This window comes from Salipiger sp. CCB-MM3, from assembly GCF_001687105.1.
GTDB lineage: Bacteria > Pseudomonadota > Alphaproteobacteria > Rhodobacterales > Rhodobacteraceae > Salipiger.
Genome location: NZ_CP014597.1, coordinates 1 through 55,025 on the forward strand (window position 1 = coordinate 1; position 55,025 = coordinate 55,025).

Annotated in this window: 59 protein-coding genes and 3 pseudogenes (1 of these 62 running past the window's edge); 29 read left to right on the top strand and 33 right to left on the bottom strand. The window is 58.5% G+C overall.

The window, feature by feature from the left end; translation table 11 throughout:
• Positions 1-40 precede the first annotated feature (40 nt).
• From AYJ57_RS20385 to AYJ57_RS25605, 3 genes and pseudogenes are all read left to right on the top strand, one after another.
• Positions 41-418, top strand: a complete 378-nt coding sequence (locus AYJ57_RS20385; RefSeq protein ID WP_257784704.1) for a GNAT family N-acetyltransferase — start codon at positions 41-43, stop codon at positions 416-418.
• Positions 419-431: 13 nt separating this feature from the next.
• Positions 432-871: pseudogene (locus AYJ57_RS26245) on the top strand (NUDIX hydrolase); the annotation flags it as partial.
• Entirely contained in the window at positions 857-1,534 is a 678-nt protein-coding gene (locus AYJ57_RS25605; protein ID WP_442974883.1) for a GNAT family N-acetyltransferase, read from the top strand. The pseudogene AYJ57_RS26245 and the gene AYJ57_RS25605, both read left to right, overlap by 15 nt.
• A 54-nt stretch (positions 1,535-1,588) precedes the next feature.
• Here the strand turns inward: AYJ57_RS25605 and AYJ57_RS20395 are convergent, their stop codons facing one another.
• On the bottom strand, positions 1,589-2,137 hold the full coding sequence (locus AYJ57_RS20395; protein WP_066110499.1) for a GNAT family N-acetyltransferase: 549 nt from the start codon (positions 2,135-2,137) through the stop codon (positions 1,589-1,591).
• 116 nt (positions 2,138-2,253) lie between these two features.
• Positions 2,254-2,715, bottom strand: a complete 462-nt coding sequence (locus tag AYJ57_RS20400) for a hypothetical protein (RefSeq protein WP_066110500.1) — start codon at positions 2,713-2,715, stop codon at positions 2,254-2,256.
• A gap of 527 nt (positions 2,716-3,242) precedes the next feature.
• Between AYJ57_RS20400 and AYJ57_RS26660 the strand changes: the two genes are divergently transcribed.
• Complete coding sequence (locus AYJ57_RS26660) at positions 3,243-3,344, top strand: hypothetical protein (protein ID WP_442974881.1); 102 nt, start codon at positions 3,243-3,245, stop codon at positions 3,342-3,344.
• A gap of 501 nt (positions 3,345-3,845) precedes the next feature.
• Here the strand turns inward: AYJ57_RS26660 and AYJ57_RS25990 are convergent.
• Positions 3,846-3,995, bottom strand: a complete 150-nt coding sequence (locus AYJ57_RS25990) for a hypothetical protein (RefSeq protein WP_157374316.1) — start codon at positions 3,993-3,995, stop codon at positions 3,846-3,848.
• Between the two features lie 8 nt (positions 3,996-4,003).
• Positions 4,004-4,282 (bottom strand): hypothetical protein, encoded by a 279-nt coding sequence (locus AYJ57_RS20405; RefSeq protein ID WP_157374317.1) that lies wholly within the window; start codon positions 4,280-4,282, stop codon positions 4,004-4,006.
• 279 nt (positions 4,283-4,561) lie between these two features.
• Between AYJ57_RS20405 and AYJ57_RS26505 the strand changes: the two are divergent.
• The 3 genes and pseudogenes from AYJ57_RS26505 to AYJ57_RS26515 form a co-directional block, all read left to right on the top strand.
• Positions 4,562-5,247 (top strand): annotated as a pseudogene (locus tag AYJ57_RS26505) (BCCT family transporter); the annotation flags it as partial.
• Positions 5,248-5,311: 64 nt separating this feature from the next.
• A pseudogene (locus AYJ57_RS26510) lies at positions 5,312-5,721 on the top strand (BCCT family transporter); the annotation flags it as partial.
• Between the two features lie 64 nt (positions 5,722-5,785).
• Positions 5,786-6,109, top strand: a complete 324-nt coding sequence (locus tag AYJ57_RS26515) for a BCCT family transporter (protein WP_250637306.1) — start codon at positions 5,786-5,788, stop codon at positions 6,107-6,109.
• A 117-nt stretch (positions 6,110-6,226) separates the two neighbouring features.
• Here AYJ57_RS26515 and AYJ57_RS20415 read toward each other — a convergent pair whose 3' ends face one another.
• The 4 genes from AYJ57_RS20415 to AYJ57_RS20430 form a co-directional block, all read right to left on the bottom strand.
• Positions 6,227-6,439, bottom strand: coding sequence for a hypothetical protein (locus AYJ57_RS20415; protein ID WP_066110502.1), 213 nt, complete (start codon positions 6,437-6,439; stop codon positions 6,227-6,229).
• A gap of 101 nt (positions 6,440-6,540) precedes the next feature.
• Complete coding sequence (locus AYJ57_RS20420) at positions 6,541-6,831, bottom strand: CcdB family protein (protein WP_066110504.1); 291 nt, start codon at positions 6,829-6,831, stop codon at positions 6,541-6,543.
• Entirely contained in the window at positions 6,819-7,088 is a 270-nt protein-coding gene (locus tag AYJ57_RS20425) for a type II toxin-antitoxin system CcdA family antitoxin (RefSeq protein WP_237220270.1), read from the bottom strand. Before AYJ57_RS20425 ends, AYJ57_RS20420 begins: the two co-directional genes overlap by 13 nt.
• A 64-nt stretch (positions 7,089-7,152) precedes the next feature.
• Positions 7,153-7,437: a flavodoxin domain-containing protein gene (locus tag AYJ57_RS20430; protein WP_066110506.1), complete on the bottom strand. Its 285-nt coding sequence runs from the start codon at positions 7,435-7,437 to the stop codon at positions 7,153-7,155.
• A gap of 258 nt (positions 7,438-7,695) precedes the next feature.
• Between AYJ57_RS20430 and AYJ57_RS20435 the strand changes: the two genes are divergently transcribed.
• The 4 genes from AYJ57_RS20435 to AYJ57_RS20445 all read left to right on the top strand — a co-directional run bounded on the left by AYJ57_RS20435 (position 7,696) and on the right by AYJ57_RS20445 (position 9,487).
• The gene (locus AYJ57_RS20435; RefSeq protein WP_157374318.1) at positions 7,696-8,178 is read left to right on the top strand and encodes a hypothetical protein; all 483 of its coding nucleotides are present in this window, start codon (positions 7,696-7,698) and stop codon (positions 8,176-8,178) included.
• On the top strand, positions 8,160-8,777 hold the full coding sequence (locus tag AYJ57_RS20440; protein ID WP_066110510.1) for a hypothetical protein: 618 nt from the start codon (positions 8,160-8,162) through the stop codon (positions 8,775-8,777). Before AYJ57_RS20435 ends, AYJ57_RS20440 begins: the two co-directional genes overlap by 19 nt.
• Positions 8,778-8,847: 70 nt before the next feature.
• Positions 8,848-9,018, top strand: coding sequence for a hypothetical protein (locus tag AYJ57_RS25995; protein WP_157374319.1), 171 nt, complete (start codon positions 8,848-8,850; stop codon positions 9,016-9,018).
• A complete protein-coding gene (locus AYJ57_RS20445) occupies positions 8,996-9,487 on the top strand; it encodes a type II toxin-antitoxin system death-on-curing family toxin (RefSeq protein WP_066110512.1) in 492 nt (163 codons plus the stop codon). Before AYJ57_RS25995 ends, AYJ57_RS20445 begins: the two co-directional genes overlap by 23 nt.
• 420 nt (positions 9,488-9,907) lie before the next feature.
• Here AYJ57_RS20445 and AYJ57_RS20450 read toward each other — a convergent pair whose 3' ends face one another.
• On the bottom strand, positions 9,908-10,267 hold the full coding sequence (locus tag AYJ57_RS20450; protein ID WP_066110514.1) for a hypothetical protein: 360 nt from the start codon (positions 10,265-10,267) through the stop codon (positions 9,908-9,910).
• A gap of 1,303 nt (positions 10,268-11,570) precedes the next feature.
• Here AYJ57_RS20450 and nrdH point away from each other — a divergent pair.
• The 4 genes from nrdH to nrdF all read left to right on the top strand — a co-directional run bounded on the left by nrdH (position 11,571) and on the right by nrdF (position 15,409).
• Positions 11,571-11,792, top strand: a complete 222-nt coding sequence (gene nrdH / locus AYJ57_RS20455) for a glutaredoxin-like protein NrdH (RefSeq protein WP_066110515.1) — start codon at positions 11,571-11,573, stop codon at positions 11,790-11,792.
• 8 nt (positions 11,793-11,800) lie between these two features.
• The gene (gene nrdI, locus AYJ57_RS20460) at positions 11,801-12,199 is read left to right on the top strand and encodes a class Ib ribonucleoside-diphosphate reductase assembly flavoprotein NrdI (RefSeq protein WP_066110517.1); all 399 of its coding nucleotides are present in this window, start codon (positions 11,801-11,803) and stop codon (positions 12,197-12,199) included.
• Complete coding sequence (gene nrdE, locus AYJ57_RS20465) at positions 12,187-14,337, top strand: class 1b ribonucleoside-diphosphate reductase subunit alpha (RefSeq protein ID WP_257784703.1); 2,151 nt, start codon at positions 12,187-12,189, stop codon at positions 14,335-14,337. The genes nrdI and nrdE overlap by 13 nt, the downstream gene beginning before the upstream one ends.
• Before the next feature lie 109 nt (positions 14,338-14,446).
• Positions 14,447-15,409, top strand: a complete 963-nt coding sequence (nrdF, locus tag AYJ57_RS20470) for a class 1b ribonucleoside-diphosphate reductase subunit beta (RefSeq protein ID WP_066110519.1) — start codon at positions 14,447-14,449, stop codon at positions 15,407-15,409.
• 144 nt (positions 15,410-15,553) lie between these two features.
• On the opposite strand, the gene pdxR is transcribed toward nrdF, so the two are convergent.
• From pdxR to AYJ57_RS20500, 6 genes are all read right to left on the bottom strand, one after another.
• Positions 15,554-17,188 (bottom strand): MocR-like pyridoxine biosynthesis transcription factor PdxR, encoded by a 1,635-nt coding sequence (pdxR, locus tag AYJ57_RS20475; RefSeq protein WP_237220271.1) that lies wholly within the window; start codon positions 17,186-17,188, stop codon positions 15,554-15,556.
• Positions 17,151-18,050 carry an ABC transporter permease gene (locus tag AYJ57_RS20480; RefSeq protein ID WP_237220272.1) on the bottom strand — a complete coding sequence of 300 codons (900 nt, stop codon included), beginning with the start codon at positions 18,048-18,050 and terminating at the stop codon, positions 17,151-17,153. The genes pdxR and AYJ57_RS20480 overlap by 38 nt, the downstream gene beginning before the upstream one ends.
• 2 nt (positions 18,051-18,052) lie before the next feature.
• Complete coding sequence (locus tag AYJ57_RS20485; RefSeq protein ID WP_066110521.1) at positions 18,053-18,913, bottom strand: ABC transporter permease; 861 nt, start codon at positions 18,911-18,913, stop codon at positions 18,053-18,055.
• On the bottom strand, positions 18,910-20,004 hold the full coding sequence (locus AYJ57_RS20490) for an ABC transporter ATP-binding protein (RefSeq protein ID WP_066110523.1): 1,095 nt from the start codon (positions 20,002-20,004) through the stop codon (positions 18,910-18,912). Before AYJ57_RS20490 ends, AYJ57_RS20485 begins: the two co-directional genes overlap by 4 nt.
• 69 nt (positions 20,005-20,073) lie before the next feature.
• Positions 20,074-21,249, bottom strand: a complete 1,176-nt coding sequence (locus tag AYJ57_RS20495) for an ABC transporter substrate-binding protein (protein WP_066110524.1) — start codon at positions 21,247-21,249, stop codon at positions 20,074-20,076.
• Between the two features lie 116 nt (positions 21,250-21,365).
• On the bottom strand, positions 21,366-22,307 hold the full coding sequence (locus AYJ57_RS20500; protein ID WP_066110526.1) for an aminotransferase class IV: 942 nt from the start codon (positions 22,305-22,307) through the stop codon (positions 21,366-21,368).
• A gap of 356 nt (positions 22,308-22,663) precedes the next feature.
• Between AYJ57_RS20500 and AYJ57_RS25615 the strand changes: the two genes are divergently transcribed.
• Both AYJ57_RS25615 and AYJ57_RS20505 read left to right on the top strand, forming a co-directional pair.
• A complete protein-coding gene (locus tag AYJ57_RS25615; protein ID WP_237220273.1) occupies positions 22,664-22,948 on the top strand; it encodes an EamA family transporter in 285 nt (94 codons plus the stop codon).
• A gap of 169 nt (positions 22,949-23,117) precedes the next feature.
• Complete coding sequence (locus tag AYJ57_RS20505) at positions 23,118-23,561, top strand: GNAT family N-acetyltransferase (RefSeq protein WP_066110528.1); 444 nt, start codon at positions 23,118-23,120, stop codon at positions 23,559-23,561.
• Positions 23,562-23,653: 92 nt separating this feature from the next.
• Here AYJ57_RS20505 and AYJ57_RS20510 read toward each other — a convergent pair whose 3' ends face one another.
• A complete protein-coding gene (locus tag AYJ57_RS20510) occupies positions 23,654-24,115 on the bottom strand; it encodes a thiol-disulfide oxidoreductase DCC family protein (protein WP_066110530.1) in 462 nt (153 codons plus the stop codon).
• Positions 24,116-24,346: 231 nt separating this feature from the next.
• On the bottom strand, positions 24,347-24,802 hold the full coding sequence (locus AYJ57_RS20515) for a hypothetical protein (protein ID WP_157374320.1): 456 nt from the start codon (positions 24,800-24,802) through the stop codon (positions 24,347-24,349).
• Between the two features lie 329 nt (positions 24,803-25,131).
• On the opposite strand from AYJ57_RS20515, the gene AYJ57_RS20520 reads away from it, so the two are divergent.
• Positions 25,132-25,455, top strand: a complete 324-nt coding sequence (locus AYJ57_RS20520) for an H-NS histone family protein (protein ID WP_066110534.1) — start codon at positions 25,132-25,134, stop codon at positions 25,453-25,455.
• Positions 25,456-25,699: 244 nt separating this feature from the next.
• Here AYJ57_RS20520 and AYJ57_RS20525 read toward each other — a convergent pair whose 3' ends face one another.
• Both AYJ57_RS20525 and AYJ57_RS20530 read right to left on the bottom strand, forming a co-directional pair.
• Positions 25,700-26,179, bottom strand: coding sequence for a hypothetical protein (locus tag AYJ57_RS20525; protein ID WP_066110536.1), 480 nt, complete (start codon positions 26,177-26,179; stop codon positions 25,700-25,702).
• Between the two features lie 290 nt (positions 26,180-26,469).
• Positions 26,470-27,411, bottom strand: a complete 942-nt coding sequence (locus AYJ57_RS20530; RefSeq protein ID WP_237220274.1) for an AraC family transcriptional regulator — start codon at positions 27,409-27,411, stop codon at positions 26,470-26,472.
• A 180-nt stretch (positions 27,412-27,591) separates the two neighbouring features.
• On the opposite strand from AYJ57_RS20530, the gene AYJ57_RS20535 reads away from it, so the two are divergent.
• Both AYJ57_RS20535 and AYJ57_RS20540 read left to right on the top strand, forming a co-directional pair.
• Positions 27,592-28,419 carry an NmrA family NAD(P)-binding protein gene (locus tag AYJ57_RS20535; RefSeq protein ID WP_066110540.1) on the top strand — a complete coding sequence of 276 codons (828 nt, stop codon included), beginning with the start codon at positions 27,592-27,594 and terminating at the stop codon, positions 28,417-28,419.
• Positions 28,420-28,447: 28 nt separating this feature from the next.
• On the top strand, positions 28,448-28,861 hold the full coding sequence (locus tag AYJ57_RS20540) for a DUF4345 domain-containing protein (RefSeq protein ID WP_066110542.1): 414 nt from the start codon (positions 28,448-28,450) through the stop codon (positions 28,859-28,861).
• A 120-nt stretch (positions 28,862-28,981) separates the two neighbouring features.
• On the opposite strand, the gene AYJ57_RS20545 is transcribed toward AYJ57_RS20540, so the two are convergent.
• The 3 genes from AYJ57_RS20545 to AYJ57_RS20555 form a co-directional block, all read right to left on the bottom strand.
• Positions 28,982-29,812, bottom strand: a complete 831-nt coding sequence (locus AYJ57_RS20545; RefSeq protein WP_066111025.1) for an SDR family NAD(P)-dependent oxidoreductase — start codon at positions 29,810-29,812, stop codon at positions 28,982-28,984.
• Positions 29,813-30,528: 716 nt separating this feature from the next.
• Positions 30,529-31,623 carry a glycerol dehydrogenase gene (locus tag AYJ57_RS20550; RefSeq protein ID WP_066110544.1) on the bottom strand — a complete coding sequence of 365 codons (1,095 nt, stop codon included), beginning with the start codon at positions 31,621-31,623 and terminating at the stop codon, positions 30,529-30,531.
• A 95-nt stretch (positions 31,624-31,718) separates the two neighbouring features.
• Positions 31,719-32,417 carry a metallophosphoesterase family protein gene (locus AYJ57_RS20555; RefSeq protein WP_066110546.1) on the bottom strand — a complete coding sequence of 233 codons (699 nt, stop codon included), beginning with the start codon at positions 32,415-32,417 and terminating at the stop codon, positions 31,719-31,721.
• Positions 32,418-32,501: 84 nt separating this feature from the next.
• Between AYJ57_RS20555 and AYJ57_RS20560 the strand changes: the two genes are divergently transcribed.
• A complete protein-coding gene (locus tag AYJ57_RS20560; RefSeq protein ID WP_157374322.1) occupies positions 32,502-33,179 on the top strand; it encodes a hypothetical protein in 678 nt (225 codons plus the stop codon).
• 56 nt (positions 33,180-33,235) lie between these two features.
• Here the strand turns inward: AYJ57_RS20560 and wrbA are convergent, their stop codons facing one another.
• Positions 33,236-33,829, bottom strand: a complete 594-nt coding sequence (gene wrbA, locus AYJ57_RS20565) for an NAD(P)H:quinone oxidoreductase type IV (protein WP_066110550.1) — start codon at positions 33,827-33,829, stop codon at positions 33,236-33,238.
• 241 nt (positions 33,830-34,070) lie between these two features.
• Between wrbA and AYJ57_RS26000 the strand changes: the two genes are divergently transcribed.
• A complete protein-coding gene (locus AYJ57_RS26000) occupies positions 34,071-34,703 on the top strand; it encodes a hypothetical protein (RefSeq protein WP_157374323.1) in 633 nt (210 codons plus the stop codon).
• A gap of 161 nt (positions 34,704-34,864) precedes the next feature.
• Here AYJ57_RS26000 and pncA read toward each other — a convergent pair whose 3' ends face one another.
• From pncA to AYJ57_RS20615, 9 genes are all read right to left on the bottom strand, one after another.
• Complete coding sequence (gene pncA / locus AYJ57_RS20575; RefSeq protein WP_066110554.1) at positions 34,865-35,506, bottom strand: bifunctional nicotinamidase/pyrazinamidase; 642 nt, start codon at positions 35,504-35,506, stop codon at positions 34,865-34,867.
• Between the two features lie 102 nt (positions 35,507-35,608).
• On the bottom strand, positions 35,609-36,397 hold the full coding sequence (locus AYJ57_RS20580) for a hypothetical protein (protein ID WP_066110556.1): 789 nt from the start codon (positions 36,395-36,397) through the stop codon (positions 35,609-35,611).
• Between the two features lie 17 nt (positions 36,398-36,414).
• The gene (locus AYJ57_RS20585; protein WP_066110558.1) at positions 36,415-37,776 is read right to left on the bottom strand and encodes a nicotinate phosphoribosyltransferase; all 1,362 of its coding nucleotides are present in this window, start codon (positions 37,774-37,776) and stop codon (positions 36,415-36,417) included.
• Between the two features lie 61 nt (positions 37,777-37,837).
• The gene (locus AYJ57_RS20590; protein ID WP_066110560.1) at positions 37,838-39,583 is read right to left on the bottom strand and encodes an NAD+ synthase; all 1,746 of its coding nucleotides are present in this window, start codon (positions 39,581-39,583) and stop codon (positions 37,838-37,840) included.
• 150 nt (positions 39,584-39,733) lie between these two features.
• Entirely contained in the window at positions 39,734-40,207 is a 474-nt protein-coding gene (locus AYJ57_RS20595; RefSeq protein WP_066110561.1) for a DUF2939 domain-containing protein, read from the bottom strand.
• 564 nt (positions 40,208-40,771) lie between these two features.
• Positions 40,772-41,617, bottom strand: coding sequence for a calcium-binding protein (locus tag AYJ57_RS20600; RefSeq protein WP_066110563.1), 846 nt, complete (start codon positions 41,615-41,617; stop codon positions 40,772-40,774).
• A gap of 93 nt (positions 41,618-41,710) precedes the next feature.
• On the bottom strand, positions 41,711-42,253 hold the full coding sequence (locus tag AYJ57_RS20605; protein WP_066110565.1) for a hypothetical protein: 543 nt from the start codon (positions 42,251-42,253) through the stop codon (positions 41,711-41,713).
• A 410-nt stretch (positions 42,254-42,663) separates the two neighbouring features.
• Positions 42,664-42,906, bottom strand: a complete 243-nt coding sequence (locus AYJ57_RS20610; RefSeq protein WP_066110566.1) for a hypothetical protein — start codon at positions 42,904-42,906, stop codon at positions 42,664-42,666.
• A 116-nt stretch (positions 42,907-43,022) separates the two neighbouring features.
• Positions 43,023-43,679 carry an XRE family transcriptional regulator gene (locus AYJ57_RS20615; RefSeq protein ID WP_066110569.1) on the bottom strand — a complete coding sequence of 219 codons (657 nt, stop codon included), beginning with the start codon at positions 43,677-43,679 and terminating at the stop codon, positions 43,023-43,025.
• 825 nt (positions 43,680-44,504) lie between these two features.
• Between AYJ57_RS20615 and AYJ57_RS20620 the strand changes: the two genes are divergently transcribed.
• The 3 genes from AYJ57_RS20620 to AYJ57_RS20630 are packed head-to-tail and all read left to right on the top strand — an operon-like array spanning position 44,505 to position 47,874.
• The gene (locus AYJ57_RS20620) at positions 44,505-45,833 is read left to right on the top strand and encodes a 3-dehydroquinate synthase (RefSeq protein WP_237220275.1); all 1,329 of its coding nucleotides are present in this window, start codon (positions 44,505-44,507) and stop codon (positions 45,831-45,833) included.
• Positions 45,833-47,020 carry a metabolite traffic protein EboE gene (gene eboE, locus AYJ57_RS20625; RefSeq protein ID WP_066110571.1) on the top strand — a complete coding sequence of 396 codons (1,188 nt, stop codon included), beginning with the start codon at positions 45,833-45,835 and terminating at the stop codon, positions 47,018-47,020. The genes AYJ57_RS20620 and eboE overlap by 1 nt, the downstream gene beginning before the upstream one ends.
• A complete protein-coding gene (locus tag AYJ57_RS20630) occupies positions 47,017-47,874 on the top strand; it encodes a UbiA family prenyltransferase (protein ID WP_066110572.1) in 858 nt (285 codons plus the stop codon). Before eboE ends, AYJ57_RS20630 begins: the two co-directional genes overlap by 4 nt.
• Here AYJ57_RS20630 and AYJ57_RS20635 read toward each other — a convergent pair.
• Entirely contained in the window at positions 47,871-49,256 is a 1,386-nt protein-coding gene (locus AYJ57_RS20635; RefSeq protein ID WP_066111028.1) for an alkaline phosphatase family protein, read from the bottom strand. The genes AYJ57_RS20630 and AYJ57_RS20635 overlap by 4 nt on opposite strands.
• 109 nt (positions 49,257-49,365) lie before the next feature.
• Between AYJ57_RS20635 and AYJ57_RS20640 the strand changes: the two genes are divergently transcribed.
• From AYJ57_RS20640 to AYJ57_RS20655, 4 genes are all read left to right on the top strand, one after another.
• Positions 49,366-50,109 carry an EboA domain-containing protein gene (locus tag AYJ57_RS20640; protein ID WP_066110574.1) on the top strand — a complete coding sequence of 248 codons (744 nt, stop codon included), beginning with the start codon at positions 49,366-49,368 and terminating at the stop codon, positions 50,107-50,109.
• Complete coding sequence (locus tag AYJ57_RS20645) at positions 50,109-51,029, top strand: TatD family hydrolase (protein WP_157374372.1); 921 nt, start codon at positions 50,109-50,111, stop codon at positions 51,027-51,029. Before AYJ57_RS20640 ends, AYJ57_RS20645 begins: the two co-directional genes overlap by 1 nt.
• A gap of 1,226 nt (positions 51,030-52,255) precedes the next feature.
• Positions 52,256-53,986 (top strand): type I secretion system permease/ATPase, encoded by a 1,731-nt coding sequence (locus AYJ57_RS20650; protein WP_066110577.1) that lies wholly within the window; start codon positions 52,256-52,258, stop codon positions 53,984-53,986.
• On the top strand, positions 53,986-55,025 hold the 5' portion of the coding sequence (locus AYJ57_RS20655; protein WP_066110579.1) for an HlyD family type I secretion periplasmic adaptor subunit. Its footprint extends 271 nt past the window's final position; the window shows 1,040 of its 1,311 coding nt (coding positions 1-1,040); the start codon lies at positions 53,986-53,988; the stop codon falls past the right edge of the window. Before AYJ57_RS20650 ends, AYJ57_RS20655 begins: the two co-directional genes overlap by 1 nt.

The window sequence follows — 55,025 nt, forward strand, 5'->3', positions numbered from 1 at the left end:
GAGGACAAATGCTTGTAAGACGACAGTCAGACCCTGCGAGATTGGTGACTATCCCGCGCTCAGATCGTTCGATGAATTCATCGGAGATAGGCGCATCGACATGCAGCATGGCAACCTGGTGGTCGCCGAATTTCAGGGGGAGGTCGTTGGGTACGCCAAGGTCGCGCCCTCCGAGTTTCTGGGCTGGCCGCTGCTCTCAATCGTCTGCGTTGCAAATTGCGCCCGAAGGCAGGGCATCGGAGAAGCGCTGGTCGCTGACGTCTTACGAGACCCACGATGGTTGAGACTCTACAGCACGACTGAAGCCTCGAACATGGCGATGCGTGCTCTGCTGAAGAAGCTAGGTGCCGTCGAGGTGGGCTTCGCGGACAGGCTGAATATGTCTGACGAACGTGAAATCTTGTTCCAGTTAAAATAGGTTGCTCCAAGGCATGGCAAAATGGCGCCCCTCTTCAGGAATTCGAATGAAGGCCCTGGGCCTTCATTGGCGCGGAGATCGTCTGCTCGCAGCCGAGGTCTTGGATGACGCCGGTCGTGTAAAGGGGGTGCGTCCCTAGGAGGCACCGTGGAGTTCGGCGAAACTGCGGAGGCGGCCTTGCTCCGCGAGTTCCGCGAAGAGCTTGGAATTGAGGTCGAGGTTCTGGGCCCGCCCACATTTTTCGAGAATATCTACACCCACGAGGGCAGCCTAGGGCATGAGGTCTTGGCTCTCTTCGAGGTGGCGTTCCCGGCGGGGTCTTTTCAGGGACAGTCGCGCATCGAGTTTGTAGAAGACAATGGCACACCCTGCCATGCAGAGTGGTTCTCGCTCAGCGCTCTGGACTTGCCGAAAGGCCCACAGCTCTTTCCTGTAGGATTGAAGGAGCGGCTAAACAGGCCGGGAGCCGCCCGTCGTCGTGGCCTTCATGGCGGCGTCATACCTCCGAAAGCGCGTCCCGTTGATCCCCTCCCAATCTCGGTTCCGACCGAGGTGGAAACTGCGCGCTTACATCTTCGCAGACCTTTACCCACGATGGCTGATGCCCTCGCAGAGGCCAGAATCGAAAGCTTCGCCTCGCTGCACCCTTGGTTCCACGCCGAGATGGGGACGGAGGCGGAGGAAGCAGACCCAGGCTGGCAGGCAGCAAGGCTTGCCGCCGAAGTGACCGCCTTCAACCAGCGTGAAGACCTCACCTACTACATTTTCAACGCGGATAGGTTGATTGGGATGATCAGCCTGCGCCCGCTCTGGCGGCGGGGTCAGATCAAGCTGACCTACTGGATCCGGGCTTCAGCGCAGAGACAAGGGTATGGGCTCGAGGCGGTCGGTGCGATGGCTGTGCTCGCCTTTGACGCCTTGTCAGCGCGCCTAGTCACGACCGGCCACGCCGAACCGAACCTGGGGAGCGCGCGGCTGGCGCACGCACTAGGCTTCGAAAAGGTTGCGCGACAACCACTCGCTTGCGAGCTGCCAGATGGGACGCTGGTGGCCGGCATAGGCTATGCGCGTGAAAACAGGGATGGCCTGAAGGGGCACGTAGTCACATGGCGGTAGGTATTGGTCTTCTCCGATCTCGCGCACTTCGGCTGGCGCTTTCGCAGAGAGGACTCACCGCACTTTGGAATAGAGGAAGCAATCACGAGGAATGTCAGAGATGTTGGGGTGCCTGAAGTAACGCCGCATGATGCCCTCGCGCACCATGCCAGCCTTCTCCAGAACCCCGGCAGACGCCAAATTTTCCACATCACAGAACGCTTCCGCTCGGAAAACTTGGGAATGCGACAACGCATGAGCTACGAGCCAGCCCATCACCTCCGATGCGCAGCCTTTGCCCCAAGCTGATTGCCGAAGGGCGTACCCGAAAGTGACCCTATGCCCGAGCACCTGCGGGTGAAACATCCCAACGAGTTCTGCGGGCTGCTGGCGATCGAACGCGACCAGAGGGAAACCCTTTCCCGACTCCCACTCCGAGGTTGCAATCTGCAAGAACGCGGTCGTTTCCGTGACGTTCTGGTGAGGCTTCCAGCCGAGGAACCGAGTGACCTTGGCATCGGTCGCATAGCCATCAAAGATGGCCTGTGCGTCATCAAGTCTGACACGGCGGAGAAGATAGCGGGCGGTCTCAAAGCTGTTTGGCAGGCGATATTCTTCGGTCATTCCGCTACGCTAGCGATATAGCGCGATCCTGCAATCCAAGATGTCCGCTTCGTCCGCCCAGTAGGCGCTAGGGCTGGGCACAGCGATGGCAGTAGCGAGCCCTTGGCTGCCACTACTCAACCGAGGAAACTGCGCGACTTCAATGCTGAAGCCATGTGATTGAAACGGTCGAGAAATGAGCGCGCGCGTTGTCGTGGGTCCATCAGGTACTGATCCGGACCGAGCATCTTCCTCGCATTCAAGTCTTTGGTTTCAAGAAGATCGAAGTCCACGCCCACGATCTTGCAGTGCCAACCGGGTGCCGAAACCTTTGACCATCCCGAAGTGTGGTGGGCTAGGAGGTTTGCCCTGCAGGAATACCCACGGAAATCAAAGGCAAGGACGCCATCGGTTACGAAAATGTGGTTGACAAATCCTTTGCCCGGAATGATCCTCTCCGCGCGAAAACCAGCGAGAGGGGCGGCCTCAAGATAAATGCCGGCCAAGATATGGCATGCGCCGTGTCCGAAAAATATTCGGTCAGGCAGCTGCCACCGACGATGCGGGTCTTGCTTGATGCCCGGGTTCAGTTTGTACATGGGGTCATCTTAGCCCAACCGGAATATAACGAAAGTCCGCTTCGTCCGCGCAGTGGTGGTCCGATGCCGCATTGTCGCATGGCTACACAGTGCCCTGCTACGACACTCGTCTTGCCTTTTTCGGTCGCTCAAATCCAACCGCTCTGAAGCGGCAGCCGCCACCCTTGCAAGGCTTCTCAGCGTTTGCTAAGATGACGCGAACAAGAATAGGAATTGGTCATGAAATTTCGGTCTCTTGCTGTTTCGAAACTGACGCAGCTCGATCTGGACTGGCCACTTGAGGTCTCAGCCGAATGAACGGCGTTGAAACCGCATTGATCTGGAAGACGCGAGACCCCGTTCCGTCGGACCGGTGGCATGCGCATCCTTCCTACGCACACCTTTGACGAGGCCCCGAGAGTTGGACCTCATTTTCGTGCCAGGCGGACCCGGCCAGATCGATTTGATGGAGGACCACGAAACACTGAATTATCTGCGTCTCGTCTCAGAGCAGTGCCAGTGGGGTTACTTCCGTCTGCACAGGCTCTCTGGTCCTCGCCGCAGCAGGTCTGCTCACGGGATACCGTGCAACGTCGCACTGGTCTTCGATTGATCAACTTGGCCTGTTTTGGTGTCGAAGCTGTTGCTGACGCGTGGTCCGAGACCGAAACCGGATTTCCGGCGCCGGAGTCACATCTGGCATCGACTTCGCTCTGAACATTGCAGCCGATCTACTCGGCGAGAAGGCCGCCCGATCAATCCAGCTACAGATCGAGTATGATCCTGAACCGCTTTCAAAGACGGGTCACCTCGTAGCGCCGACCCTGAGCTAATGTCTGAAATTCGCTCGGACATCGCGCCTTTCATTGCTAGGCGACAGCGGGCGTCTGAAGTGGCGGCTGGCGCTTTACGACCGCCAAAAGGGTCTGAGGAGTGACGGAAGCAGACTAAAGGACAAACGTCCGGAAAGTCCGCTGAGGGAGCACTCCATGCTCATGTCGTGAAGGTCCGCTTCGTTGGGCAAGGCGTCTCGAGGGGAAGTGCAAGAAAGGGCTGGAAAGCGTCGTCGGCTTCTTTGCGCTGCGTGAGGAAGTTGAACCGGTGCTGCGGCGGGACTTAGAAGAACGCCTCGCCCGCCATATGACAGAAAGTCAGCCTGCCACATCAGCGAGGTTGGCATCGAGCAGAGCTTGTTGGTCGATCGGAGAGAGCCCTTCATCGAGGATGTCGCAGATGACCTCAAAGACGGCAGCGGCCCTTGCGTCCGATGATGTCTCCCAGATCCATTCGGAACCCGCCATGGCGACATCTATGAGGTCACCGCGGACCGGTTCGAGATCTTCTCTGGCAGATCGAGCGCGATCTTCACATCGCCCACACCCTGTCGAGGTATGTTCGAATTTTCAGCGTAGAGCTCGAAGTTCGTGAAAAATTCCTGTTGGATTCCGGAAGAGACTGCGCGGCTCACGATTTCCAGGATCGGACGCAAGATGGCCTTCGTTTCCTTGTGTCCATCTACGGCTTCCAGCGCATCGAGCATTTTAGTCTGCCCGCGAAGGCTTGTCGGAACAATCAGTTCAAGTCTCACGCTGCAGTATCCCCCCGGCAGTCATCGATTTTTCTGAACTTATAGTTTCGCGTGGGTATGGCAAGGTGGGGGCATACAGCCTCGCGTCAGGTAAGGAGGGCACGTTGAGCTCTTCCGCGTTGCCCAAATTGAGACGCTACGTGTTGACATCCTCCGGCCGTTTTCGATAGGCGGCCGCTCCGATGCGAGACTGCTCAGTCGCCGCGTCGCAAACGGAACCCCAGCCCGCGGCCAGGAACGCGGACGAGCGCAATACCGACTTCCCCCCGAAAGGACGATATGTCTGACAGACAATGCCCGGACGGCCATAGTGGCCGCAGCCGGAGCCTCGACGTGCCGCTGGTGCTTCTCACCGGCGGTTTCATTCTCGCATTCTGCGCACTGGCGCTTTTCGACATCGATCTGCTCTCTGCTTGGGTCGACGCGGCCTTCAGCTTCTCTGCCCGCTGGTTTGGCCTCTACTGGCAGCTGCTGCTTCGGGCCACGTTCGTGATCGGCCTTGTGCTGTGCTGTCTTCGTGGCGCGGGCACTCGTATGGGAGGCACAGACACGCCCGAGTTCTCCCGCTTCCAGTGGGGGTCCATGATCATGTGCACCCTGCTGGCGGCGGCGGAGTCTTCTGGGCTGCTGGTGAACCGATCGCGCACTACCTTAGTACCCCGCCGCTCTTCGACGACGTTTCCGGCGATCCTGAGGCAAAGGCGCACGCAGCGCTGGCGCAAGGGTTCCTTCATTGGGGCTTTCTCGCCTGGGCGATCCTCGGGGCGCTCGCAACGATCATGCTGATGCACTACCACCACGATCGGGGCTTGCCACTGGCGCCACGCACGCTCCTCTATCCCGTCTTCGGCGACCGAGTGATCTATGGGCCGCTCGGCACGATTTTTGACGCCTTCAGCATCATCTCCGTCGTCGCGGGCACCGTGGGGCCGATTGGTTTTCTTGGATTGCAGGTCAGCTACGGCCTCAACGCGCTTTTCGGTGTGCCAGACAGCTTTGCTACCCAGGCGGTGGTGATCCTCGCGGCTCGTGGCGATCTACTCGATCTCTGCGGTCACCGGGCTCGCCAAAGGCATCAGGGTCCTGTCGCAATTCAACATCGGGTTGGTCTTTGTTGCTTCTGGTCTTCATGGTCGTTGCGGGACCGACGACGGCGATCTTCTCAACTTCGCGGGTGGCTTCACCACCTACCTGGAGAACTTCGTGCCTATGGCGCTGTTTCGCGGTGAAGCTGGTGCCTTTGGCGATAGCGCTTGGCTCGGGTGGTGGACGATCTTCTTCTGGGGTGGTTCATTGGCTATGGCCCGCTGATGGCGATTTTCATCGCACGGATCAGCCGTGGTCGCTCGATCCGGTCGATGATCCTGATGCTCTCGATAGTGGCGCCTTTGGTTACCAACTTCTGGTTCACCATCATCGGCGGTTCCGGCATCACCTTCGAGCAGATTGATCCGGGCATCATCTCCACACCCTTTGAGGGACTGAACCTGCCGGCGGGACTGTTTGGCGATTACCCAGGCCTTCCCCTTCGGAACGGCGCTGTCGATTGCTTTCCTGGTGCTCACGGTGGCCTTTGTGGCGACCACAGGCGACTCCATGAGCTACGTTGTCGCTCAGTCCATGTCCGGGGGCGAGCCACGCACCTGGTTGCGGGCATTCTGGGGCATCGCAATGGGCATCATGGCGGTGATCCTAATTTCCATCGGCGCCGGTGGGATCAGCAAGCTCCAGAGCTTTATCGTGGTCACGGCAGTGCCGGTGTCGCTGACACTTCTTCCCACGCTTTGGGATGCACCGCGTATCGTTTGGCGACTGGGACGACGCTGAACTTTGCCAGATAGAAAGGGGTCGGGCAGTTGAGTTCCGACCCCTACGTGCCACTCGAGAGCGACATGGACCTAGGCACAGCGGCAGTTGAGTGCCTGGCGAATGAGGCTGACGTCTTCAACTCGCGAGCCAGGCGTCGACCAAGCGGTCGAGCGCCGCCCAATCAGTATACTCCTTGTCGCTATCGAGATGTGCCTCAGGGTCCTTCATCGCGATGATCCGGCGCATCACGAAGCGTCTGAATAAGTCGTATTCGTGTGGGCGGTAGGCGCCGGCAATCTGTTCGGTATGGCCAGGCTTCCATCCTGTGGCGTCCGAAAAGTCGTCCAAGACCCTTTACAGGCCTCGCCAGTCCTCGGCGTCGGTGACCGGCCGCCGAAAGAGAGACCGAAAGAAAAGGGGGTGTCCGCAAATCGCGTTGGTTTCGCAACCTAAACGCCCGCCATGAGGACATCGACAGCTTTCGTGACGAGATCACCCTGGTCTGCGACCGTCCCGACGCGGCGCAAACCCGCCCGTCGAACAGCCGCAATCAGCCTCGTGGCAAGGACCAAGTGCTGGCCGTCATGCTCGAGTTCGGGGTTCAGATGCCGGACCGCCGGGTAGTTGGGAAGGAGAGGAATGACGACAACGGCAGGATCAGGCGGTAGCAGTTCGCTTTCGACCGTGACCATGAGAACGCCGTTGTATTCCGCGACATCGAACCGGCTCAACTCTTCCATGAAGCCCCTCCGGGAGCCGCAATGATGTCAGCCAGAGGGTGCCCGTTTCTCGCGTGCCAATCCGACTGGGCGGCGAACGCATCCGCATTCTCGGCAAGCCATTTCTCGCGTCGTGCGGCAGCGACCGCCTTGACCAATGCGGCCTCAGCGACGGCGGAGACATTGACTCCGAGTTCCTTTGCGCAATCGAGCGCCTCAGCATCAAGGGTCAGAGACGTCTTGCGCCGGACTTGAGATACCATGCAATCATACTCCATATCGATACCTCCATTATATACCGCCGCCAACATGACACAAGACCTCGAACGCCGAGGCCTCAGGTCAACCAACACGGTTTGCGGACACCTCCAAAGAAAAAAGCGATGGCATGCGATTGAGGCGATCGACTTCCTGTGCGGCAAATTCTGTAAGTGATCTCTGATATTCGTTGGCGTGTACGGAGGCGGCCAGAACCACTCGGTCGAAGCTTCCCAGGTCGATGTCCAGGGCTTCGATCAAAGGTATCAGTTCGACCGAGTTGCCAGCGTCAATGATCTGAGCTGCGACGAGACGGGCGATTTTTCGTGTCTGGCCTTGGTGTGTTGCGTAGCCGATCAGGACCTTCATCTCGCGCCTCCAAGCAATGCGAATTGATGGCGTCTCCTAGCCCAGACGAACTGGGCCGGGACTACCTGATAATGAAGCGGTCAGGGGCCCTTGTCCTTGAGGAGCATCAAGATGCAAAGGCTCCGACAAATTTGAAAACCCGCTCAGTTGTAGGTGCACACACCTGACCGCGGGCGCCCAGTCGAACTTCCGACAATGTCCCCAAACTCATCGCGAGGAAGCCCTCAAAGAAACCGGGGAGCAAATCCGGAAACTTTCGTGAAATCGCTCATCTGTATCCCACAGGCAAAGGAAAGCAGGGATGCTATGAGCAATTTTCAGAGTTTGATCGCGACGCTTGGCGAGCGCGGGTTTACAAAGGGTATGTCGACCTCTGAGGGGCAGTTTCTGCATCGTGACGTCAACGGAACCGACGAGATCTGCGTTCACCTCACCGAGAGTACGTTTCCGGCGAACAAGCCCGGCGCCAACATCTGGCTACAGGACGCTCACAACGCGCGGCCCAAGCATAGAGAAGATGTCCTGACCGGCTCGTTTGCAGACTTTGAGGGGGAGCTGTTTGATCGCATTGTTGGTCTAGAAGCTTGGGCGGCAAAGACGACGGTTGAGGCTGTCTGCATGATCCAGCGCAGGATGGGAGCATGTACGGGAATATGGCGCATCCTGCCTTCCCGTCGGATGTCAAAGACCCCCACAAAGACTATCGGCGAATTCAGAACTACATGGACTCCACGACACTGAAGCTTGTGGTCGGCGGAGAGAAAAAGTCTGAAAAGATGCCTGACGTCTTCAAAAAGGTCACGCCGGGAAAGGTCTCGAAGTATCTCGACTTCAAGGCCGCGGACACCTACCGGGGGTTTTCAAGCCGAACGCGCCGGCTTCAGAATGGGGAGATCGAACTCGCGGTCGCCCACCTCGAGTACTTCGACAGCGTGGAGCCCAATGAGGTAATCCCATCTGAGGGGCACACGGTGTTGCTTTTCGATGAGAAATCTCATGAGGTCCTTTTCCGGAAGCATCTTCCAGAGAGCGGTGATCCGTTTGTCGATCAGGAGAAGGCTTATCTCCTGGCGGCCGCTGTCGAGGCAAGCAGGATGAGCTTCGTGGCCGACGGCGCTGAGTTCCTGACGTCCTATCTCGCCGGCGAGCGTGTTGACCCAGACCTTGCGGAGATGGCGTTTGACCTCGTTCGCGAAGACCAATTCGAAGCCCTGGGCGAAGGGGACGATGAGCTTCTTTGGGCTGAGTTCGCAGACGCTCTTCACGAGAAGATTCACGGCTTTGCTTATGATATGGAAACTGCGCTTCTTCCGGCAGCCGCGGGGCCGGTCATGGCCTAAGGCTGAGTTTGTCGTTTTCAGAGTCGGCTGATAGGTTCCAGAAAACGGCAGCTCAAAAAACGAGATCACGATGACTGACAAAAACGAAGACACCAAGCCAGCTGATGAGGCTCAGGAGCAGGAAAAGGGGCAGGGCGCGCGCGAGCGTTTCATGAGCCCGGCTCAGCGCAAGCTTCTTCAAGGCGGCATCGACAGTTTGAAGAAGAACGGACCTGCCTATGACATTCTCAAGAACCGATGACATCGCAATAGAAGACCAATTTGGCATCCCGGATGCCTACACCTTGGAAGTGATCCATGACATCGAGCTTGAGCGCTCGGGCGGCCTATCTGGCCTTCGAGAGCCCAACCTGCTGGAGTCCGCTGTGGGGTCGGTGATCACCGCAATGAGCTTTGATCCTGGGATGGATCAGGTCGATGCCGCCGCGAAGCTGGCCTTCGGCATCATGAAGAACCACCCCTTCGCCGACGTTAACAAACGTACCGCTCTCGCGGCAGCGGAAATGACCTTGAAAGGCGCCGGATACGAAGTGGTGGCAGACCCGGAAGAGCTGGCGGATGCGATCGTGGACTTCGCGGCTAATGCCAAAGGCTATGAGCCAATTTCAGAGTGGCTTCGCGCGCATCTCGAGCAAAATCCAGAGTTCTGCCTCGGTGACGAGGCAGCTGAGTTGAAGGTGGCATCGCTCTCAACTGATTACCGTTACTGATGTCGACGGCCATCCTGAATAGTGGTGTCCACCAAGAGCGGCGGAGGACCTCTTTGAGTGTCCGGAACCGGGCGCACTTGGAGGGCCAAAAGAGGCTTACGAGCTACCAGAGCTCGGCACTGGGATTGAACGCAAAGCCGCTGAAGGCTATCGCGAACGATGTGCCTTTTGAAATTGGCGGACATCCCCGTGCGTCGCACCGCGTGACATAGTCTTTAATCCTTGGCGCCTTCTTTGCTACGGTCACTCCGGGCCATCGTGGCCTGCGCGTCGGCTTTCAAGGCCGCAGCCTCTTTGGGTGAGAACCCAAGATCCGCGAAGACGTTTCCTCCAGCAGGGGTTGTGTGAGCGATCATGTCAGAGTTTTCCTTTGTCATTATTTCTTCCTTGGCTGCCCCGTTAAATATAGGTGGCTTGAGATTAAAAGGATAGAGGAGAAACCGGTTGCTCGCACTCGGGCTTCCAACCAGTGTTGCCCGGGTAGAGGTCGAAATCGTACTCCGGGGCGAGCCGGCGAAAGGCTTCGATCACTTCGGTAGCTGCATCATCCTCAATGAATAATGGGTCGAGCAGCTTCGGCAGCACTTCCGATGATACCGAGCGGCCAGCCTCGAGGTTCCAAAGATGAACTGAGGACTGCTTGTTGCCAAAAAAGATTACGAGCGCGGTGCCTTCGGACAGACGTCGGCCCGGATGTATCTTTCGACCGTGCTGTGCAGCAAGGTTCAGGTCTTCGACGCCGAGAGCGGCCTCGAAATTCGGATCATCGTCGTCTCTCATGTTGGCCTCTCTTCAAGTTGTACCTGTCTTGGAGTTCAGACACGGCCTTTTCTGGTTTGCGGTTCCAGAGACGCTGGAAGGTCTCACGTAAGGGTCTCATGGTGAGGACGTCGTCCACACCTCTGGAGAAGGCTTGCGGTTCGAGCGTGGCGCCCGAGCGCTTCTTGTCTGGGCTCATGGTAGGCCTCCTTCCGTATAATGTCTGGCTTGCACAGTGAACTCCTCGGGAAAGCAAATGCTCGCGGCCATGCAAGTTGTATCATTGTCCGCTCCACGCATTTACCTGTTCGAAAATGGTTTAGTGCATATAAGGAGTGCGCCACGCGATGTGGTTGCCATCAGATGGCGGTTTGTCTCCTTTGGCCGCAATCTTGATGCTTTTGACATGCTTCTTGGGTCGCCATCACTCGTGGGTGGCGGCCCGGCTTGTTTCTACACACTCGCGTCGCCAGGAGGGAGAAGCCAAGGGCTGCTTCATTGGTGTCATTAACGATTTGATAACAAAGTTGGTCTAGATATCCTCCTTGTACCGCCTAGCGCGGTCTCACTCGGATAGACATATCCATTCCTTCTTGTTGTTGTACCGTTAGGCCGCTTCCTCCGGGGAGCGGTCTTTCTTCGTAGCAAGCGCAGGCCCTGATCGCGTCACGGAGAGGCCACGAACTCGGATAGCACCAGGTCTCCATCGAGGCGAACCCTCAGAGGACGGTCTGCCCACTTTCTGACGACCCACAGCCCATTCACTTTTCGGGGCCTCCGCCAACCTGATCCGATCGGCTTCGCATAGGACATACCGTAGGAGAAGCTCACGAGCACTTTGTCGGGCCTTCCATTTCTATCCAGTGGGATGTCGGCATCTTCGGCCGGTCGACTTGGGATCACCTGGGCGACCTTTTCTTATCTGTCTTTGCGAAGTTTGGCCTCTCTTTGGAGGCATATCAACTTACTCGAAGATCATCCATACTCGCAATGATCTGTTAACCATATTTCAGCTATATGGATAGTGTACAGTTCTACGACGTATATTTTCCTTTCAGACTGGCCGCGACCTTCGGGTTGGCGGCCTCTTTTTTTGTCGCTGTGACGGAGGCTTAGCACGAAGGTTCGACAGGCCCTTTGTCGCATTCAATTGGCTCACCACCTGATCATGAGCGCCCAGCGCGCCGAAGCCGGCGAAGGCCCGTACAAACCATTCAGTAAACCACGCCTGCTATACCACGTATGTGGTCTCGACGAGTGTTGTCTGACGCTTGCCGGGCAGGCTTGGTCTGCAGCAGAGACCATGAAGTAAAGGAAAGAATTCATGAAACCCAAAGTCTACTCGAAACCAAACTGTGTGCAATGCACGGCGACCACGCGGGCCCTCAAATCGAAAGGCATCGACTTTGACGTCGTGGATCTGTCTGAGGATGCAGAAGCGATGGCCGAGGTCACGAGCCTCGGGTACCGTCAAGCACCGGTTGTGATGGCTGGTGAGGTGCACTGGTCCGGCTTTCGTCCCGACAAGATTGCGCAGATCGCCTAACGCGTCCAATGAGCGAGATCGTTTACTTCTCATCTCGTTCTGAGAACACGCATCGCTTTGTGCAGCGCCTCGGCCGCAAAGCGATGCGTATCCCGCGCCTGCCAGCTGAGGACCTACCAGAAATCTTTGAGCCCTATGTGCTCTTCACGCCGACCTTTGCCGATGGTGAGGGCCGTCATGCCGTGCCGCGACAGGTGATCCGCTTTCTCAACGATCTTGAAAGACGACGGCTGCTACGTGGGGTGATTGCGTCGGGCAATCGGAACTTTGGCGAGACCTTCGCCATCGCAGGCAATGTGGTGGCTCAGAAGTGCCAAGTGCCGCTGCTCTACTGTTTTGAACTTGCGGGGACCGATCGTGATGTTGCCCGTGTAAATGAAGGACTGAATGAATTTTGGAAAAGTTGAATTTTGACACCGAGCATACGTCGACTGAAGGGCAGGGGCTCGACTACCACGCTCTGAACGCCATGCTGAACCTCTATGACGCTGATGGAAACATCCGCTTCGATGCAGACCGAGAGGCCTCACGGCAGTACTTCCTGCAACACGTGAACCAAAACACCGTCTTCTTCCACTCACTGAGCGAGAAGCTGCAGTACCTGGTCGATGAAGGCTATTATGAGCCGGAAGTGCTCGAGCAGTACGAGCCGGAGTTCCTGCAGTCAATTTGGGATGAAGCCTATGACCAGCGCTTTCGTTTTCCGACCTTTCTCGGGGCCTTCAAGTACTACACCTCCTACACTCTGAAAACACGTGACGGGAAGCGTTACCTCGAGCGCTATGAAGATCGCGTTGTCATGACTGCGCTGGCCCTTGCGCGCGGCGATGCTGATCTTGCGCGCCTGTTTGTCTCCGAAATTCTCGCCGGCCGTTTTCAGCCGGCAACGCCGACTTTCCTGAACGCCGGCAAGAAGAGCCGCGGTGAGCTGATCTCCTGCTTCCTTTTGCGGGTCGAGGACAACATGGAGAGCATCGGCAGGTCGATCAACTCGGCGCTGCAGCTTTCCAAGCGTGGGGGCGGTGTCGCGCTCATGCTGACCAATGTCCGAGAGACCGGTGCACCCATCAAGGGGATCGAAAATCAGTCTTCGGGCGTGATCCCGGTCATGAAGCTCCTCGAGGATAGCTTCTCCTATGCAAACCAGCTCGGCGCGCGCCAAGGGGCAGGGGCCGTCTACCTGAACGCCCACCATCCGGACATTCTGAAATTCCTGGACACCAAGCGTGAGAACGCGGACGAGAAAATCAGGATTAAGACGCTCTCGCTCGGCGTGGTCATTCCAGACGTGACCTTCGAGCTGGCGAAGCGCAATGAGCCCATGTACCTCTTCTCGCCCTACGACGTCGAAAAGGTCTACGGCGTGCCGTACTCAGAGATCTCGGTCACGGAGAAGTACGAGGAGATGGTCGAGGACAAACGCATTCGGAAGACCAAAATCAACGCGCGGGAGTTCTTCCAGACACTGGCCGAAATCCAGTTCGAAAGCGGCTACCCTTACATCATGTTCGAGGACACCGTGAACGAGGCGAACCCGCTCGCAGGCCGGGTCACCATGTCGAACCTCTGCACCGAAATCCTTCAGGTCGCCGAGGCGTCCGAGTTCAACGCGGACCTGAGCTTTTCGAAGATGGGGGCAGACATCTCCTGCAACTTGGGGTCGCTGAACATCGCCAAGACCATGGATGGCCAAGACCTTGGGCTTACAGTCATCGCTGCTATCCGGGCTCTCACAGCGGTCTCTGAAATGTCAGCGATCGACTCCGTGCCTTCAGTCCGCCGCGGCAACGACGATAGTCACGCGATCGGCCTCGGACAGATGAACCTTCACGGCTTCCTCGCACGCGAGCACATCCACTACGGCAGCGAAGATGGTGTCGAGTTCACGTCGGTCTATTTCGCGGCGGTCGCCTATCATGCAATCCGTGCTTCGTGCGATCTCGCCAAAGAGAAAAGGGCCACCTTCAAGGGCTTCGAGAACTCTGCCTATGCCGATGGCAGCTTCTTCGAGAAGTACGTCACCCGAGATTGGCTTCCTACGCGAGAGCGCGTGAGCGAACTGTTCGAGTTCATCAGTCTGCCCACCAGGGCTGAGTGGGAGTCTCTGAAAGCGGATGTGATGAAGTTCGGTATCTACAACCGGAACCTCCAGGCGGTGCCTCCGACGGGCTCGATCAGCTACATCAACAACTCGACCTCTTCGATCCACCCGATCGTGTCCAAGATCGAAATCCGCAAGGAAGGCAAGATCGGCCGTGTCTATTACCCGGCGCCGTTCATGGACAACGACAACCTCGAGTACTATCGCGACGCCTATGAGATCGGCCCAGAGGCGCTGATCGATACCTATGCCGCGGCGACCGAGCACGTCGATCAGGGGCTGTCGATGACGCTTTTCTTCCCGGCGGAGGCTACCACCAGGGACATCAACAAGGCGCAGATCTACGCGTGGAAGAAGGGGATCAAGACGATCTACTACATCCGCCTGCGCCAAGCGGCTCTGGAAGGCACTGAGGTCGAGGGCTGCGTCTCCTGCAGTCTCTGATCTGCCCGATCACCAGCGCGGCCCCTGGGCCGCGTTTCCCCCGGGCCTGCTCGTTTCCGTCTGAAAGTGGCGGCCCAGACCCAACAGAATTCAGAACCGAAAGACACCTATGACCGACATCAAGATTCCCCGCGCCATCAACTGGAACCGGCTCCAGGACGAGAAAGATCTCGAGGTCTGGAACCGCCTGACCGTCAACTTCTGGCTGCCCGAGAAGGTGCCGCTGTCGAACGACGTGCAGAGTTGGGCAACCCTCACAGAAGAAGAGCGCCAGCTCACCATCCGGGTATTCACAGGCCTGACCTTGCTCGACACCATTCAGAACAGCGTAGGCGCCCCCGCGATGATGCCAGATGCCCAAACTCCGCATGAAGAGTCTGTGCTGACAAACATCGCTTTCATGGAGGCAGTGCATGCGCGCAGCTACAGCTCGATCTTCTCGACTCTATGCTCGACCAAGGAGGTGGACGAAGCCTTCCGCTGGTCTGAAGAGAACCCTCACCTGCAGGCGAAGGCGCGGGCCGTGCTGGAGACTTATGCGACCGATGGCGACCCGCTCAAGCGCAAGATCGCATCCGTCTTCCTGGAGAGCTTCCTGTTCTACTCCGGCTTCTATCTGCCCATGTACTGGTCGAGCCGCGCAAAGCTCACCAACACTGCCGATCTCATCCGTCTCATCATCCGGGATGAAGCCGTTCACGGCTACTACATCGGCTACAAGTTCCAGAGGGCCCTGGAGCGCGAAACGCCGGAGCGCCAGCAGGAGCTGAAGGACTATGCGTTCGGCCTGTTGTTCGAGCTCTACGAGATCGAGACCAGGTACACCGAGGAGCTGTACGACGACATCGGCCTCAGCGAAGAGGTGAAGTCCTTTCTGCACTACAACGCGAACAAGGCGCTGCAGAACTTGGGCTTCGAGGCGCTGTTTCCGTCTGAAGCCGCGGAGGTGAACCCGGCGATCCTGGCGGCACTGAGCCCCGACAGCGAGAACCACGACTTTTTCTCGGGATCCGGCTCGAGCTACGTGATCGGTAAGGCAGTGGCCACCGAAGACGAAGACTGGGATTTCTGAGGTAATAACTATTTCATTTGCGCCCTCTCGATTTCCGTGAGGACTTATCCGACAAAAAGAGCAAAGCGGGCGATTTTTAGGTCGCCCGCAGCAGGAACTCCCCAAAGCGAGTGCGGGGCTTCCTTGCGTATTGTCAATCCAAGGCTACCGACGAGCGAGGCTTTGGCAGATGTTGGAAAGTTGCCGGATACCGGTGTCGATCTGTTCAGGGGTAAATGTCGCGAAGCCTAGGATAAGTCCGTCGTCAGCAAGCGGGGCGCGCGCGAATGCGGAAGTCGCCTGAACTTCCATCCCCTCTGCTTGAGCTGCTTGGGAGACTTCCTTGGCGGTCACGCCGGCGACCGTAAGTTTCGGGCCAAGACTTGCTACGAGTTCGAACCCAGTCTGGCTTCGTCGTGGAATAAGCCAGCCCGAAAGATCGCGCTCCATCGCAATCAGAAGCAACTCCTGCCGGTCAGCATAGAGCTTTCGCATACGCCTGACGTGCTTCGAGAAATGACCAGCTTCCATGAAGTGAGCCACCTGAAGCTGCGGGAGGATTGCGGCATAGCGATCAAGTACGGTGCGCGCCGCAATCACAGGCTCTACGAGGCGCTTCGGCAGGATGGCATATCCGAGCCGCAAGGCCGGGAACAGAGATTTAGAAAAGGTCCCCAGATAGATGACCGATTGGGTGTCATCGAGACTGAAGAGAGACGGCAGCGCCTTGCCGCTGTAGCGAAATTCGCAGTCGTAGTCGTCCTCAAGGATCCATGCGTTCGTCTCGCGCGCCCATTCGATGAGCTCGATACGGCGTTTAAGCGAAAGTGTGCTCCCTAAGGGAAACTGTTTGGAGGGGCTTGTGTAGATCATGCGGGCATCCGGGGCGCGTTTCCGTGCCTCAGCTACGATGAGCCCATTCTGATCGACTGGTGCTGGCACCGGCTGGGCTGAAACGGCGACGGCTGATGCATAAATGCCATCATAACCGGGGTCTTCGCACACAACCTTATCCGACGGCATGAGTAGCAAACGCGAACACAGGTCGACTGCCTGCTGGGCGCCGGCGAAAATAACAACTTCGGAGGCAGAGCAGACGAGTCCTCGCGTGCGCGCGGCGTGGATGGCGATTTGCTCGCGGAGGGCGAATAGTCCTTGAGGGTCGCCTTCTCCAAGAATGTGTGCTGCCTGTTCTCCACGCAGGCTGCGCAGCACTTCAGTCAGCGAGCGCGCCCAAAGTTCTGTGGGGAATACGTCGATCGCGGGCAGATTTGCACGAAAAGGAACCGGGCGACGCATGTGTCGGAGCGTTGGCGGCACCTGAGCAACTTCCGGACGCATCTCCGCAGCGCGCCCGATGTCGCCGGCGGCCTCCAGCGCTGGATTGAGCCGGGATTTCCGCTGGGCTTCGGTGAAAGGTGGGGCCGCTGCAACGAAACTTCCAGTGCCTGTCTGACCTTCGATCCAGCCTTCCGCCGCGAGCTGCTCGAAAGCCAGGACCATTGTAGTACGCGATACATTTAGTTCCGTCGCAAGCTTGCGGGTAGAGGGTAGTCGGTCTCCGGGATGCAGGAGGCCGCGGTCAATGCCGTTAGCCAACGCCTCATAGACCTGATGGTACAGTGGCGTCGCTTCCTGCTCACGGTTGATGGCCAACGCCAACATATCGAGGAGGGGCGGGGTGCCGCCCGCTGCGCTCGCGTCAGCCTTCGACCGGCCGCTTCGCGAGGAGGTCGGTCGAAGGTTCTTGTTGGAGGCGGGATCAACCAACGGCGCTTTGCCTTTCAGGTCTGTGGCCAAAACGAGCGATGCCGCGCGCCATGGCGAGATACATTGCTATCAAGATCGCTACGACCACCAGATTGACAAGTGTTGCCAGCGCGAAAAGCTCGGGTTTCACGCCATATCGCAGCGCTCCCCAGGCGACCGATGGTAAAGTGGGCGTCGCGCCTAGGAGGTAGAAGCTGATCTCGAGGTTATTGAAGGACAAGATGAACGAGATGAGGAAGGCCCCCATTAAGCCCGGCCAAATGAGTGGGAGGGTCACTTCTCGGAAGGTCTGCAGCGGAGTGGCACCGAAAACTGTCGCTGCCTCGTCGAGCCGCCAGTCGTAGCGGAAGAGTTGCGTGGCGATGATCAACAGTGCGTAGCTGAAGCAGTGAACCGAGTTGGCGATAATCGCAGATCCGAGGTTGCCGGGTAGACCGAGAAACAACCCTGAGAACACCAGTGACGATATTCCGACCAGTACTTGCGCAACGAAGAGCGGTGCCACGAAAAGGATAACGAAATACCGCGCCCGACTACCGGAAAAACGGATCACGCCGATTGTGGCCATCGTTGCCATCGAGACTGTCAGTGCGGCTGAGCCAAGACCGAGCATAATGCTGTTAACTAGAGCGCGCTGATAGAGTTGGTTGCCGAAGAGATCTGCAAAGGCTTTCCCGGTCAGCTGTGGCGGATAAGGAAAACTGTGGTTTTTCGAAACAGAACTGAGCCCTATGTGAAAGATTGGCAGGTAAAGGAAGATATAGACGAGAGCCATCACCGTCAGGAGTACAGTTGCGGTGATCATCGCGCGCATTGAGATCGTTCTGTGTTTGGGCTTGCGCTGAGTCTGTGCCATGCTGCGCATTTCTTGTCTTGCCGACATGTCACTCATTCTCAAGCCCTTCCCATTCCAGAGAAGCCGGCGCGGCGTAGATCGATGCGGAACATCAGTAGCGTGACCGAGATCGATACGATGAAAAGAATTACGCCCATAGCGGCTCCCAGCGCCCAAGTTCCCGATTCAGCAAATTGCTGCGCCAGAGCCATTCCGAAGAGTGTGCCGTCCGGCCCGCCCAGAAACCGGGGAACGAGGGTTGTCGACAGGCAGGGGATGAAGCACAGCACAACCGAAATCAGCGTCCCGAATAGGTTGAGCGGCCACGTGATCTCGAAAAACGTGCGGACCGGTCCTGCCCCGAAAATTCTAGCGGCGTCTGCGAGCCGCGCATCGAAGTTCAACAATGAGAGGTAGATCACGGTAATCGCGATGGGGAGGTAGAGATAGACAAGGCCAATGGCGCTGGCGATGTTGGAGTACATCAAGAAGCGCAAGGGCATGGCGCCCATGTGCATCAAGGCAGCATTGATCAGCCCCATTGGCCCGAGGAGTCCCTGTAGCGCGATCACGCGAAGGACTTCGCCAGTGAGAAAGGGGACTGCGAGCGCAAGAGTGAAGAGAAGTTTGTAGCGTCCGCCATAAACCATGATGGCATAGGCAACAGGCCATGCAATGCCGGTGCAGATCGCTGAGACGGCCACAGCCATCACTACTGAACGCAAAAGGAATACCTGATAGGCGGGCTCGACCAACAGTGTGTGGAAATTGCCGAAGTTGGCCTCACGGATGATATGGTAGTTCTCAGTTCGCCAGAAGGCGAGCACAGCCATCGAGACTAGTGGCAAGACGAAGAACAACAGTAGATAAACGCTCGGCATTCCGAGGAAGGCCAGCCTTGCGATCCGATTGTCTCTCATGCGACTTTCTCCACTGGCTTGTCGCTGGCCACGGCGAAAACGTCGATGTCTCCAGGTTTCCATTCCGCGAGCACCCGCGCTCCTGGCTCAAACAATTTAGTCGCACGCGGGCTACTAACCGACAGTTCTAGCGAGCCTGCATCGAGGATGTAGTCGATTTGCGGTCCCCGCAGGATGATGTCGCGGACAGTACAGGCGAGTGTGTTTGCGCGTGGGGAGAATCCATCTCCGATCGGCGATAGGCTGATCTTCTCGACCTTGACGAAGGCTTGCGCTGGGGTGCCGGGAATTCCGCGCGGGCCCTCAGGTGGCAGGGCGAGTTGTAGACCAGAATTAGTCTCTAAAATCGTGCCGCCAGCGGCGATGTGTCCGTCAAATTTGTTCGATCGACCGACGAATTGAGCGATAAAACTGGTCTTGGGTGTATCGTAAACGGCACTGCGTTCGGCGAAATCTTCAATCCGGCCCTTCCGCACGACCGCGATACGGTCGGACATGCTGAGTGCTTCTTCCTGATTGTGTGTCACATAGATGAATGGAATGCCCAGCGTGGCCTGATGCCGGCGGATCTCGATCTCCATTTCCTGTCGTAACTCCCGGTCGAGGTTTGCCAGAGGTTCGTCGAGAAGCAGGGCCTTGGGTTTGCCCACCAATCCACGACCAAGTGCCACGCGTTGTTGCTGCCCACCTGAGAGCTGGTTTGGGTAGCGGTCTTCTAGACCGTCAAGCGACATGAGGCTGACAATCCAACGCAGCCGCTCTTCGATGTCGGAACGTGACATCTTCATCATGCGTAGTGGAAAGGCGAGGTTCTCGGCGACGGTTCGGTGTGGGAAGAGAAGGAATTCTTGAAAAACCATGGCGACACCGCGCCGATGCGGAGGTAACGCGGTGACGTCCTGCCCGTCGATGATGACGCGACCTCGCGTAGGTCGCTCGAGTCCAGCTATCATCCTCAGAAGCGTGGTTTTACCTGAACCGGATGGACCTAGCAGTGAGATGAACTCTTCTCGGCCAATGCTCATGTTGGCTCGATCGATGGCCCAGAAGCCTGAATATTCCTTCGATATCCCGTCAAGGGTAATATACATGGTTGTACTCTCGCGAAGTATGGGAGGGACAGCCCCGGCGCACCGGGGCTGTGTGTAGATTTGGTCGGATCATGCTGCTTGCATGTTGGACCAGACCCGCTCCCATTTTTCAGTCGAGGAGGGCTGGTCGAACATGTACATGTTCGCCAACTCGTCGGTGCGCTCCATAAGGTAGAGGTCCACCTCTTCGGGCGACGAGATCGAGCGGATATCGACGGTTGTCGAAGTCCCTGCGCTGAGAGAAACTGTGCGGATGACCTCGGGCGAGGTCATCATGTCGATCCAGGCCGTCGCGAGTTCTAGCCGTTCACCGTCTTCGACACCGGAAGATACAAGCCAAGTGTCGACCCAGCCAAGTCCGCCTTCTTTCGGGGTCAGGACGTGATCGAAGGTCGTATCGATTTCTCCCTCTGCTTTGGCTGTGCGAAGTAGGCGGTAGACCTGCGCGAACTCGGGTGCTGCGACGATAGCTTGTCCCATCAGCAACTGGCGCAGTGTATTGTTGTCTTGGTAACGGGTGAGCAGAAGGCGTTTTTGCTCGATTAGTAACTCTTCGACCCCTGCGAGTTCTTCGTCGGTGAGAACGTATGGGTTGAACGACTTGCCGTCCGGCCGTTCTCCATTGATTGTCCCCATTCGCGTAGCGACGAGTATACCTGCCAGCGCAATATTCTCTTCGAAGCGCGCTGAGGTGGAGAGCCGACCGGCGTGTTCGGGGCTGAACATCATTTCGATGCTTGAAGCCTCGTCGCGTGAGACGGTATCGGCATTGTATGTGATGCCGTAGCTTCCCCAGCAGAAGGGCGCGCCGAAGATCTCTCCGCTCTCTTCGTCCATGAGCAGCTTGAATGCCTCGGGCTCGAACACCGGGAAGAAGCCTCCTGCGCTCTTCATCGAGCGGAAGTCAAAGCTCCGGATCAAACCTTCTTTGTAATAGAGGCCTGGCCAGTAGCCATCTGCCTGCACGAGATCGAAGTCGCGGGTGCCGCCGACGCGGAGCTTATTGTAGGCCTCAGAATTTCCGTCGAAAAAAGTCGGCGTGAAGCGGATACCATGCTGCTCTTCGAAGGCCGAAATGATTTCAGGCACGGCATAGCCTTCCCACATCAAGGCGCGCAGACTGTTGGATTGCGCCTCTGCGGGCCGGATGTAGTAAGGGGCTGCGATTGAGGAAGCCGCGCCTGCGGCCATGAGTTTGAGAGTCCGGCGACGGGTAAACTGCGTCTTTGTATTTTCCTGTGTCATGAGTTCGGTTCCCTGTTGGAGAGGTAGTCGCCCTCCGGCGCCGCCGGGGTCGATCTTTGAAATCTTGCAGGTTGTGTGCTGCGCGAGCCCGTATGAAGGGGCTCGCGCAACCTCAGTCACGCATCGGCCGGAACGAGGAAGGGGTTTTCAGCGTCGGCATAGTTGATTGGTGTCATGTGCCAGCCGTCCTTATGCTTCTGCCAGTAGAGGTCCTTGATCTTGGAACTGATCGGGCCGGGGCGGTCGTTGCCGTAGATTTTCCCATCCACACGGGCACACGGCATGACGCCGCCGGCAGTCGTCGCGGTAAATACCTCGTCGGCATCCATTATGTCCTGATAGGTGATCGGTGCGATCTTGCCTTCGAGGCCGAGCTCCGGGCAAAGGTCGAGCACAGAGAGGCGGGTGACCCCTTCGAGAGCCCCGCGATCCGGGGTTAGGACCTCAGTACCCTTGACAATGAAAACGTTGAAGCCCGCGCCTTCTGTCAAATACCCTTCTTGATCGAGCAGGATTGCGGTGTCGGCCTGCTTGTCGAGCGCCTCGAACATTCCACGCGTGAAGTCGCGCCACATGTAGTTCTTGAGGGTCGGGTCGAGGGATTTTGGAGAGATGCGCGGCGTCTCGGATACGATTAGATGGGCGCCGCGTTCTTGAACGTCGGGCTTAATTACGTCGACCCATGGTACTGAGTAGGCGATGAAGGTGTTGTCGCAATCCATCGGGTTGCGCGAGCCGTAGACGCGGGGCACGCCTCGGGTCGAAACCATCGCTACGAAAGCGTCCTGAAGTTCCGAGAGTGCAACGCATTTGCCGAGGATGTGCTTCATTTCTTCGCGGCTGTATCCTGGGTCCAGCCGGTAGCCTTTCAGCGACTTCGCGAAGCGGTCGAGGTGGGTGTCGAGGCGGAAAAACGCGCCGTCAGTGACATGCACGACGTCATAAGTGACGTCTGAATGCGTGAAGCCCCAGTCCCCGACGGGGATGCGGGCTTCAGAAATCGGAACATATTTGCCGTCGATGAAAGCCGCGCCGCCTTTGTAGATCGTATCTGTCATTAGAAGGACCAACCCTGTTTGTTCGTAGATGGTCTGATCATCTCGCTACATGCTGCGCTGCGGAAAGGTCCACTTGTGGCAAATCGGGTAAGACCACTTCACAAGAGAGGAGGATTTCAGAGTATATCTTTTTTTAACAGTGACTTGGCGTGAGTGGTGCTTGTGCTCATTTTAGCGACTTTGGTTGTGAAAGCCCGATTTGCATGCAAAAAGGAGCTCCCTGACGATCAGGTGGTGACGAAAAATATGGTCCGCTGTGTCCTTGTTGTAGGCGTACGCCACTAGCGTTGAAGTAGGGTGACCAATAAGCGCAGAGTGGCGCTAGACCACCTAATCCTCTCTGGCAGCCCTATACAGTGGGCTGTCGCCGCTGGGTCACGAACGCAAGCCCTCTAGAAACCTCTGCTTGGACGATGCTTTTCGGAGCCATCATGTTGATACTGGCCTCCTTCGCTTTGGAGAGCCCGATTTCGTCGTTCGCAACTGCTGGGACATCAGGGTGGAGCGCGACACTGTGGATGGCGATTGCCGGCTCGACGCTTGCATTCGCATTCTGGCAAATTGGGATCCGTGCTCGGGGCCCAGGGCCGACTTCAGTGCTGTTCAACCTGGGCCGGTGGCTGCCCTGTTTATTGCCATGATCTTCGGCCGCATGCCGAACGTCTCGCAAATGTTTGGCGTCGTTATCGCGATCGGTGGCGTCCTATGGGCCAGCGGCAGACCACCTAAGCCGTAGATGATGGCTGCCGCATTGCACAGTATGTAGATGAGTGTCTACTTGCTAAGCAGGAAACAGCACGTGGCGAGCATATGATTACCAGGCCTGCAAATGCGGACGACATCCATGACCTCGCAGCGATCTATCGGGACTTCTTCCTCGAGGATGGCATCACAACAGAGCCGGAGGCGATCCAGACCAATCTTACGCTCATGTTGAAGGATGAGCGGGCATGCATCTTCGTGTGCTTGGTGGATGAGGAGATCGTCGGGGTCTCGTCTGGAAGCATCACCTTCGGCGTCGAATTCGGCTGCGCAGCGGAGCTGGAAGACCTCTACATTAAGCCGGAGCACCGGGGGCGAGGATGGGCGCGGAAGCTAGCGACCGCAGTTCTAGAATGGGCGGAGTCGCAAGGCGCTACGGAGACGATCTTGGTGATTACCCCGGAGGCCGAGGCTGATCAGGGGCTGACCACTTTCTATCGGAAGCTTGGCTTTGAGGACTCTAAGCGCATCACGATGTATCGGCAAAATTGACTGCTTTTCGCCGGGCACCCAGCGACGATGAGTGCGTAGATGATGGCCCCAGCCCTCAGGTCACCACAAAGCCGCCTACAGCTCAATGTCGACTACTGGATCAGTCTACGTCGCAGGCGCTCGTCTGGCAGGGAGCACATATCGGTCTTTCCGAAGCGATAGCGGTTCAGGGCGATACGGCGGTACATCCATTCGCGGACCGGCCGAGGGAAGACGCGTAGGGCGGTTGCGAGCTTGCCTATTCCCCCGAGGGCTTCTCCGATCCTGATAATCGCTTCCATGCCTGTCCAGGCTCGCCCGTTTTCGAGGAAGAGCCATGTCTCAGGATCATCAAGTGCAAGGCCGTAGTGAAGCCCCAGGGCCTTGCCAGTCGGAGACTGGAGTGGGCAGATTCTGAATTTTTCAGTGTGGTCGAGCTTCGCGATCGTTCGCGCACCCCATGAGCAGAGAGCGCAGTCGCCATCCATGACAGCAAGCGCCCTATCGTCCTTGAAGGAAGGCACTTCAGGGTCTTCGCGATAGGAGTAGGGGTTTCGATCGATCAGATTGGCCATGGTCGCCTCGACGGTTGTTCTGAGCTCAGCGTAGAGCGTCTGGCTCGAGACGCAATCAAAGCCGCTGAGCGCCGATAAATAAGCCTGCGGGGTCCATGTTGCTGAGCTTGCCGGCCATCCGAGAAAATTGGGTGGCCGGCACTAAAGGCTGTTGCCAGCCGAAGCAGCCGAAGCTGTCTCGTTAGCTTGTGCTAACTCGGTTCCTACCGGGTTAACCGGCGGTGGGTGCCCTCAGGACATTTCACACTTTTTGATGCCGGACGAGCCGGTCAGATCGAAGGTAAAACGGTCGCCAGAGGGCGTCGTCCAAATTGCTTCGGAGCCCGTCGCGAGTGCGGTGATGATGGCGTTGTGCTCGTCTTTGCGAAGCTGGCCCCAATCTCTCTGCACATCGCTCGAGAAGATCGTTCGATCCTGACGGGAGCTATACGTCGTGTCGCCGGTTGCAACCTCTTTGCCATCGACGGTGATGGAGCTCAGGCCAGCCGCGATATGGGCCCCTTTTGCAGAGAAGGTGAGCCGGGAAGACATGCCAGTGCAGCCATAGAAGAGGCCGTAGCTTTCGTCGCTGGTCGAGTAGTTACCTTCGAATTGACCCATGGGGGCCGCCGCGTGGTGCCATCCCTCCGCGGATGCGCCGCCTGCGATGACCGCGAAGAAAGCTGCAGTCAAAACCGATTTATTCATGATACACCTATTTTTAGGAGGGACTGTTAATGTCCCGCCATCGTTGATATGTGTGGTGAACATCTTGGGAGCATGCAAGCCTAAGTTGCTTTCGCGTCGAAAAAAATCGGCTCGTTTTTTTTGGCGGTGCGATATTTCAGCCTCACAATAGTGACGCGTCGAGTGTGGTAAAAATCTCTGTTTGGGAACTTTGCCCTAGCCTTAAATCGAGGCCAGGTAGAGAATGCTGACACAAAACATGTCCCCAAAATGAGCGGTATTCCGCTATAATTGCTTGTCTTCACTATTCGCGGGTTTAAATCGTTCGCTACGGAAATCGGAGACAACAAATGTATGAACAGTCAGACCTCGTTGAGATGGACAAAGCTGAGCTCGAAAGTCTTAGCAAGCGAGTGAGCAAAGCGCTTGAAGACTACGACAATCGGCAACGCGCTAAAGCGTGGGCCGCTGCTGAAGCGTCGGCCAAGGAATTTGGGTTCGCGCTCAGTGAGCTAATGCAGAACCCGGGCAAAAAGGCTTCGAAAGGCGCTCCCAAGTACGCACACCCAGAACAGCCGTCTGAGACCTGGACCGGTCGGGGCCGAAAGCCCAAGTGGGTTGAGGCGCACCTCGCAGCTGGCGGTGACTTGGAAGAGCTCGCGATCGCCGCGTGAGCTACAAGCTTCTTTGAGAAGGGCCACCCGGGATACTGATCCTGGGTGGCCGTAGACGTCTGAAGCCGTCTGCAGCGTTGCTATTTGGCACCTGGCTGAGGAATGCGTCGCATAAGACGCAAAGACGGTTGTTCGCTCCTGCAAACTCAATGTCGATATTCAGATACTTATGGAGAACGCTGCCGAGTGCAGGACCCCCGACGGACGCTATCATCCATTCGATAAATCTCCAATGATTAAAGGGTTAGCGACACGCTTTGGTGTAGGCAGCCAGAGTTCTAATCTGTTTTCCTGTAAGCGGTTTCGAGATCCTGACTGTGGGTAGTCTGTTGTAGGGGAGCTCTGAGACGACGCCGTCGCAATTCTCCTGGTATATGGTATTTGTGACGCCTTGAGCGCCATTGGTTTGCCAAGGGAACTTAGGTCCGTCCATAAATAAGATGAACGTTCGGCCGCCCACCACCGACGCGTAGATGTCGCGAGCAGTGGTGAGGTCGATTTCATATCTTTTCGCGTGAATGACCGCATCTTTACGGTAGCCGCAGGCACGGGTATACGTGGCAACGACCTTGAGGGTGCAGCCGTCGACAGTGGCGACGACCTTCTGGGCGTCTGAATCTGTCGCCAGAATAGGGGGGATTTCGGTCGGATCGGGGGATATTTGGCGAAGGCCAAACCAAACGCCGAAAGAAATCGTTACTGCAGCTAGAACAAACTTCAACATAATCACAAGCGGCTTACTTATCTGCGAGTGACGCTAGTCGGCAATACTTTACCTGGTCAACCCCTAGGAGAAATTGGCGCATTGAATTCAATTTTTTAGATTTGAAGGTGAGGCCCGCGCTCCAGGACGGATGGGAGCCTGACCGATCGAGACTTGGGCTCGGTGAAAAAGTCGCGTGGCCGTCTAGCAAAAGATCGCTGGGATCATAGCTGGGATCATAATCAGCAAGCGTCAGGGGGAACCGCGTCGCTGACTTAGGCGCCACGGGCACTCTCCCGCTACCTAACCAATTAGTTTTCTGTCCGCCTGACCTGTCCCGGGGTGATGCCAAACACGCGCCGAAAGGCACGGTTGAAGGCGGGCTCGGACTGGTAGCCAAGATCAGCGGCGATGGTGGCAATTGGCAACTTGGTGTCTCGGAGAGATTGGCGAGCGAGGTTCATTCGCCATTCGGCAAGATATTGCATCGCAGGCGTTCCAACGAGGCTGGTAAAGCGCGCGGCAAACGCAGACCTTGACTGACCGGCCACCTGCGCCAACCGCTCCACCGACCAATTAGCTGCCGGGTCGCGATGAATGGCAACGATGGCGCGGCCGATCTGTGGATCTCGAGCAGCCTTGAACCATCCTCTGTTGGCGTCAGGTGAGCGAGCAAGCCAGCGCCGGATAGCCTCGATCACCACGACGTCCGCCAAACGCGTTATCACGGTCTCACCACCTGGGCGGAGTTCACGGGCCTCTCTAGCTATGAATCGCAGTGTGCCCTGCAGCCAGCTTCCTGCCTCTTCGTCCCATGGGTCCACCTTCAGTACGTCTGGGAGCAACGCCATGAGTATTGGGCTCGAGGCATGATCAAGCCGCGCGAGGCCGTACATGATGCTGCACTCGGTTCCACCGCCGCCGAATTCGACTGTCTCGTAGAGCTCGGTCACCTTGCGTATCGGTAGCTCTTCCAGCTCCATCAATCTGGCGCCCTGGTCGCTGAAGAGGCCGATGGGTGCGCCATGCGTCATGAGGACGAGGTCGCCCTTAACGACTTCAAAGGCGTCGTCCTCTCCGACTTTCAGCCACGCGCGCCCATCGATAACGACGATGAAGCTCATCACCTCCGGGAAGCCGGGAATAGCGATGCCCCATGGCGCGGTCATCCTAGACTGACAATAGAAGGTTCCGGTCAGCTTGAGCAGATGCAGGACTTCTCCCAGCGGATCACCGATGGGCTGGGCAAGCACGGATGGGTCAGGAACATGAGGCTCTACCATAAAGGAAAGATGCAGAAAGCCATGCCTTCCGTCCAGGCTCTTTGGACGATCTGCTAATAAGTGCGGACGATGGAGAATGGTTCATCCAGAAATTCTGGGCGACTTTGGGCTACCGAATTTGAAACGCATCCCATCGTAAGGAAAAAGCCCATGCAAACCAAACCAATCCTCGTACTCGGCGCTACCGGAAAAACCGGCTCCCGCATCGCAGATCGCCTTGAAGCCCGGTCGTTGCCAGTCCGCCGCGGCTCCCGATACGCTGAACTGCCCTTTGACTGGAGCGAGCCGGAGACTTGGCGTCCCAACCTGAAGGACGCCGGAGCTGTCTATATCTCTTACTACCCTGACATAGCAGTTCCCGGCGCGGTGGAGACGGTAAGTGCCTTCGTGGAGCAAGCCCGAGCCGCAGGTGTTGGCAAGCTGGTACTACTCACCGGCCGCGGCGAGCACCACGCCCAGCGCGCAGAAGACGTCGTCCGGAATTCGGGTGTGCCGTTTACTATTGTGCGCGCCGCATGGTTCGCCCAGAACTTTTCCGAAGGAGCACTGCATGCGCCGATCCTGGCGGGTGTTCTGCCAATGCCAGGTGGCGACGTGCTGGAGCCGATCGTTGACGTCGATGACATCGCGGATGTTGCCGTCGCAGCCTTGTCCGACGACGGGCATGACGGACAGCTCTATGAGGTTACCGGACCGCGCCTGTTGAGCTTCGCTGAAATGGCCAGTGCGCTATCCGCGGCTTCTGGGCAGCCGATCGCCTATGTGCCGATTTCCTTTGAGGAGTTCCACGGGGCACTCAAGAAGGATCAAGGGGACATGGTCGCGGATGTATTGACCGGTATTGCTCGAGAGACGTTGGACGGCCGCAATGCGCATTTGGCTGATGGTGTCCAACGCGCGCTTGGACGTGCTCCACGCGATTTCACGATCTTCGCTGATGCGGCTGCCCGTGAGGGCGCATGGGCCGTGGCAGCGTAAGCAGTCTTTGAATCGAAAGGATCTCCAGATGACACGGTTTTGCCGACTTACTCTCGGTGCGGCAGGCGCCACGGCGCTCGGCATTGGCCTCGCCATTACATTCATCCCACAGGTCTTCTACGCCGGCTACGGAATGGAAATCAGTACACATCCAGCCGCCCTGAGCGAGCTTCGCGCCCCAGGTGCCAATCTCGCTGCGCTTGGAGTGGTGATCGCCGCCGGAGCCCTCCGCCAAGACATGGCGCGCTTTTCCGCGCAGCTCGGCACTGTCGTCTTCTTGGCGTTCGCCGCCGGGCGCATCGTGAGTTTCTTGCTGGATGGGTGGCCCGGGGAAGCGATCATGACCGCCTTGCTGATCGAAGGTGCGATAGGTGTGCTGTGCCTGTTCGCTTGGAGGGGGCTTGAGCCCAATCCCTTGCGCCACCGACAAGCGGCAGCGTGAACAAGCTGATTGTTTGTGAGAAGGCGAGGCATTGCTGCGATGCCTCGCCTATGTCGCTGTTCGGGGCTTGTGCCGGAGCTAAGGCGGACGGATGCTCGCGCCCGCTCACATGGCCCTACCTTATACGGCTTTGAATTTTTCAGAGTATTCGGAGTGCCAGCGGGAAAGCGGAGGGCGGTTTTGAATGATGTCGCCTGCAGCCCAGGCAATGCGTCTCTCATCCATCTCTCGGGTGACCTCGTTGTCCGGGCATAGAATGTAGAAGTCGTCTCCCTCGAGAGCGTCGAAGAGGAACTCCGCGACCTGGTCAGGGGTCCATGCGCCATCCGGCTTTTCAGTGCGGTCACCAGCTGTCAGTGGCGTGAAAACAAATCCAGGGATCAATAGGCGGGCTTCTACGATGCAGTCCTCGATATTGCGGAGTTCGTGCTGAAGGGCCTCGGTGAAGGTCTTCACTCCAGACTTTGAGACATTGTAGGCCGGATCGCCCGGAGGTGTGGTGATCCCTTGTTTGGAGCCCGTGTTCAAAATCAGTCCGGGCTGGTTCGAAGCAATCATGCCGGGTGCGAAGATCTGCGCGCCACGAATGATCCCCCACATGTTCACATCAATGATGCGCTGCCAGTTGTCTTCCGGGTCGAAAATTGAGCTTCCAGGCTGCATGCCTGCGTTGTTCATCAATACATTCACGGGACCAAGGTCAGAGGTTACGCGCGCTTCGAGGGCCCGAATTTGTTCGATGTCGCCGACGTCAGTTTTTACGCTCATGACTTCCGCCGCGCCGGCCGACTTGAGATCGTCTGCCGCTTTTTCGAGCGCCTGCTCCGAGACATCGGCTATGCAAACCTTCATGCCGTGTGCTGCGAAGCTCTTGGCTACGGCTAGGCCGATGCCAGAGCCGCCCCCGGTGACGACTGCGACATTGTCTGGTGCGATTGCTGCATGCATGATCAGGCTTCCTCGTGGTTTGATCGTTTGCCATTCGAAGTGGCTCCAAGACTTCCGTTTTCCACCCAAAGTTCGTCTTCGCTCGAGCTTAACGCGTGCGGCCTAAGTCATTGCCTGAATGACAAGCATGCGCACGTAAGCTATTGAAACATTGAGCAGGACGACCGTGACAAAACACCGAAAGCGACTGCTGAGGCAGATCGATACTCTGGCTCGCAAAATGCCCGCTCTGAAGCGGCCGTCGCGAGCGTTGCTAGGGCAAGGATGGTCCGTGATCAGAATGCCGACTGCAGTGCTGCTGATCCTCGGCGGACTCCTCTCGTTCCTGCCTGTCCTCGGTATCTGGATGCTACCGCTAGGTCTGATGCTTCTGGCTGTCGATGTTCCGGTGCTTCAGAATCCAATGTCGTCCGCATTCATTCGATCTCGGCGGTGGTTTGCAGTCCGCCGGAGGGCGTACAGGCGCGCCAGGTCCAGCCGATAGGACCCATCACGGCGCTACAATAGTACCAGTGATGGGCCGCCCATTACCGTGGGTTGCTAGACCAAGCGGGTTCACTTGGTTGGCTTAGCGTCGACCTCTAAGTCAGCACGCTTATGGGATATCTTGTCTCCAGCGAGGAGATTGCAAGATGGTTGTCACGGCTTGTCGGTGGCATGTGCCCGTAGGCGACGGCCCAGTTCAATACGCGGAGCTGGACCGTCTTGCCTGATCAAGTTCAAGCAGCCTTCTTTGCGAGCGTATCCACCGCAAGGATCGCGTCCGCGATGTCATCGGCGGAGAGATCGGTGGCGAGATTGCGCAGGGTATCGCTTTCAGAGTTTGCGAGATCGCCGACCTTTTTCAGGTCCTCGCGAGGTGCATTCTCGAGGTGGAGTTCCTTGAGGGTCACGGGCATGCCGATGGCGCGGTATAGCTTGATGAACTTGAAGACATCTTCTTCCGGCCGTTGCTCAAGAACCATCTGGACAAGAGTGCCGTATGCGACTTTCTCACCGTGTGTGAGGTGGTGAATGTCACCATCCAGGGCCGTGAACCCATTGTGGATCGCGTGGGCGCCGGCAAGACCGCCGTTCTCGAAGCCGAGCCCAGACAGCAAAGTGGATGCCTCAACGACGGCCTCAACGGCAGGCGTTACAAGGCCCTCTTTAACAGCTGCGTAGGCAGCCTCGCCATAGGTCAGCAAAGTCTTTTCACAGGCTTCCGCGATGGCGATGCCGGCGATCGTAGGCGCGCCGGACACCATCGTTTTCGACCGAGATTTCAGGACAGCCTGGGCCTCCACGTTGGTGGCAAGACCATCGGCGATCCCGGAAGCGAACAGGCGGGCAGGGGCCTGGGCGCAAATGCGGGTGTCGACGATCACGAGATCAGGGTTCTTGTTGTAGAACCGGTAGCCCTCGAAGACGCCTTGATCGGTGTAGATCACCGACAGTGCCGAGCACGGCGCGTCTGTCGAGGCAATGGTAGGAACGATCGCGACAGGCAGGCCAAGGTCGTCGGCCGTGCCTTTGGCGGTGTCCATGGCCTTCCCGCCACCCATGCCAACAATCAGGTCAGCGCCTTTGGACCTCGCAAGTTCTGCAAGGCGGGAAATCTCGTTCTTGGAGGCTTCCCCGTTGAACTCCTCGTGGTGGAATTCAGTCTTTCCCTGCATGGCTGCGCTGGCTTTCTCTCCAACGATCTTCCATGTCGTCTCATCCGCGATGATGAAGGCTGACTTGCCAAGTGTGGCAAGTTGCTCGCCGAGTTGATCGATGATGTCGGCGCCCTGAACGTAGCGAGCCGGGGAAGCAAAAATGCGAGTGGTCATGATAGGTACTTTCCTTAATCTACCGAATGGTTCGGTGTCGTAAGGCGATGTATGCCACGGTATTCCATCAGCAAGAGGAGCGGACCCCTCAGTTTTCAGAGAGTTTTCGTGATTTGACCCGTCTTCGGAAACTGCCAGGGCGTGGCGAGCCCAACTCCTCTGACGGCGATGCCGCTATCTAGCCGATCCGAGTAGTTCTTGTGATGGTGGCCATGGATCACGAGCGACACGTCCATGTCGGCCGCCAGCTGGTCAATGAACTCAAAACCGTGTTCGTGGCAGCTCGGCGCTTCATGCGTGATGAGGACATCTGCTTTCTGAGCCCTGAGGCTTTCGACCGTCCAAGGCATAATCGTCGTCAGGTGCTTTCTGGGAAGGCCGCCATTGATGCGCTCGTTTCGAGGTGTCCGCGCGATGAGTTCGGCTTCTGAAGCGACAAGCGCCTCTCCGTCTCCGCGCCAGACCTTCTCGCGTACGATGCCGCCCAGGCCGGCGATGCGAAGTCCTCCGACCTCGATGATTTTACCGTCGATCCGGTGCCCGTCGAAGTCCTTTAAAAGATCAATCTGGTTGTCGAGGGAGGCATCGTGGTTCCCAATGATGAAGCGAAGATCGAGCCCCATATCGATCAAGCGACCGAATGCCTCCCGGGTCCGGTCCGCCCCACTTGGGTCCAGTTTCCCATCCGAGAAGTCACCGAGGACAATCACCGTCCTGGTGGAGCTATCGATAGCCTCGAAGAGCGGGTTCCACTTTCCGTGCGGATCGCCATAAATCAGAAATTCAGAGTTCATACCCATCTTCACTAGTTAGAAATATAGGATAGCGCAGTGCAAGCCGAGTGTGTAGCCTGCATGTGAAATGTGTAAGAAATTCTGATGAATACGACTGTTTCCCTCGAAGATCGCGTGGCGCATACGTCTAAGCTGTGGAGAGAGCTGGCCAACCGGGAGATGCCCTGGGTCTGGGACGATATGGAGATCAGCTACCATGTCGGAAACCTCCTGGCGCGCTTCCTTCCCAAGGTGATCGACTTCGCGAACAAGCTTCAGGCCAAGGAAAGCGCTTCGGGGCGGACGCTCGAAAGCATTTACGACGAAATCAGAGAAATCATGGAGCCTGAAGCGGTCTTTTCAGACCGGCTTTGCTGGCTTCGAGATGAGACCGCGGAGGCTCGGCTGGCCGGCACCGCGACTTGGATGGAGGTCGAGGAAGGCACGACGTCTATTTTGAGCCTTTTGAAGACGGAAGCACCGGAGGTGTCCGACGACGAACTGATCGAGAACCTGCTTCTCGTGACGGTTTTCTTTGAGGGCTACGACCTCGGGCTTCCGCAAACGTCGTATGACAAGCGCAAGCCGCGGTTCGATCCGGAGCAGCTGTCGAACAAGATCCGTGAGCTTGCGGCAACCGTGGATCGGAAACTTATGATCGAGTCCGCGCTCGATGGCTACGTCAAGGACCGCAAGAAGCTGCAGTACCCGAAGGATGTCGTCCAAGAAGCATTCAAGAACGGCGTTCTCGCCGACTTGGTCCCTGCCGAGGCCACGGACTAAATTAGTCCGTCATCCCACACGCAAGTCTTTCCGGAGCCTGCGTGTGGGATGACCCTTTATCCAATCAGCCTTGAGGTCACTTCGACCAACCGTTTTGCCTGATGGGCGACCGATGCCTTACCGGCGTCGTCAAACTGCCCAGCTTGCGCAGAATAGCCGTATGGATTTCCTCCCGAGGCATAGATGACATCGCTGGTATAGCCCGGGGGCACAATGATAGCGCCCCAGTGCATCGCGGACGTGTAGAGGCCCAACGTGGTGGCTTCCTGGCCGCCGTGCGTGTTCTGGGCGCTGGTGGTCGCGGTAATTGTCTTGCCTGCGAGCTTGCCCTCAGACCAGACCCCACCAAGCGTGTCGATGAAGGCGCGAAGTTGAGATGCGGACTGGCCGTAGCGCGTTGGGGCGCTGAAGAAGTAGCCGTCGGCCCAGACCATGTCATCAGGGGTGACGACGGGAATGTCTGCCATCTTCTCGGCTTGCTCCTTCCAGGCATCCTGACCTTTGACGACTTCCTCGGGCGCCGTTTCAGCGACCCGCAGAAGACGAACGTCAGCGCCGGCCTCCTTGGCGGCCTCTGAGGCCGTAAGAGCGACTTGGTGGTTGGTGCCGTAGGTCGAGTAGAAGATCACTGCGATCTTTGGTTGTGCCATGGTTCCTCCTCCAGATGCGGGTTTGGGCCCGTGGACGAGAAGATAGGGCGCTCGAGCGGGACAAAAACAGTTGATCTTACCGATAACCGTACTCTTGCTTGAAGTCGATCTAAAGCTCCATCAGCCAGTGGTTGGCGATATATTGCGCATTCCGTGATCAACTCGAAGTCGGCCATATAATCGCGGTGTGAACTGTTGTACTATATCGCAAATATTGTTTTAGGTAATTGAGGCAAGGCAGATGAAGCCCGGAGACTGGACATGGCTTGAGCTGACGAAAGTCTTGCTTGGTGTTCTCACGCCACTGACAGTTTTTTATCTTTCATTTGTTGTTGATAGCGCAATCCAAGATCGTGAGTTCTCTAGTCTGCAAGCTGAGGCAATACGAGAATACACTCAGGACATTTATTCCCGTCGAGTGCGCGCCGAGCTACTCGCGGCTGGTCTTAGACGTCATGCCGAGGAGCCTACTGATCAGTCTCTTTCCGAGGTTATTGAGCGCAAGGCTCGGTACGATGAAGCTTACTCGGAGTGGAACAAGAAGAGCCAGGCTAACTTGCTGGTGATAAGAAAACTGCTTGAGTCTGATACATACACAGAGCTGGAGGATATTGTCGAGCAAGGGCTTGTCCTTGAAGGATTCAAGAGGCTGGATAACTGTCTCACAAATGCTTACCACGAAGCTATCAGGGGGCGAGATCCTGTTAGCTTGATGAACGATTGCGATACGGCTTATTTATTGGATTTTGTTTTAAGGTGTGGAAGTAATATATCGGATGGGTTGTATGGATTATCTAGATCTGGTGGCGGAGATAAATTATCGGCGATTAAGATAGATAAGAGCATAAAAATTGCATGCGGATATCCGGTATAATAAGCCTAGACCGTATGCTATTCTCGTATCAGATGGCTAACTTTAGTGTGCGCGGCCAGCGATCTATAGATGCTCTATGAAATGGCGTATACTGGATGCTGCGTTGAGATGCGCTTAGCGCTCCGCTCGTCGCGGAGCGCTAAGCGCACTTGCATACCGGTTTAAGCGAGCATGACACCCGCCGCTTTCATAGCGCCCTTCTGGGCAGCAACGCCAGCCGGATCGATGCCGCGGCAGGCGTCCTCGATGAGAGTGACCTTGAAGCCCAGCGCAGCGGCGTCGAGGGCCGAGAAGGCCACGCAGAAATCAGTCGCCAGTCCGCACATCACCACGTGCTCAATGCCGCGCTCGCGCAGGTAGCCGGCAAGCCCGGTCGTGGTGGTCTTGTCGTTCTCCAGGAAGGCGGAGTAGCTGTCGATCTTAGGGTTTGTGCCCTTGCGAATGATCATCTGCGCCTTTGCCATCAGGTGATCGCTGAGTGCAATCTTCGATCCGAAGCTTCCTTGTACGCAGTGGTCTGGCCAGAGGACCTGCTCACCGTAGGGCATCTTAGTGGTCTCGAACGGCGCCTTGCCTTCGTGTGCGCTTGCGAAGCTCTTGTGCGAGGCAGGGTGCCAATCCTGGGTGAGGACGACGTTGTCGAACATCTGGATCAGATCGTGGATGGGAGCAATTACATCGTTGCCCCCAGGGACCGCGAGAGCCCCGTCGTCCTTGGACGTATCCGCCGGAAGGAAGTCATACTGCAGGTCGATCACGATGAGGGCAGTCTTGGGTTGGTCGATGGTGTTGATGTCAAACATTGGTGGTCTCTTTCAAGTTTCCTGACCCCACCATTGGGGCCGGTAGGTTGGTGCGCCGCCCGCAACCCCAGCATGGGGCCCGGGCACACGCCTTGCAGGGGATCAGTCGCCCATGCTCTTGCGATTTTCAGAGTCCGAACGCGCGCGCCACTTTCCGTCATCCCGCAGGATAAAGACCCGCTCCGGATCGTCGATATAGATGCATTTGGTTCCAACCGGCTGCCCATTGGGGAAGTCAGTCTGCGGATCGCGGTCTGCAGTCGGTTCGACTTCGATGGCCACACGAAGGTGGGGCGGGTACTCCTGCTCGTAGTAGTTCCAGAGCTTTGCCGGCACCATGTCCATCCAGGCCGGATCACGGCGCTCGATCAGCATCCGGGCTTCGCTTGAGGAGATGCCGTCTTCCGTGCGGTCCAGGATGTGGATCCGTTTCCCGGTCTCGGGGTTCTCCCAGACGTTGAAGCGGCCGCGCGTGAAGGTCGGCTCGCCCTTGAGCGAAGCGAAGTGAGCCTCGTACCAGCGGGCTTCATGCTTTGATCCGGAGTAGAGGTCGGTCGGTTCAGGGAGCTGGTTTCTCGCGATGCGGTCGAGGACGTAGTTCCCCCAGTCCGCAGTGCGGTCGGTCGCGCCGATATCTTGCAGCATGCAGATCTTGAAGGCGCTGCCCCAGATGCCTTGATGCGCAATGCGCTTTTGGTCCGCGGTGAGCGGGTTGCCCTCGACCCCATGCTTCTCACACGAGCCCAGGCCCATGATGTTGACCGAGTTGTCGATCATCATCTGGCTTTCTATGCCGGCGTGGGCCAGCGTCTTCACTTGCTGGCGAGAGATGATGAGCCCGACACGGTCGTTGCTGATGCGGGGATCGATTTTCAGAGTTTTGGTTACCATTTCAGAATCTCCTCGCTTCAGACTTCGACCGGAATGTCGGCGACGCCTTCAGCCCCGAAGATCTCACGGTAGTAGGCGATCTCTTCTTCGGGGCCGGTGGCCTTGGTGTAGTTGTCCGAGAGTTTCACTGCGCCGACCTTGCCGCCGGTTTTGAGGTCCTTCACCTCGGTGACTTTGCAGACGAGCGAGATCGGGTTGAGGTCGGTCCCGCCGCGGGGATCACAATCTCTGAAATCGTTCGTGGCATTGGTGCCCCAGCCAAAGCCGCAGCGGATGCGATCTCTGAACTTGTTGCTGAGGTCGATCATCAGCTTGTGGTCGAGGCCGTCCGAGAACAGCTGCAGCTTTTCGCGCGGATCGACGCCGAGCGATTTCCAGAACGCGATCTTCTCCTCAGCCGCGATGTAGGGGTCCTTGCTGTCTTCTCTGAAGCCGGTCCAGTGCTCGATGTTCGGGAAGCAGCTTTCTGCATTCTGCAAAAACTGAGTGGAGCCGAACGTGTCGGGAAGGGCCACCAGAAGGTTCCCGCTGAAGGTCTGTTCCCATTGCTCGAGGACGCGGTACTGGCTCATGAAGACCGAATGCCTGTCGGAAGGCTTCTCACCGTCTTGCATGCCTTCCAGGCGGGCCAAGGCGGTGATCGTCATCGGGAGCTCGTGCGCGTTGGTGCCGATCGCCTCGAGGTCCATGCGCATGGCGTGCAGCGCGTTCGATGTGCCGATGAAGCCTGCGCCGAGTTCCTCCTGCATGGCCTCGATCACGAACTCCTGCCAGAGGAATCCGTGACGGCGCCGGGTGCCAAATTCGGCAATGCCGCGGACATCGGCTTCCTTCAGTGCCTTCAGCTTGGCAACAAGTTTGGAGGTCGCGTTCGCATAGAGGACGGTGAGCTCGTACTTGGACATGTCTGCCATGGCCGCGCGGGACTTGGCTTCGTTGATCACTGCCAAAGCGTAGATTTCCCAAAGCGTGTGTTCGAACCAGGTCCCACTGAAGGTGATGTGGTATTCGCCGTCCCGGATCTCGAGGTGATAGTCGGGCAGCTGCAGGTCGGCGAGCGCGGCAATGAAGTCGCCGGGGAAGATGCCTTCCTGGCCGTAGAAGCTGTTGCCTTTGAGCCAGATGAGCTCCGACTTGGTGAAGCGTAGCGAGCGGACGTGGTCGAGTTGCTCGCGGAGTTGCGCCTCGGGGACAATCGCGGGCAGCTTCACTGCCTTGGTGCGGTTCTTGACGGTGAAGGTCACACCGACATCCGGATAGTGCTTCCAGATGAAGTAGGCCATCAGGAGCTTGTAGAAGTCGGTGTCCATCAGCGAACGGACGTAGGGGTCGAATTTATAGTTCGCGTTGTGGATGCGCTGAGCAAAGTTGGTGGTCATGGTGTTGTCTCGAAAATAGAATTGGGGGAGGGCGCCCAGTTCACCTGGGCGCGCGCAAAATTCAGAAGGAATAGACGCCTGCAGTCGGGTACCGCCACCCGGCGCCGAAATCGGTCGCGTTGATTTTCACACCCGGCGGTGCTTGCATCCGCTTGTATTGCGCTCTGCGCAGCAGCCCGGCGATCCGGTCCGAGTAGGTTTGTGCGTCCATGCCGCCAGTCAGGCGGGGCAGATCGTTTCCGAACGTCTTTTCCAGCCGGGTAGCAGCGACCTTCGCACTACCGAATTCTTCGACCAAGATACGCAGGACAAAATCGAGCGCCTCATAGTCACCGAGGGTGTTCGCGTCCTCCTGGTCGTCGGCGAGTTCTGCTGATGGCGGCCGATCGATGATCTCAGTCGGGATGGGATCGCAAGTATCGAAACCCTCGTATCCATTGCGCCAGCGGGCCATGGCGAAGGCGTCGGTTTTCCACACGCTTTTGAGAGGGTTGTAGCCACCGCTCATGTCTCCATAGAGCGTTGCATAGCCCACGGACATCTCCGACTTATTGCCGGTCGACAGAAGGATGGTGCCGGGAATGGCATTGGTGATGCCCATAAGCTTGAGACCGCGCAAGCGGGCCTGATAGTTCTCTCGAGCCAGTGCAAGATCGGGTTCTTCACCCACCTCCGGAGCCAGTTCCTCGCAGAAGGCGGACATCGCTTCGTCGACAGCACTGAAGGCATCTTCGATGCTGATGGTACGCTGATGGATATCCAGGCGGTTCATCAGGTCGGTGGCGAGGTCGATGCTTTCTTGGCTTGTGTACGGGCTGGGCATCATTACCCCGATGACGTTTTCAGAGCCGATTGCGTCGGCAGCCATAGTCGCTACCAGCGCACTGTCGAGACCGCCCGAGACGCCGAGGACGACCCGTTTCATGCCGGTCTTGCCAAGGTAGTCTCTGAGGCCCAGAATGCAGGCTTGATAGTCGGTCTCGATGGGGTCCGCAGGGTAGAGTGCGCGTTCTCCGCCCTCGAAGCCAATGGTGGTCTGTCCCAGCTGGTCACGCTTGAGGGATACCTTCAGTTCGGCGCGATCGAAGGCCGGCCCCTGCAGAAGGCTGCCGTCCGGGCTGTGGGGATCGGGATCGAAGGCAAAGCTGCCACCATCGAAAACGAGCTCGTCCTGACCGCCGTACTGGTTCACGTAGATGAGGGGCAGGCCGGTCTCTTTGGCGCGCGCACGAGCGTGGCGCAGGCGGACATCGTGTTTGCCGCGCTGATAGGGAGAGCCGTTGATCACCAGCAGTACATCTGCAAGCTCGTCCGCAAGGCCACGAGAAACCCGGCCATGCCACATGTCTTCGCAGATCTGGACGCCAAGCTGGAAGCCGCGGAAGGAGAGGGGGGCAGGGCGGCTACCTTCGGCGGAGGCAAAGACGCGGCGCTCGTCGAAGACATCGTTGTTGGGCAACTCGGTTTTCATGACGGTACGGATCGAGCCGTCGACATCGATCAGCAGTGCCGCGTTCCCGGGAAGGGTCGTTCTTGCGACAGGTGCACCGATCAGGATGGCCGGGCCCTGCTTTTCGACGACGGCCTGGCGGATGCGCTCGATGCCGGCATCAACTTGCGAAAGAAAGCCGGGGCGAAGCACCAAGTCTTGCAGAGGGTAGCCGGAAATGAAGCACTCAGAGAAGACTAAAAGGTCCGCGACCGCATTGCGGTTCAGCACGTCGAGAACGATGTTGGTGTTTCCGTCGATATCCCCGACGGTCGGGTTGTCCTGCACTAGGACAAGATGCAATGCATCCTGTGTCATGTATGCTCCCTCTCATCCCACAGTGGGACGGAAATCTTGCTTAGGCCGCAACCCCACCATTGGGGCTCGGTAATAAAGATATGGCGCCAGCCTATCCATAATTCAAGGATAAACTGACGCCATTGTTTGGAGGTCGGTCGCGTGGTGTTGTCAGACCATCCCGAGGGCGGCCGGGTCGAATTCAACACCGACCACTTTCCAGGTCAGGCCGCGAGGTGCCATTACGAGGCTTACGGGACCTGCCTCAGTCTCGAGGTTGATCTTGAACCGCGTGACGCCGAAGCCGAAACTGTAGTCCATGTCCCCGGTATCGGGTCTCGCTCCCATACCGCTGTTGGCCCAGGACGTGACCGCTTGCTCGCTGGCAAAGTTGTCCAACATATCGTTGAGAATGGCTTTCGTCATCTCGCGCGCCATGGGGTTCTGTTCTGCAGCAACGATGTCGTCGATTTCGGAACGGACATTTTCATGGAGGGCATCGAAATCAATCTTGGCGACAAGGGCGTCGGCATCCTGGTTGTCGATGGCGGATTTGAGGCTCGAGGCAGCGATCAGCGGGCTGGCGAAAACATGGGCACTGAGAGCAACAAGTGCGAGAGCGCCAGCGGCGATGTATTTCTTCATGTAATTCCTTTGAGGGGTTGTGTGTATACAAGTAAAGCGCATTTGAAGCCCCATGTAAATAGAATAGAATTTCTGGCGGTCAGCTTCACCATTCTCAGAGTGCTTTGAGGCTGTAGTCGCCATTCAATCAATGATTTTTCTGATTATTTCGCTTACTCAAGGTCACGCCTTGAGGCGCCATTTAGGATTGCGAGGCGACCCGCAAGAAGTTCGGTTTCCCCTTGTAGGGATTGGTTCTCCGGGCTCTTGGTAAGCGGTCGTCATGGTTTGACGATGCGTGCGGAAACAGGGAGAAGCCCCATGGACGTTACCCCGACTCTGAAAACGGGACGTATGTGGTCGGGCTGGTGGTATTGTCAGATGGTCTTGAAATCGTACGCGTTGATGCGGACTCCATCGCAGCGTAGATTGGCATCTACGACTTTCCGCAACAGTTCGCTGACATCGACTATGATCCGCGGACGGCGGAGCTGTTCAGGGAACTGGATCATCTGCTGGGGGCAGATGATCCCAAGCAACGCTGGTCTATGAGACCGTAACCATCGCTTGGGATCGGGTAGGGCATCAGATGGCTTGAGCAATCAGTTCTTTTTCTAGCACCTGGTATTCCAGGCCGTCGAAATAGGATATTTCCATGGCGCATTCGTAGACACCGATTTCGTCAGCGATTGAAACTCCTGGGGTCTGAAAATAGGGTCTGAATGTGTCGAGCTCACCAGGGTTCAGTGTTTCAGAAAGCGAGTATACCTGGTCTTCGAATTGATAGATGCCGAAGTTGGTAGTGTCTGAGAAGCTGACTTCAATCTCGGTTGCTGTGGTGCCGCCCGTATTCGTTACTGTGAGTTGGACGGCGCTTGCGCTGCCAGCAAATACCGTGCCAACGTTAAATGGATTGGCGCCGTTGATCGTGAGCACGGCTGGGTCCACTGGCGTATCATCAATGAGTTCAACATCCTCGACGTTGCGGATCTCAAGATCGACTGCTTCGAAGTGGAAGGACTTCGTGAAGTCACCAGCGTCCAGGTACGCTTGGAGCCGCTGGAAATCACTTGCAAGCTCGTCGGCCGTGGCGTCGGTATAGATGATCCGGAGGGTGTCGTAGTCTTTTCCGCCATCGATGAAATCGGAGCCTTCCTCGAGGCTGGTGGCGTTGAAGATGAAGACGTCGTCGCCAGACCCGCCGAGGATCGTGTCAGAGCCCGATCCTCCGTTGGCAGTGTCATCACCCTGTCCCAGGATCAGAAGGTCGTCACCGGCGCCGGCATCCACGCTATCGTCGCCTTTTCCTGCGACGATGAGGTCGTCGCCATCTCCGGAGTCTACCGTGTCGTCTCCCGCTTTCAGAATGATGATGTCGCCCTCAGGGGAAGCGACTATGTCGTCAGAATCTTTGGTTCCAATATCGAGCATGACAAATCTCCACTGCGCTTTGGTCAAATAGCATCGTGTTTTTGGTGACCTACGAGGATCACCGCGCAATGAGAGATGAGGAGTGTAGGGTGGTCATCGCCCAGTTGGGCTACAAGGCAGCAAATTTTCTTGGCCTCCAAGCTCCGTAGGCTGACTCTGAAGCATCCTCGCGACCTCATCTGGATCGAGTGCTCTTCTGATGGTGACGATCTCCGGATCGAGGACGACCCAGCTGTCTTTAAGCTCAGGAACACGCCGTCGGACCTCGGCGTCACTCATCCGATCAAACCTGTCACTACCGATTTTCAGGATCTTTGCGAGAGCTGCTTCGTCGACGCCTTCGTAGCGGTTGAGGTACACGAGGGCAGCCGATCCATTGCCGCGGGCGCGTCTGTTGGTGGTGCGCCATCCGCCCGGGCGATCCTTCACGCGTTTCAGTCCGTTCGGAGATAGCTGAGAGGCATTGACGATCACCTCGATCACAGTGCCGCGGCCGGCACGCATCTTGGCTTGAGCGAGCGAGCCCAGGTGTATGCCTTCAGGGAAGTCAGCGAGCCCCCCAAACGTGAACGTCTCAGCATCGACGTCTCGAGTGCGAATACCGTGATACGCGGTCCAGCTTTCAAGATGACTCATACAGGGGAACCTCTGGTGTTGGTTCCCATGTAGTCAGCGATATGAAACTTGATGGCTTAGGCGGCGCTTAGGGCTTGGAGAGCCGTTCCTGTTGGGCCTGGCGACCTCGGAAGAGGCTTGGAGCCATGAAGTCTGGCCTCGAGAAGGGTATCTGAGCGAACGGATTTGAATCCCTTCGAAAGTCCGATAAGTCATCTTATGTAATATATGTGGAAATGCTTTTGCCTTCGCGACTGGTGACATCGATACTATCATGGATGAACACGGGACCCTAGGGAGTTGATATCACACACTCATGCTGCGGGAGGATGACACATGTTCAAACTTAAGTTGACCGAGACGCCCTACTGGAAGATCAGCATCTGCTTGAGCCTGATCACCATCGGCGTGGCCGCTGTGGACTACATCCATCATCTTTGACGGTGCCGGTGCACGACGAGCTTGCTCCCTATGAGAGGTTCGCGAGAGATGGCCTTCAGCTCATCCCAGTTGTCGAAGCCCAGAAGCGCTCCGACAGTCCTGATGAAGATATCCGCCTTCGGAGTGCCGAAGATTTTCTCCCGGCCTTCGAATGTCGACTTGGGGTAGACGAAGGAAGTGTAATCGGTTTCGCCGAACACCTGGATGATCAGGCAGTCGTCGAGTTCGGTCATGGAGTACCTCGTTTGGGCAAAAACTGTGATTGGTAAGTGGCGCGGCCTGGCTAGCTATCTGGGCGCCGCCGCAGGGCGGGATCTGCATCGCGGCTGCTATATGTGATGGCTAAGCTTCAGACTGCACAGATCCGCCGAACGACCCGGCCGATCACCGGAATCGCTTCCGGAGCGACATCGACAAAGGGCTGGTAGCTGGCATTGTCACAGGAGATACGCAGCTTGCCGTCCGCCGGAGAAATCGACACGCGTCGGATGGTTGGAATGTCCTGTTTCGCCAGTTTCAAAGCGTAGACACCATCGCGCGTGATCTGGGACACATGGGTGTCGATGAAAACCATGTCGCCCACTCCGAGAAACGGCGCCATGCTGTCATCCCGAAGCTGAAAGAGCGCGATACGGCTTTCCGGTGCTTTCGGAAGATCACCGAGAAGTCTTTCGTCCAGCGCCACGCGGCTCGCCTCCTTGCCCCCAAGAAGGGTTGCAATCAGCGTCCCTTGCGAAGCTGCCTCGGCAAACTTGGGGTCGGGAACCTTGCGCGGCCGCCCGGAGGGCTGGGGCGCCGCCGGAATGGCCCCATCGCCCATGACATCTTGCGGCGTGACCTTGAAGATCGTTGCAAGCGCCCGAAGGTCCTTGGAGCTGAAGACCCGGGCCCCACTCTCCCAGCGTGATATCGTCACATTGGTGACGTTCATCCGCTCTGCAAGGTCTTCCTGCGTCCAGTCTCGGGCCATGCGCAGCTGGCGGATATTGTTCCCTGGAATGCTCATTTTCCCGCTTTCTTCTTGCCGACGTCACACGCGAGCCAGGCTCGCCCTGACTTTTACCACTAGTAAATCACATTACCATAAGGGTAAACCACTTACCAAAGAGGTTACCCATGAGGCTTGAAGCCTCTTGGCCAGCATCCCTCTCGCGGAACGATGGCTTCTCTTCATCAGACCTGCGGGGATGATCGCCGCCATGGCTAGCGGCTTTGCCCAGAGCCTCTCGCGCAAGGACTCTGCTGCCGATGTCACGGGCGCTGAATATGAAAACGCGCCGCCATATATAAAACAAAGTGGCGCACAAAGGAGATTTAATATGAAATTTTTATTTCAGGGCTAGTCGCAATCATTTGATTCTCGTATGTTGCGGGCAATAAAGTAATGCATCGCAGCTTTGACGCGTATGCAGATGGTTTTAGGCAGTCATATACTGCCTTTTTTCTGTAGTATCCGGCGATACGCCGTGGTTTTTAATTGGTGAAAGGCTTTCCCATGTCGACTTCGGTGTCGGTGCGACTTCCCATGGCGTCTCTGCTGATGGAAATATACTACCCGCATTCCGCATATTGCGGGCCGGATCAGAACAATCCCCACATACGGAAGCATCCCCCAAGGGGCTGCCATGGAGTCGGATCCCGGCGCTCTCCGGGCGAGGAATCCGAGATTTATGCGATATTTCTCAGAGATTTGCGGAAACAACGCTCCGCGGGCCCGAGCGTCCGGAGCTCCCTACCCTGGCCCCTGGCTGGCAATCCGGATTCCGCATCTCAGTGAGCGCGGCCGCAGCGCGGCCAGGCCCTCCCCATTTGCAGCCTATTGACGACCGAGATGAACGACATGAAAAAACTGCCTAAAATTTTGACATTTGACGCCACCCCCTCTTCCGCTTTCATCAGGCCAGCCCCGACCCCGCAGCATGAGATCCACTCCAGAACCCAATCCTTTTCGGTCAATTATGAATACAGGGTCGTTTTCACGCGAGACCTGTTCTCCCCGGCCAACGCGTCCCTTCGGGAGGCCCTGGAGGTGTCGGAGCATTCGCGCCGCCAGAGGTGCCTTGTCTTTATTGACGCCGACGTGCTCAAGCAGCGGGGCACGCTCGGCTATGAGATTGCCAGATATTTTCGAGAAGAAGTCCCCGGAGTGGAGCTCGCGTGTGCGCCGCTCGCCATTGAGGGCGGTGAGGCTGCGAAGGCCGGGCTGTCGAGGCTTGAGCAGATTTACCACCGCATCCTGGAGCACGGGATTGATCGGCACTCCTATGTTCTGGCCATCGGTGGCGGCGCGGTGCTGGATGCGGTGGGCATGGCAGCGGCCACGGCGCACCGCGGGATCCGGCATATCCGTATTCCAACCACGGTTCTGTCGCAAAATGACAGCGGCGTTGGCGTGAAGACAGCCGTGAACTTTGCCGGCTCGAAAAACTTCGCGGGCTGCTTTGCGCCGCCATGGGCCGTGCTCAATGATTTCGACTTTCTGGCCACATTGCCACCCCCGGTGCGCCGATCGGGACTATCGGAGGCGGTGAAGGTCGCGCTTATTCGCGACAGGGATTTCTTCCTCTGGATCGAAGCGAATGCGGCAGAGCTCAAACGATTTGAGCCGGAGGCCGAAGAATACATGATCCGTCGCTCCGCGGAGCTCCACATGACCCAGATCGCGCATGGCGGAGACCCCTTCGAGCGGGGTTCTGCGAGGCCGCTCGACTTCGGCCATTGGTCGGCGCACAAACTCGAGACCTTCACGCAGTATTGCGTCAGCCATGGGGATGCAGTGGCCATGGGGATCGCGCTTGATGCGCGGTATTCGGTGCTGACTGGCCTTCTTGCGCCAGGCGAAGAAAGCCGCATTGTCTCCGTTCTGAATAGCCTGGGTCTCCCGCTATGGCATCCGGGCCTTGCCAGGCACAGCAAGAATGGAAACCTGGAGCTTCTTCGCGGCCTCGAAGAGTTTCGCGAGCATCTTGGTGGCAAGCTGACGATCACGCTGCTCTGCGCTCTTGGCAAGGGCATAGAGATCAATGAGATGCGGCCTGATCTTGTGGCCGATGCGATCGGCTGGCTGAAACGCCAGGCGCATGCATACAGCCTTGCCAGCGAGCAGGGCCAAGGTCAGGTCCCTGGCCAGCCAGACTGCATCGATCGGGGGTGGGCGTAATGCTGCTGAGCGGCGGGCTGGGCACCCTCACCTACTGCCTCAACATCCATGCCACCGAAACCTGGGAGGAGTGCCGGGAGGCACTCACCGGGCCCCTCCTGAAGGTAAGGGAACAGGTTTGCCCCGACCGGCGCTTCGCTGTGGGGCTGCGGCTTTCGTCCAACGCTCTTGACCAGCTCGACCAGGGCGACCAGAGGGCGTGGCTCAAAGCCTTCCTGCGCGAGCAGGATCTCGCACCGGCGACGATGAATGGCTTTCCCTACGGACCCTTCCACGGCGTGCGGGTGAAAGAGCAGGTCTACCAGCCCGATTGGCGTGACCCCGAGCGTTTGCACTACACCAACAGGCTTGCCAACCTCATGGCCGAGCTCTCGGAGCCGGGTGACTGGGTGAGCCTGAGCACTGTACCGGGGACGTTTCGCACGCTCGCCGCGGGTACCGAGGGAGAGATGACCGAGCGCTACCTGCAAGCAGCAGCGCATTGCGTGGCGATCAAGGCCCGTACCGGGGTCACCGTGGCACTGGCGATCGAGCCCGAGCCCTTCTGCTTTCTCGAGAACATTTCCGGCACCGTGGATTTTTTCAAGGACTGGCTCTATTCGCCGGGTGCAGTCACGCGTTTCCGGGAGGTGACAGGGCTGAATGGCGAGGCTGCCGAAGAAGCGCTCCGTTGCCACCTGGGCCTGTGTTACGACGTATGTCATGCGGCGGTGGAATATGAAGACCCCGAAGCCAGCATCGCGGCCCTGAAATCGGTTGGGATACCAATCCATAAGTTGCAGCTGAGTTCTGCCTTGCGGGCGCAGATAAGGCCGGAGGTGCGCGCGATGCTCAAGGCCTTCGCCGAGCCGACCTACCTGCACCAGGTACTTGCCCGTCGCGGCGACGGGCCGATCACCGCCTATTCCGATCTGCCCGAGGCGCTGGCCCGCGGCGCCGAGGCGGATGGCGAGGAATGGCGCATCCATTTCCATGTCCCGGTGTTTCTGGCCTCGCTTGGCCTCTTCGACAGCACACAGGAGTTTCTAAAGGAAATCCTCGACCTGCACCGCGCCGCGCCGATCTCGCCGCATCTCGAGGTCGAGACCTACACTTGGGATGTGCTGCCGCCCGAGTTGCGCACCTCCAGCGTCGATGCCGCCATTGCGCGAGAGCTGCGCTGGGTTCTGGAAAGGCTGGGCCAATGATCCGCACCGCTCTGGAACTGGGCCGCGTGTCCAACCTGCCGACGGTCTGGACAAATGCCATGGCGGGGGCGCTGCTGGCGCTCTCGGCGGCCCCGGGCACGGCGTTCTGGCCAATCGTGCTGAGCGCACTGGCGCTGACCCTCTTTTACGTGGGCGGCATGTGGCTCAACGATGCTTTCGACGCCGAGCACGACCGCACGCAAAAGGCCGACCGCCCCATCCCCCGCGGCGACATCCGTCAGGGCGATGTCTTTGTCGGCGGTTTCGTCATGCTGGGCACCGGCATTTTGCTGACCCTGCCGCTGGGAGGCTGGGCGCTGGTCTCGGCGGTGCTGCTAAGCATCAGCATCTTCCTCTACGACTGGCTGCACAAACGCACCGCGCTGGCGCCGGTGATCATGGGGGTCACGCGGTTCTTCTGCTACGCGCTGGCTGCCTTCGGCGCGACGGGCAGCTTTCCGGGCGTGGCGATCTGGGGCGCGCTTGGGCTGCTGGCCTATGTGGTGGGCCTCACCTACGCCGCCAAACAAGAGGCCTACAACCGGATCGAGCGCGCGTGGCCGCTGGCGGTGATGGGTTTTCCCGGCCTGCTGGTGCTGATCTTCAGCTGGGGCAGCGCGCTGGCGCTGCTGATCGCGCTGGGGTTCTTCGCCGCCACCGGGCTGGCGCTGCACTATCTCTTCCGCCGGGCAAAGGGCGACGTGCCGAAGGCCGTCACCCTGCTGATCGCCGCCATCTCGCTCTATGACGCCACGCTGATCGCCGGGGTCCACGGAGGATGGATCCCGGCGCTGCTGGCGGTTCTTGGCTTTGGCCTCACCCGCGCGCTGCAGCGGGTCATTGCGGGGACTTAGTCGAAGATATGGCTCAGCGTCAGCGCCTTGAAATCCACCGCCCGGACCGATCCTTCCGGCAGCAGGCCCGCCTCGGAAGAGATCACCAGCGGCCCGTCGCCGGGATCATCGGTGAGCCGCCCGTGGCTGCCCTTCACGAGATCGGTCCGCGAGGGAGAGATCACGTCGAGAAGCTGCCGAAAGCCCATCTTGCGCTTGGCCAGCTTCCAGCCCGCCGCCAGCTTGGGAAACCGCAGATCGGGATCGAGGAACAGCTCGACCGGGTCATAGCCGGGCTTGCGGTGGATATCGACGGTGGGGGCAAAGTCCGGGGCCTTCGCCTCATCCAGCCAGTAGTAATAGCTGAACCAGCGGTCGGGCTTCGAGACGGCCACAAGCTCGCCCGAGCGCGGATGGTCGAGGCCATTCTGGCGCTTGCCGTCCTCGTCCCAGACCGTCTCGACCCCATCGAGCCCCTCGACCAGCGCCTTCACCTCGGCCAAACGCGCGGCGTCATTGACGTAGATATGCGCAAGCTGGTGGTCCGACAGAGCAAAGGCCGCCGAAGCGCCCGCGTCGAGAATTTCGCGCCCATGTTCCTCGGGGCGCACGGCGATCAGCCCGGCCTTGCGCAGGGCGCGGTTGATGTGGATCGCCTCGCTGACCGGGGTGATGCCATATTCCGACACGACCAGCACCCGGCGTCCCTCGGCATCCGCCGCGGCGACCAGTTTGCCGACCAGCGCGTCAATGTCCTTGAGGGAGCTCTGCACCTCTGGGTGCGCCAGATCGGGGCCGAACTTCTGCAGGTCGTAATCCAGATGCGGCAGGTAGGTCAGGGTCAGCGTCGGCTGGCGCGTTTCCATCACATGCAGCGTCGCCTCGGTGATCCACGCCGAGGAGGTGATATCCGCCGTCGGCCCCCAGAAGGTGAAAAGCGGGAAGCGCCCGAGCTTGGCATCCAGCTCGTCATGCAGCTCGGGCGGATAGGCGTAATGGTCGGGGATCTTGCGCCCGTCCGCCGGATACATCGGGCGCGGCGTCGCCGAGTAATCGGCGGTGGCGTACATGTTGTACCACCAGAACATCTTGGCGCAGGTGAAGCCCGGATCGCGCGCCTTCCCCGCGTCCCAGATTTTCTCTCCCTCGATCAGCGAGTTGGGCTGCCGCCACAGCAGCACCTCCTTGAGATCGCGGAACAGCCAGCCATTGGCCACGGCACCATGGCCCGAGGGCGGCAAGCCGGTCGCCAGCGTCGCCTGCACGGTGCAGGTGACCGCCGGTGTGACCGTCTCCAGCGGGCGCATTCCGCCGCGTTCGGCAAGGGCTGCAAGGTGGGGGGTATGAGCTCCGACAAGTTTGGGTGTCAGGCCGACGACAAGAATAACAAGGGTCGGTTTCATGCTGTGAACCAAAATCCATTCGAAAAAAACAAGAAGAATATGGGCGCAACTATGACGCGCCGCCATCCCCTCAGTCCAGTGTTTCATTGATTATTCGGGAGAGAGTTTGATGACCGATCCGAAAGACCTTTTGTATGGATGGATAAGTGAGCGCGCCGGGGACGAAAGGCCTTGGCTCGACGCGCAATTGGCGCAGCTCGCCGCGCCGGACGCGACCGAGCGCGATCTGCATATGTATCTCGGCTTTGCGCCGCGCAGGCTCGGCAAGGCCGATCTCGCGCTGACGCCGGACGATCTGGCGCAAGCCGATGCCGCGCGCTCTGGTTGGGACCCCTCGGGCTGGAGCATCGACGGTGCCGCGCGCATTCTGGGGCTGCTGACCTACAGCGGCACCCGTCCCTTCGCCGAGACCTTCAAGGACCTGCGCCGCACGTCGGACGCTGCCGAGATGATCGCGCTCTATCGCGGCCTGCCGCTCTACCCCGCGCCCGAGAGCCTGCATTTCGAGGTTGGCGAGGGGCTGCGCTCGAACCTCAAGCCGGTGTTCGAGGCGATCGCCCACAACAACCCCTACCCGCGAGATCATTTCGACGAGCACCGCTGGAACCACATGGTCCTGAAGGCGCTGTTCATCGGGGCCGAGCTTGGCCCGATCACCGGGCTTGCGGCCCGCGCCAACCCCGAACTGGCGCGCATCCTCGTGCAATATGCGCGCGAACGCTGGGCCGCCGGACGGCCCGTCATGCCCGAGCTTTGGCCGCTCGTGGCGCCCTTTGCCGAAACCCCTGAAATCCGTGCCGAGCTCGACCGGGCCCGCGCCGAAGGCCGTACATTTGAGGATCTTGTATCATGATGCTGATTGACCCCCACGCCCATATGATCTCGCGCACCACCGACGACTATCAGGCGATGGCCGCCGCCGGTGTCGTGGCGCTCATCGAGCCCGCCTTCTGGGTTGGCCAGCCGCGCACTTTCGTGGGCACCTACGTAGATTACCTGTCGACCATCGTCGGCTGGGAGCGGTTCCGCGCCGGGCAGTTCGGCATCCGCCATTACTGCACCATCGGGCTCAACTCGAAGGAGGCCAACAACGAGGAACTGGCCGAGGGCGTGATGGAATGGCTGCCGCGTTTCGCCCTCAAGGAAGGCGTCGTGGCAATCGGCGAGATCGGCTATGACGAGCAGACCGAGCTCGAGGACAAATACTTCCGCCTGCAACTGTCGCTGGCCAAGGAACTGGACCTGCCGGTGATGGTCCACACGCCGCACCGCGACAAGAAGCAGGGCACCACCCGCTCGATGGATGTCTGCGAGGAGATGGGGCTCGACCCGTCGATGGTGATCATCGACCACAACAACGAGGAAACCGTCGGCGAGGTGCTGCAGCGCGGCTATTGGGCGGGCTTCTCTATCTACCCCTCGACCAAGATGGGCAACGCGCGGATGGTCGAACTGCTCAAGCAATACGGGTCCGAGCGCATCATCGTCGACAGCGCCTGCGACTGGGGCATTTCCGACTGCCTCGGCGTCGCCAAAACCGCGCAGCTTGCGCTGCAGAGCGGCGTTCCCGAAAGCACCGTGCGCGCGGTCTGCTATGGCAATGCGCTGGCGGCCTATGGCCAGAGCGGGCAGATGAAGGAAAGCGACTGGCTCGAGCCCCCGGCGATCGACCAGCGCACGCTCTACGAGGGCAACTCGATCCTGCGCGGCGGTCGCGATCCGGTCATCGAGGAGCCGGGCACGCTGCGCCGCAAGGGGCTGCAGATCAAGTGAAGCCTGGCGCCAGGCACATGTCTTGAAGCGGGCCTGCCAAGGTCCGCTTCAACCTCTCCACCCCGGAATGCCTCCAATCCAATACTCCGATGTGGGGTCATATTGGTTTTCCGCTTTTATAGTATTCATTAGGACCGCACGCAAAAGTAGAAATGACCCTACGCAAAGATTTCTTAGAGGACTCCACTCGATGGAAAATAGAGCGCTTTTCGTGACATTTTAATGAATGGGGGCGCTTTATGCTCAAAGTGATCTTTCAAGTGTAATTTATTCAAATAACACTTGACGGGCAAGGAAATAGCCTCATAGGCTTACCCCATATCCATCTCAGTCCACCCCATTTTTTTTGAAAAGGCAAATTTCATGTGTATCCCTCTTATGCGCCAATAGAGCGCGCCTCGCTCACCGCCGATCGCGCCGACCGAACGTCGGGGAGTCACTTGCATCCCTCGGTGCCCTCTCGGCGTTTTTGGCGCAGGTCTCTCCAGGCCCCCTGACTACAGGGGTGCGACTTGGCGCCCAAACAGTTGATATATTTTCAGAGTTGATCGCCAAGCCCCAATCCTTGGCGAGCGACGCCGTGCGGTGATGTGAGGTGAAGCGGTGCATACTGCATGACTTTCAGCCATCTGCCGCGGAGGAATTACCCAGCGTTCCCTGCTGCACCCTAGATGCAGGGGTGACGCTGTGGAGATGTGACAGACAAAGGTCTGCCTGCGAGACTGCGCAGGAATATTGAATAGGTGATTTTGTGGACCCCGAGAATCATAAGAGCGGAACAGCCCCAGCGACCGATGATGTGCAAGAAAACGCACCAGCGCGCGGCCCTGATGGCAGAGGTCTGGGGATATTTATTTTAGCCCTGGCATTGTCCCTATTGGGCGGCCTTCTGCTGTTTATTTTCGGAGCCTCGCCGTGGATCATATTGGGGTTTATTGTTCTATGCCCGGCCGCCGTGATCTACGCGCTCATCTTGGCGTACACCTACTGGCCAACAGGTCCCGACAGGGGCTCGGATCATGGCGCTGTCCTGATGCGGTCAACATCGCGCGGAGGCTCTGGCCTCGACGATAACCGCGCGAGACCCGGATGCGACCATGTCGAGGGCAATCTCCTGCGCGACACAGATTGCGGCTCGCGCTCCCCGAAGGACACGTGCCGGAAGTGATGAAAGCTTCCTAATTCCCGATAACCAGTGTGAAGATTTGAAGAGTGAGGACATCCGGATGAATGAGCGCAGCAAAGCCGCGGGCGCCGAGGAACTTGCCGCCAACCGCCGGAAGAGTCGCCAGTATTACTGGTTCGTCGGTATATTCAGCTGCTTCGTCAACCTGCTTATGCTGACGGGGCCGCTCTACATGCTGCAGGTCTACGACCGTGTGCTGGGGTCGCGTTCCGAAGCAACGCTGATCGCCCTGACCGCGCTGGTCGTTTTTCTCTATGGCATGATGGGCATTCTCGACTACGCCCGGGGCCGGGTTATGGCGCGCGTTGCGGCGCGCTTCCAGGCGGCGCTCGACATGCGCGTCTTCGACGCGGTGATCCGCCGCTCGGCGGTCAAACCCGATGAGCTCGCCGCCACCGGCCTCAAGGATCTCGAAGCCGTGCAGCGATTCATCGGCTCGCCGGTGCTCATGGCGCTGTTCGACCTGCCCTTCACCCCGCTGTTCATCGCCGGGATCTTTGTCTTCCACCCCTGGCTCGGGTTCCTTGCCATCGCCGGTGGCCTGGTGCTGGTGGTCATCACCCTGCTCAACACCACCCTTAGCCGCAATCCGACGCTGAAATCGAACCGCGCCGTGCTGGCCGCCGAACAGACCTCCGAGCAGATCCGCCTCGACGCCGAGACCGTGCAGGCCATGGGCATGCGCGGTGCCGCCTTCTCGCGCTGGGACCGCGCCCGGTCCGAGGCGTTGAGCGGCCAGATCTCGACCAACGATCTCGTCGGCACCTTCACCACGATGACCAAGAGCTTCCGCATGCTGCTGCAGTCGGCGATGCTGGGCCTCGGTGCTTACCTGGTGCTGCAGAACGAGCTGACCGCCGGTGCGATGATCGCCGGCTCGATCCTGATGGGCCGCGCGCTGGCTCCGATCGAGCTTGCCATCGGGCAATGGCCGCTGGTGACCCGCGCTCGCAAGGGCTGGGACAACCTGGCGGAGCTGCTGGGCGACATGCCCCCCGAGCCGACCCGCACAGCCCTGCCAAAGCCGCGGGCCCTGCTCGAGGTGCAGCAACTCACCGTCGTGCCGCCGGGCGAGCAGCAGGCCTCGCTGCGCCTGGTCTCCTTCGACCTGCAGCCTGGTCACGCCATCGGGGTGATCGGCTCCTCGGGGGCCGGCAAGTCGACTCTGGCCCGCGCCATCACCGGGGTCTGGCGCCCCGCCGGCGGGCGTATCCGCCTCGATGGCGCGACGCTCGACCAGTACGATGAGGATCTGGGCAAGCACATCGGCTACCTGCCGCAGCGGGTCAGCCTGTTCGACGGTACCATCGCCGAGAACATCGCCCGCCTCGCCGCGCAGCCCGACCCCGACAAGATCGTCGAGGCGGCCAAGAAGGCCGATGCGCATGAGATGATCCTCAAGCTACCCAAGGGCTATGACACCCGCGTCACCGCCACCGGCGGGCGGCTCTCGGGCGGCCAGATGCAGCGGATCGGCCTGGCCCGCGCGATGTACGGCGATCCGATCATCCTCGTGCTCGACGAGCCCAACTCGAACCTCGACAACGAGGGCAGCGAAGCGGTCAACGCCGCCATCCGCCGCCTCAAGGAAGAGGGCAAGTCGGCCCTCATCATGGCCCACCGCCCGGCCGCGATCCGCGAATGCGACCAGCTGCTGATGCTCGAACACGGCGCCCGCGTCGCCTTTGGTCCGAAGGACGAAGTGCTGCGCTCCCAGGTAAAAAACCATGAACAGATCACCCGCCATGCCGGGGTCGGAGGAGTTAGCTGATGACACAGGTTGCCAATGTGCGGTTCCCCCTGAAAAGGCCGCTTACCCTGGGAGTGATTGCCCTGCTGGTGCTAGTAGGTGGTTTCGGGACATGGGCTGCGACCACGAACATATCCGGCGCTATCGTGGCCAGCGGCCAAATCCAGGTCGAGCGCAACCGTCAGGTCGTGCAGCATGCAGATGGCGGTGTGGTCGATCAGATCGTCGTCGACGAGGGCGATGTGGTCCAGGCGGGCGATATGCTGATCAAGCTCGACCCGACGCTGCTGCAGTCGGAACTGAACATCGTCGAAGGCCAGTATTTAGAACTGGTCGCCCGCCGTGCCCGCTTGCGGGCCGAGCGTGACAGCACCGATGAGATGGTCTTTGACCAGGTGCTGCACGAGGTCGCCGAAGGCAATACTGACGTCGAAGACCTTATGGAGGGACAGCTCAACCTCTTTTTTGCCCGGCGCGAGTCGCTCGATCGCGAGAGCGAACAGCTTGCGAAGCGTCGTGACCAGATCGGCAATCAGGTTGAAGGGATCGACGCCCAGAAAACATCTCTGAAAAGGCAGCTCGCGCTCATCGAGCAGGAGCTGGGTGACCAGAAGTCCCTGCTCGACCGCGGCCTCGCCCAGGCAAGCCGCGTGCTTTCCCTGCAGCGCGAGCAAGCCCGTCTCGCGGGCGAGGTGGGCGATCTCACCGCGCAGAAGGCCGAGGCCGAGGGACGCACCACCGAGATCGACATCGAGATCCTGAAGCTGGCAACCATCCGCCGCGAAGAGGCAATCACCCAGCTGCGCGACATGCAGTACCGCGAGCGTGAACTGGCCGAGCAGCGTTCTGCCCTGCTCGAGAAGCTCAAGCGGATGGAGATCACCGCCCCGGTCGGCGGCATCGTCTATGGCCTGACCGTTTTCGCCCCGCGATCGGTGGTCCGCGCCGCAGACCCGGTGCTCTACCTGATCCCGCAAGACCGTCCGCTGGTGATCACTGCGCAGATCCCGACGATCCATATCGACCAGGTGCACGTCGGTCAGGAGGTGACCCTGCGCTT

Excerpts from the sequence above, each read along its gene's own strand:
- AYJ57_RS20490 (WP_066110523.1), bottom strand. The coding sequence starts at position 20,004 with ATGTATATTACCCTTGACGGGATATCGAAGGAATATTCAGGCTTCTGG.
- AYJ57_RS25990 (WP_157374316.1), bottom strand. The coding sequence starts at position 3,995 with ATGGCGGGTTCCGAATGGATCTGGGAGACATCATCGGACGCAAGGGCC.
- nrdH (WP_066110515.1), top strand. The coding sequence starts at position 11,571 with ATGAAACCCAAAGTCTACTCGAAACCAAACTGTGTGCAATGCACGGCG.
- AYJ57_RS20620 (WP_237220275.1), top strand. The coding sequence starts at position 44,505 with ATGAACGACATGAAAAAACTGCCTAAAATTTTGACATTTGACGCCACC.
- AYJ57_RS20630 (WP_066110572.1), top strand. The coding sequence starts at position 47,017 with ATGATCCGCACCGCTCTGGAACTGGGCCGCGTGTCCAACCTGCCGACG.
- AYJ57_RS20515 (WP_157374320.1), bottom strand. The coding sequence starts at position 24,802 with ATGAATAAATCGGTTTTGACTGCAGCTTTCTTCGCGGTCATCGCAGGC.
- AYJ57_RS20510 (WP_066110530.1), bottom strand. The coding sequence starts at position 24,115 with ATGGCCAATCTGATCGATCGAAACCCCTACTCCTATCGCGAAGACCCT.
- AYJ57_RS20450 (WP_066110514.1), bottom strand. The coding sequence starts at position 10,267 with ATGAGAGACGACGATGATCCGAATTTCGAGGCCGCTCTCGGCGTCGAA.
- AYJ57_RS20560 (WP_157374322.1), top strand. The coding sequence starts at position 32,502 with ATGAATACGACTGTTTCCCTCGAAGATCGCGTGGCGCATACGTCTAAG.
- nrdF (WP_066110519.1), top strand. The coding sequence starts at position 14,447 with ATGACCGACATCAAGATTCCCCGCGCCATCAACTGGAACCGGCTCCAG.
- AYJ57_RS20635 (WP_066111028.1), bottom strand. The coding sequence starts at position 49,256 with ATGAAACCGACCCTTGTTATTCTTGTCGTCGGCCTGACACCCAAACTT.
- AYJ57_RS20425 (WP_237220270.1), bottom strand. The coding sequence starts at position 7,088 with ATGGAGTATGATTGCATGGTATCTCAAGTCCGGCGCAAGACGTCTCTG.
- AYJ57_RS20445 (WP_066110512.1), top strand. The coding sequence starts at position 8,996 with ATGACATTCTCAAGAACCGATGACATCGCAATAGAAGACCAATTTGGC.
- AYJ57_RS20480 (WP_237220272.1), bottom strand. The coding sequence starts at position 18,050 with ATGAGTGACATGTCGGCAAGACAAGAAATGCGCAGCATGGCACAGACT.
- wrbA (WP_066110550.1), bottom strand. The coding sequence starts at position 33,829 with ATGGCACAACCAAAGATCGCAGTGATCTTCTACTCGACCTACGGCACC.
- AYJ57_RS20500 (WP_066110526.1), bottom strand. The coding sequence starts at position 22,307 with ATGACAGATACGATCTACAAAGGCGGCGCGGCTTTCATCGACGGCAAA.
- AYJ57_RS20400 (WP_066110500.1), bottom strand. The coding sequence starts at position 2,715 with ATGTACAAACTGAACCCGGGCATCAAGCAAGACCCGCATCGTCGGTGG.
- AYJ57_RS20615 (WP_066110569.1), bottom strand. The coding sequence starts at position 43,679 with ATGAGCATTCCAGGGAACAATATCCGCCAGCTGCGCATGGCCCGAGAC.
- AYJ57_RS20520 (WP_066110534.1), top strand. The coding sequence starts at position 25,132 with ATGTATGAACAGTCAGACCTCGTTGAGATGGACAAAGCTGAGCTCGAA.
- AYJ57_RS20590 (WP_066110560.1), bottom strand. The coding sequence starts at position 39,583 with ATGACACAGGATGCATTGCATCTTGTCCTAGTGCAGGACAACCCGACC.
- AYJ57_RS20605 (WP_066110565.1), bottom strand. The coding sequence starts at position 42,253 with ATGAGTCATCTTGAAAGCTGGACCGCGTATCACGGTATTCGCACTCGA.
- AYJ57_RS20535 (WP_066110540.1), top strand. The coding sequence starts at position 27,592 with ATGCAAACCAAACCAATCCTCGTACTCGGCGCTACCGGAAAAACCGGC.
- AYJ57_RS20550 (WP_066110544.1), bottom strand. The coding sequence starts at position 31,623 with ATGACCACTCGCATTTTTGCTTCCCCGGCTCGCTACGTTCAGGGCGCC.
- AYJ57_RS20505 (WP_066110528.1), top strand. The coding sequence starts at position 23,118 with ATGATTACCAGGCCTGCAAATGCGGACGACATCCATGACCTCGCAGCG.
- AYJ57_RS20595 (WP_066110561.1), bottom strand. The coding sequence starts at position 40,207 with ATGAAGAAATACATCGCCGCTGGCGCTCTCGCACTTGTTGCTCTCAGT.
- AYJ57_RS26000 (WP_157374323.1), top strand. The coding sequence starts at position 34,071 with ATGAAGCCCGGAGACTGGACATGGCTTGAGCTGACGAAAGTCTTGCTT.
- AYJ57_RS20610 (WP_066110566.1), bottom strand. The coding sequence starts at position 42,906 with ATGACCGAACTCGACGACTGCCTGATCATCCAGGTGTTCGGCGAAACC.
- pncA (WP_066110554.1), bottom strand. The coding sequence starts at position 35,506 with ATGTTTGACATCAACACCATCGACCAACCCAAGACTGCCCTCATCGTG.
- AYJ57_RS20645 (WP_157374372.1), top strand. The coding sequence starts at position 50,109 with ATGCTGATTGACCCCCACGCCCATATGATCTCGCGCACCACCGACGAC.
- AYJ57_RS20585 (WP_066110558.1), bottom strand. The coding sequence starts at position 37,776 with ATGACCACCAACTTTGCTCAGCGCATCCACAACGCGAACTATAAATTC.
- AYJ57_RS20395 (WP_066110499.1), bottom strand. The coding sequence starts at position 2,137 with ATGACCGAAGAATATCGCCTGCCAAACAGCTTTGAGACCGCCCGCTAT.
- AYJ57_RS20485 (WP_066110521.1), bottom strand. The coding sequence starts at position 18,913 with ATGAGAGACAATCGGATCGCAAGGCTGGCCTTCCTCGGAATGCCGAGC.
- AYJ57_RS20600 (WP_066110563.1), bottom strand. The coding sequence starts at position 41,617 with ATGCTCGATATTGGAACCAAAGATTCTGACGACATAGTCGCTTCCCCT.
- AYJ57_RS20580 (WP_066110556.1), bottom strand. The coding sequence starts at position 36,397 with ATGGTAACCAAAACTCTGAAAATCGATCCCCGCATCAGCAACGACCGT.
- AYJ57_RS20650 (WP_066110577.1), top strand. The coding sequence starts at position 52,256 with ATGAATGAGCGCAGCAAAGCCGCGGGCGCCGAGGAACTTGCCGCCAAC.
- AYJ57_RS20495 (WP_066110524.1), bottom strand. The coding sequence starts at position 21,249 with ATGACACAGGAAAATACAAAGACGCAGTTTACCCGTCGCCGGACTCTC.
- AYJ57_RS20420 (WP_066110504.1), bottom strand. The coding sequence starts at position 6,831 with ATGGAAGAGTTGAGCCGGTTCGATGTCGCGGAATACAACGGCGTTCTC.
- nrdI (WP_066110517.1), top strand. The coding sequence starts at position 11,801 with ATGAGCGAGATCGTTTACTTCTCATCTCGTTCTGAGAACACGCATCGC.
- AYJ57_RS25995 (WP_157374319.1), top strand. The coding sequence starts at position 8,848 with ATGACTGACAAAAACGAAGACACCAAGCCAGCTGATGAGGCTCAGGAG.
- AYJ57_RS20440 (WP_066110510.1), top strand. The coding sequence starts at position 8,160 with ATGGACTCCACGACACTGAAGCTTGTGGTCGGCGGAGAGAAAAAGTCT.
- AYJ57_RS20540 (WP_066110542.1), top strand. The coding sequence starts at position 28,448 with ATGACACGGTTTTGCCGACTTACTCTCGGTGCGGCAGGCGCCACGGCG.
- AYJ57_RS20430 (WP_066110506.1), bottom strand. The coding sequence starts at position 7,437 with ATGAAGGTCCTGATCGGCTACGCAACACACCAAGGCCAGACACGAAAA.
- AYJ57_RS20555 (WP_066110546.1), bottom strand. The coding sequence starts at position 32,417 with ATGAACTCTGAATTTCTGATTTATGGCGATCCGCACGGAAAGTGGAAC.
- eboE (WP_066110571.1), top strand. The coding sequence starts at position 45,833 with ATGCTGCTGAGCGGCGGGCTGGGCACCCTCACCTACTGCCTCAACATC.
- AYJ57_RS20640 (WP_066110574.1), top strand. The coding sequence starts at position 49,366 with ATGACCGATCCGAAAGACCTTTTGTATGGATGGATAAGTGAGCGCGCC.
- AYJ57_RS20525 (WP_066110536.1), bottom strand. The coding sequence starts at position 26,179 with ATGTTGAAGTTTGTTCTAGCTGCAGTAACGATTTCTTTCGGCGTTTGG.